This window comes from Burkholderia sp. LK4 (genome assembly GCF_001043615.1).
GTDB classification, from domain to species: domain Bacteria; phylum Pseudomonadota; class Gammaproteobacteria; order Burkholderiales; family Burkholderiaceae; genus Burkholderia; species Burkholderia cepacia.
The window spans coordinates 1-57671 of the sequence record NZ_LDUL01000028.1 but is presented as its reverse complement, the minus strand read 5'-3'; the positions used below and the strand labels follow the sequence as shown (position 1 = coordinate 57671).

The 57671-nt window shown below is 64.6% G+C and carries 49 protein-coding genes and 3 pseudogenes (1 of these 52 running past the window's edge); 29 read left to right on the top strand and 23 right to left on the bottom strand.

Translation table 11 applies throughout. The features are described 5' to 3' along the window. Nucleotides 1-918, bottom strand: partial view of a capsule biosynthesis protein gene (locus VK92_RS14980; RefSeq protein ID WP_048022367.1) — the 5' portion only. Its footprint begins 288 nt before the window's first position; 918 of the gene's 1206 nt are visible here — the first part of the coding sequence; the start codon lies at nucleotides 916-918; its stop codon lies off the left edge, out of view. 529 nt (nucleotides 919-1447) lie between these two features. On the opposite strand from VK92_RS14980, the gene VK92_RS14975 reads away from it, so the two are divergent. After that, the gene (locus tag VK92_RS14975; protein WP_048028602.1) at nucleotides 1448-2974 is read left to right on the top strand and encodes a glycosyltransferase family 4 protein; all 1527 of its coding nucleotides are present in this window, start codon (nucleotides 1448-1450) and stop codon (nucleotides 2972-2974) included. Between the two features lie 57 nt (nucleotides 2975-3031). Here VK92_RS14975 and rfbC read toward each other — a convergent pair whose 3' ends face one another. The 5 genes from rfbC to VK92_RS14950 form a co-directional block, all read right to left on the bottom strand. Further along, nucleotides 3032-3574: a dTDP-4-dehydrorhamnose 3,5-epimerase gene (rfbC, locus tag VK92_RS14970; RefSeq protein ID WP_048022365.1), complete on the bottom strand. Its 543-nt coding sequence runs from the start codon at nucleotides 3572-3574 to the stop codon at nucleotides 3032-3034. Next, nucleotides 3571-4452 carry a glucose-1-phosphate thymidylyltransferase RfbA gene (rfbA, locus tag VK92_RS14965; protein WP_048022363.1) on the bottom strand — a complete coding sequence of 294 codons (882 nt, stop codon included), beginning with the start codon at nucleotides 4450-4452 and terminating at the stop codon, nucleotides 3571-3573. The genes rfbC and rfbA overlap by 4 nt, the downstream gene beginning before the upstream one ends. 18 nt (nucleotides 4453-4470) lie before the next feature. Beyond that, nucleotides 4471-5367, bottom strand: a complete 897-nt coding sequence (rfbD, locus tag VK92_RS14960) for a dTDP-4-dehydrorhamnose reductase (RefSeq protein WP_197092531.1) — start codon at nucleotides 5365-5367, stop codon at nucleotides 4471-4473. Next, nucleotides 5364-6422: a dTDP-glucose 4,6-dehydratase gene (gene rfbB / locus VK92_RS14955; RefSeq protein ID WP_048022361.1), complete on the bottom strand. Its 1059-nt coding sequence runs from the start codon at nucleotides 6420-6422 to the stop codon at nucleotides 5364-5366. The genes rfbD and rfbB overlap by 4 nt, the downstream gene beginning before the upstream one ends. Nucleotides 6423-6641: 219 nt before the next feature. Then, the gene (locus VK92_RS14950) at nucleotides 6642-7811 is read right to left on the bottom strand and encodes a polysaccharide biosynthesis/export family protein (RefSeq protein WP_048022359.1); all 1170 of its coding nucleotides are present in this window, start codon (nucleotides 7809-7811) and stop codon (nucleotides 6642-6644) included. 159 nt (nucleotides 7812-7970) lie between these two features. Here VK92_RS14950 and VK92_RS14945 point away from each other — a divergent pair, with 159 nt between their 5' ends. The 4 genes and pseudogenes from VK92_RS14945 to VK92_RS38955 all read left to right on the top strand — a co-directional run bounded on the left by VK92_RS14945 (nucleotide 7971) and on the right by VK92_RS38955 (nucleotide 14404). Continuing rightward, a complete protein-coding gene (locus VK92_RS14945) occupies nucleotides 7971-9122 on the top strand; it encodes a glycosyltransferase family 4 protein (protein ID WP_048022357.1) in 1152 nt (383 codons plus the stop codon). An 80-nt stretch (nucleotides 9123-9202) separates the two neighbouring features. Then, a complete protein-coding gene (locus VK92_RS40010) occupies nucleotides 9203-11134 on the top strand; it encodes a capsular polysaccharide export protein, LipB/KpsS family (protein ID WP_082160821.1) in 1932 nt (643 codons plus the stop codon). A 161-nt stretch (nucleotides 11135-11295) separates the two neighbouring features. Then, nucleotides 11296-11851, top strand: a pseudogene (locus VK92_RS14935) (mechanosensitive ion channel family protein); the annotation flags it as partial. Between the two features lie 168 nt (nucleotides 11852-12019). Then, nucleotides 12020-14404: a hypothetical protein gene (locus VK92_RS38955; RefSeq protein WP_053077893.1), complete on the top strand. Its 2385-nt coding sequence runs from the start codon at nucleotides 12020-12022 to the stop codon at nucleotides 14402-14404. Between the two features lie 109 nt (nucleotides 14405-14513). On the opposite strand, the gene VK92_RS41760 is transcribed toward VK92_RS38955, so the two are convergent. Continuing rightward, nucleotides 14514-14657 carry a hypothetical protein gene (locus VK92_RS41760; RefSeq protein ID WP_156190765.1) on the bottom strand — a complete coding sequence of 48 codons (144 nt, stop codon included), beginning with the start codon at nucleotides 14655-14657 and terminating at the stop codon, nucleotides 14514-14516. 41 nt (nucleotides 14658-14698) lie between these two features. Here VK92_RS41760 and VK92_RS41755 point away from each other — a divergent pair, with 41 nt between their 5' ends. From VK92_RS41755 to VK92_RS14920, 3 genes are all read left to right on the top strand, one after another. Then, entirely contained in the window at nucleotides 14699-14839 is a 141-nt protein-coding gene (locus tag VK92_RS41755; protein WP_156187220.1) for a hypothetical protein, read from the top strand. A 135-nt stretch (nucleotides 14840-14974) separates the two neighbouring features. Further along, entirely contained in the window at nucleotides 14975-16402 is a 1428-nt protein-coding gene (locus VK92_RS14925) for a mannose-1-phosphate guanylyltransferase/mannose-6-phosphate isomerase (protein WP_048022352.1), read from the top strand. 203 nt (nucleotides 16403-16605) lie between these two features. After that, nucleotides 16606-17418, top strand: coding sequence for a mechanosensitive ion channel family protein (locus VK92_RS14920; RefSeq protein WP_048022350.1), 813 nt, complete (start codon nucleotides 16606-16608; stop codon nucleotides 17416-17418). Nucleotides 17419-17488: 70 nt separating this feature from the next. Here VK92_RS14920 and VK92_RS14915 read toward each other — a convergent pair whose 3' ends face one another. Beyond that, the gene (locus VK92_RS14915) at nucleotides 17489-18172 is read right to left on the bottom strand and encodes a DedA family protein (protein WP_048022349.1); all 684 of its coding nucleotides are present in this window, start codon (nucleotides 18170-18172) and stop codon (nucleotides 17489-17491) included. 183 nt (nucleotides 18173-18355) lie between these two features. Here VK92_RS14915 and mutL point away from each other — a divergent pair, with 183 nt between their 5' ends. Both mutL and miaA read left to right on the top strand, forming a co-directional pair. After that, a complete protein-coding gene (mutL, locus tag VK92_RS14910; protein ID WP_048022348.1) occupies nucleotides 18356-20356 on the top strand; it encodes a DNA mismatch repair endonuclease MutL in 2001 nt (666 codons plus the stop codon). Next, the gene (miaA, locus tag VK92_RS14905; RefSeq protein WP_048022345.1) at nucleotides 20353-21327 is read left to right on the top strand and encodes a tRNA (adenosine(37)-N6)-dimethylallyltransferase MiaA; all 975 of its coding nucleotides are present in this window, start codon (nucleotides 20353-20355) and stop codon (nucleotides 21325-21327) included. Before mutL ends, miaA begins: the two co-directional genes overlap by 4 nt. 3 nt (nucleotides 21328-21330) lie before the next feature. Here the strand turns inward: miaA and tetR are convergent, their stop codons facing one another. After that, nucleotides 21331-21963: a tetracycline resistance transcriptional repressor TetR gene (gene tetR, locus VK92_RS14900; protein ID WP_048022343.1), complete on the bottom strand. Its 633-nt coding sequence runs from the start codon at nucleotides 21961-21963 to the stop codon at nucleotides 21331-21333. 63 nt (nucleotides 21964-22026) lie between these two features. Here tetR and tet point away from each other — a divergent pair, with 63 nt between their 5' ends. Further along, nucleotides 22027-23220 carry a Tet(A)/Tet(B)/Tet(C) family tetracycline efflux MFS transporter gene (gene tet, locus VK92_RS14895; RefSeq protein ID WP_063778375.1) on the top strand — a complete coding sequence of 398 codons (1194 nt, stop codon included), beginning with the start codon at nucleotides 22027-22029 and terminating at the stop codon, nucleotides 23218-23220. A 34-nt stretch (nucleotides 23221-23254) separates the two neighbouring features. On the opposite strand, the gene VK92_RS14890 is transcribed toward tet, so the two are convergent. Both VK92_RS14890 and purM read right to left on the bottom strand, forming a co-directional pair. Continuing rightward, nucleotides 23255-23650: a YybH family protein gene (locus VK92_RS14890; RefSeq protein WP_048022341.1), complete on the bottom strand. Its 396-nt coding sequence runs from the start codon at nucleotides 23648-23650 to the stop codon at nucleotides 23255-23257. Nucleotides 23651-23759: 109 nt separating this feature from the next. Continuing rightward, nucleotides 23760-24815 (bottom strand): phosphoribosylformylglycinamidine cyclo-ligase, encoded by a 1056-nt coding sequence (gene purM, locus VK92_RS14885; RefSeq protein ID WP_006484927.1) that lies wholly within the window; start codon nucleotides 24813-24815, stop codon nucleotides 23760-23762. 250 nt (nucleotides 24816-25065) lie between these two features. Here purM and hda point away from each other — a divergent pair, with 250 nt between their 5' ends. The 8 genes and pseudogenes from hda to VK92_RS14850 all read left to right on the top strand — a co-directional run bounded on the left by hda (nucleotide 25066) and on the right by VK92_RS14850 (nucleotide 31165). Further along, a complete protein-coding gene (gene hda / locus VK92_RS14880) occupies nucleotides 25066-25800 on the top strand; it encodes a DnaA regulatory inactivator Hda (RefSeq protein WP_006484992.1) in 735 nt (244 codons plus the stop codon). 11 nt (nucleotides 25801-25811) lie between these two features. Further along, nucleotides 25812-26489, top strand: a complete 678-nt coding sequence (locus VK92_RS14875) for an HAD family hydrolase (protein ID WP_021162206.1) — start codon at nucleotides 25812-25814, stop codon at nucleotides 26487-26489. A 5-nt stretch (nucleotides 26490-26494) separates the two neighbouring features. Continuing rightward, on the top strand, nucleotides 26495-28030 hold the full coding sequence (gene pcnB, locus VK92_RS14870) for a polynucleotide adenylyltransferase PcnB (protein ID WP_021162207.1): 1536 nt from the start codon (nucleotides 26495-26497) through the stop codon (nucleotides 28028-28030). A gap of 35 nt (nucleotides 28031-28065) precedes the next feature. Then, nucleotides 28066-28608: a 2-amino-4-hydroxy-6-hydroxymethyldihydropteridine diphosphokinase gene (gene folK, locus VK92_RS14865; protein WP_021162208.1), complete on the top strand. Its 543-nt coding sequence runs from the start codon at nucleotides 28066-28068 to the stop codon at nucleotides 28606-28608. After that, nucleotides 28605-29291 (top strand): deoxynucleoside kinase, encoded by a 687-nt coding sequence (locus VK92_RS14860; RefSeq protein WP_042976856.1) that lies wholly within the window; start codon nucleotides 28605-28607, stop codon nucleotides 29289-29291. The genes folK and VK92_RS14860 overlap by 4 nt, the downstream gene beginning before the upstream one ends. 44 nt (nucleotides 29292-29335) lie before the next feature. After that, a complete protein-coding gene (gene panB / locus VK92_RS14855) occupies nucleotides 29336-30151 on the top strand; it encodes a 3-methyl-2-oxobutanoate hydroxymethyltransferase (RefSeq protein ID WP_021162210.1) in 816 nt (271 codons plus the stop codon). 188 nt (nucleotides 30152-30339) lie between these two features. Then, nucleotides 30340-30719: pseudogene (locus VK92_RS43495) on the top strand (BPSL0067 family protein). Next, nucleotides 30716-31165: an STY0301 family protein gene (locus tag VK92_RS14850; RefSeq protein ID WP_048022338.1), complete on the top strand. Its 450-nt coding sequence runs from the start codon at nucleotides 30716-30718 to the stop codon at nucleotides 31163-31165. The pseudogene VK92_RS43495 and the gene VK92_RS14850 overlap by 4 nt, the downstream one beginning before the upstream one ends. A 19-nt stretch (nucleotides 31166-31184) precedes the next feature. On the opposite strand, the gene VK92_RS14845 is transcribed toward VK92_RS14850, so the two are convergent. From VK92_RS14845 to grpE, 5 genes are all read right to left on the bottom strand, one after another. Continuing rightward, the gene (locus tag VK92_RS14845; protein ID WP_048022336.1) at nucleotides 31185-33137 is read right to left on the bottom strand and encodes a chorismate-binding protein; all 1953 of its coding nucleotides are present in this window, start codon (nucleotides 33135-33137) and stop codon (nucleotides 31185-31187) included. Nucleotides 33138-33150: 13 nt separating this feature from the next. After that, nucleotides 33151-34287: a molecular chaperone DnaJ gene (gene dnaJ, locus VK92_RS14840; protein WP_021162212.1), complete on the bottom strand. Its 1137-nt coding sequence runs from the start codon at nucleotides 34285-34287 to the stop codon at nucleotides 33151-33153. Nucleotides 34288-34556: 269 nt separating this feature from the next. Then, nucleotides 34557-36509 (bottom strand): molecular chaperone DnaK, encoded by a 1953-nt coding sequence (gene dnaK / locus VK92_RS14835; protein ID WP_021162213.1) that lies wholly within the window; start codon nucleotides 36507-36509, stop codon nucleotides 34557-34559. 147 nt (nucleotides 36510-36656) lie between these two features. Continuing rightward, on the bottom strand, nucleotides 36657-37067 hold the full coding sequence (locus tag VK92_RS14830) for a thioredoxin family protein (RefSeq protein ID WP_048022333.1): 411 nt from the start codon (nucleotides 37065-37067) through the stop codon (nucleotides 36657-36659). 10 nt (nucleotides 37068-37077) lie between these two features. Next, a complete protein-coding gene (gene grpE, locus VK92_RS14825) occupies nucleotides 37078-37623 on the bottom strand; it encodes a nucleotide exchange factor GrpE (RefSeq protein ID WP_021162215.1) in 546 nt (181 codons plus the stop codon). A gap of 356 nt (nucleotides 37624-37979) precedes the next feature. Between grpE and VK92_RS42465 the strand changes: the two genes are divergently transcribed. After that, nucleotides 37980-38141, top strand: coding sequence for a hypothetical protein (locus VK92_RS42465; RefSeq protein ID WP_006476841.1), 162 nt, complete (start codon nucleotides 37980-37982; stop codon nucleotides 38139-38141). Here the strand turns inward: VK92_RS42465 and VK92_RS14820 are convergent. The 3 genes from VK92_RS14820 to hrcA all read right to left on the bottom strand — a co-directional run bounded on the left by VK92_RS14820 (nucleotide 38113) and on the right by hrcA (nucleotide 40760). Next, on the bottom strand, nucleotides 38113-38520 hold the full coding sequence (locus VK92_RS14820; protein WP_021162216.1) for an RNA-binding S4 domain-containing protein: 408 nt from the start codon (nucleotides 38518-38520) through the stop codon (nucleotides 38113-38115). The genes VK92_RS42465 and VK92_RS14820 overlap by 29 nt on opposite strands. Then, a complete protein-coding gene (gene hemH, locus VK92_RS14815) occupies nucleotides 38517-39590 on the bottom strand; it encodes a ferrochelatase (RefSeq protein ID WP_048022331.1) in 1074 nt (357 codons plus the stop codon). The genes VK92_RS14820 and hemH overlap by 4 nt, the downstream gene beginning before the upstream one ends. A gap of 147 nt (nucleotides 39591-39737) precedes the next feature. After that, nucleotides 39738-40760: a heat-inducible transcriptional repressor HrcA gene (gene hrcA / locus VK92_RS14810; protein ID WP_021162218.1), complete on the bottom strand. Its 1023-nt coding sequence runs from the start codon at nucleotides 40758-40760 to the stop codon at nucleotides 39738-39740. Between the two features lie 131 nt (nucleotides 40761-40891). Between hrcA and VK92_RS14805 the strand changes: the two genes are divergently transcribed. Both VK92_RS14805 and recN read left to right on the top strand, forming a co-directional pair. Then, nucleotides 40892-41794: an NAD kinase gene (locus VK92_RS14805; protein ID WP_027788318.1), complete on the top strand. Its 903-nt coding sequence runs from the start codon at nucleotides 40892-40894 to the stop codon at nucleotides 41792-41794. A 19-nt stretch (nucleotides 41795-41813) separates the two neighbouring features. Further along, entirely contained in the window at nucleotides 41814-43463 is a 1650-nt protein-coding gene (gene recN, locus VK92_RS14800; RefSeq protein WP_048022328.1) for a DNA repair protein RecN, read from the top strand. Nucleotides 43464-43590: 127 nt separating this feature from the next. Here the strand turns inward: recN and glnE are convergent, their stop codons facing one another. Beyond that, a complete protein-coding gene (gene glnE, locus VK92_RS14795) occupies nucleotides 43591-46395 on the bottom strand; it encodes a bifunctional [glutamate--ammonia ligase]-adenylyl-L-tyrosine phosphorylase/[glutamate--ammonia-ligase] adenylyltransferase (RefSeq protein ID WP_048022326.1) in 2805 nt (934 codons plus the stop codon). Between the two features lie 231 nt (nucleotides 46396-46626). Here glnE and VK92_RS14790 point away from each other — a divergent pair, with 231 nt between their 5' ends. The 3 genes from VK92_RS14790 to tldD all read left to right on the top strand — a co-directional run bounded on the left by VK92_RS14790 (nucleotide 46627) and on the right by tldD (nucleotide 53269). Further along, a complete protein-coding gene (locus tag VK92_RS14790; RefSeq protein ID WP_048022324.1) occupies nucleotides 46627-50826 on the top strand; it encodes a YhdP family protein in 4200 nt (1399 codons plus the stop codon). A 63-nt stretch (nucleotides 50827-50889) separates the two neighbouring features. Then, on the top strand, nucleotides 50890-51717 hold the full coding sequence (locus tag VK92_RS14785; RefSeq protein ID WP_048022322.1) for a carbon-nitrogen hydrolase family protein: 828 nt from the start codon (nucleotides 50890-50892) through the stop codon (nucleotides 51715-51717). Between the two features lie 85 nt (nucleotides 51718-51802). Then, nucleotides 51803-53269 carry a metalloprotease TldD gene (gene tldD, locus VK92_RS14780; RefSeq protein WP_021163847.1) on the top strand — a complete coding sequence of 489 codons (1467 nt, stop codon included), beginning with the start codon at nucleotides 51803-51805 and terminating at the stop codon, nucleotides 53267-53269. Between the two features lie 110 nt (nucleotides 53270-53379). On the opposite strand, the gene VK92_RS42460 is transcribed toward tldD, so the two are convergent. Beyond that, nucleotides 53380-53667, bottom strand: coding sequence for a hypothetical protein (locus tag VK92_RS42460; RefSeq protein ID WP_162269110.1), 288 nt, complete (start codon nucleotides 53665-53667; stop codon nucleotides 53380-53382). Between VK92_RS42460 and aroG the strand changes: the two genes are divergently transcribed. From aroG to VK92_RS14765, 3 genes are all read left to right on the top strand, one after another. Further along, nucleotides 53666-54739 (top strand): 3-deoxy-7-phosphoheptulonate synthase AroG, encoded by a 1074-nt coding sequence (aroG, locus tag VK92_RS14775; protein WP_027788323.1) that lies wholly within the window; start codon nucleotides 53666-53668, stop codon nucleotides 54737-54739. The genes VK92_RS42460 and aroG overlap by 2 nt on opposite strands. A gap of 123 nt (nucleotides 54740-54862) precedes the next feature. After that, entirely contained in the window at nucleotides 54863-55132 is a 270-nt protein-coding gene (locus tag VK92_RS14770; RefSeq protein ID WP_048022317.1) for a type II toxin-antitoxin system Phd/YefM family antitoxin, read from the top strand. Next, nucleotides 55129-55518: a type II toxin-antitoxin system VapC family toxin gene (locus VK92_RS14765; RefSeq protein WP_048022315.1), complete on the top strand. Its 390-nt coding sequence runs from the start codon at nucleotides 55129-55131 to the stop codon at nucleotides 55516-55518. Before VK92_RS14770 ends, VK92_RS14765 begins: the two co-directional genes overlap by 4 nt. Before the next feature lie 75 nt (nucleotides 55519-55593). Here VK92_RS14765 and hmpA read toward each other — a convergent pair whose 3' ends face one another. Together hmpA and VK92_RS14755 are read right to left on the bottom strand one after the other, a co-directional pair. Beyond that, a complete protein-coding gene (gene hmpA / locus VK92_RS14760; protein WP_048022313.1) occupies nucleotides 55594-56802 on the bottom strand; it encodes an NO-inducible flavohemoprotein in 1209 nt (402 codons plus the stop codon). A gap of 106 nt (nucleotides 56803-56908) precedes the next feature. Next, nucleotides 56909-57460 carry a cob(I)yrinic acid a,c-diamide adenosyltransferase gene (locus VK92_RS14755; RefSeq protein WP_048022312.1) on the bottom strand — a complete coding sequence of 184 codons (552 nt, stop codon included), beginning with the start codon at nucleotides 57458-57460 and terminating at the stop codon, nucleotides 56909-56911. Nucleotides 57461-57474: 14 nt separating this feature from the next. Between VK92_RS14755 and VK92_RS42910 the strand changes: the two are divergent. Further along, nucleotides 57475-57671, top strand: a pseudogene (locus VK92_RS42910) (2-hydroxy-acid oxidase); the annotation flags it as partial.

Genomic DNA, 57671 nt, shown 5'->3' with positions numbered 1-57671 from the left:
ATGATCGAGCAGGGTCGGCAAATGCCCGGCGTCGATAAAGCGCAGCCGGGGTTCGATATCGAGTTCCCGGGCAAGCGATTGTGCATAGCGGCGATAGTCGATCAGCCCCGTGTCAAGCGGATGATTCTTGATCACCAAGCAGCTCCCAATCGGCGCGTGCGAAGCAAATGACCGCATGACCCGCTCAATCGCGTGTCGAACCCCGTCAAATTCGGAATGTATGACGATCTGCGTATCCGAGTTGAGCTGAAGCGGAAACAGATAGTATGGCAGCCTCGACTCCAGCAACCCCCGGGTCACCTCGTCCGCATGTCGATGTTGCCACCGCGATTTCAACGCACGCGAGGCAAGTCCCGCGTACTCTACGAAGCCATTTTGGGGTCGGTGGCTTCGATAGTGCGGGAAGCGGAACGCATACAGCGCATTCGCGAGGCGATAGCGGATATCGTGAAACGCCCGCTCACGCAAGTTGTAGCCGGTCTCTTGTCCAGGCGCACTGGCAGGGATCTCGGCGCGACGCTCCAGATACCACGCCGGATCACGCGGTAGTAGCGAGCGGCCGTTGACTCCATGCTGTTCGAGCGTGAGCCAATTCGGACGCACGTAGCCCTCTTCGAACACACGCACGCCAACGCCAGCTTGCTTCGCGACAGCATGCACCGGGCGGTGGATGGGCCGACAATCCCCGAACATCAACACATCGGTAAATTCACCACCAGCCAAAACTTCCGAGTACCAGTCCGGCAGCAGCTCCGACGACGACGTAAAATTCCAGGCATCGCCCCCACCACCATACAAGGCATCTCCGCCGCAAAAATTCACTCGGCGGACAGTGTGCCCACGCTCGGTCAAGGCAACCGCAAGGCGCCCGAAAAACGGCGAAGCCGTACCTTGCAAAAGCAAAAAGGAACGTCGCATGCGGTAAAGCAACGGGAAGTAATGTAAGTTGTAAGCAGAACAGCCAGCAGCCTACCGAGGCAGATCCGTAGAATCATGCGGTGGCCGGCAGAAATTTTATGTTCCGTTGGCAAAATAGACCGCGCAAGGCGGTTGCAATATACAACATTGCGGGCCAAACGAATACCACTTGGTCCGAAATTACAACACGAAAACCACCATCAATTAAGGTAGCGCAGTCACAACAACATCACTATAATATTGCGCCCTTGCCGCGCACGGTGCCGTACTGCCTCCCCCTGAAAACTCGAGGCACTTCGCAAGCGTTATTCGCGCCCACACTTTACGAGCGAGGGCGCCCACGAAGTGCAAGCTCGGTGTTCGCCCGAGCCTGGCACATTTAACACATTCCGAGCACACCACCCAGCGATCCCGCCTACAATCTCCCCAACTCAATTTCAAGGTGGGGACAGTTGACCATGCCCCCCCCTCGCACTCCTTAGCACGTACGCGCCTGCCCTGGTCGCGCCAAACGCATCGGCATTTAGAAATGAGTCAAACGAACCCACCCGACACACCGCAACGGCGCGTTTTACTGGAAATGCGCCCAGCCCTCGACGGCTTCGCCGGTATTCCGCAGGAAACCCGACTCCTGTTCCGCAATCTGGCGACCAGCCACTTGATCGAAATCGCAGGCCTGCTTCAGACATCTCTACGATTTCTCAGCCCCGGAACCACCCTCCCCCAAAACGACAATGACGACAGCTCGCATCCGATCAGCGAGCGACTCAATCAATACTCCAGAATAATCGTCAGCCTGGATACGAAGCCGAACAACCAGTTGCTGAATGAAATCGAGCTCTATCTGAAGCGCAGGAAAGTCGCGTACGGACTGATGCTAAAGACTGCGCTGCTTGGTGGGCGCAACAAGATCCCGCTTACACACTTCGATTCCCGTCACTTTGAGGAATACGTGTGGCATGCCCTGTTCAGCAAAACTTTGCCGGCCGAGGATTTTTCACGCGTCACGCTGCGCCCATTCCGGGTCTGCACGATCCCATGGAACATAATGCAGTCAGCTGGATTGTTGTCTCTCAAATGGCGGAAGCGTGCCGTTTATCCGACAATTGACACCGCCGGGCACGACATCTTTATCGCACAGACACCATATCCAGGCAGGGTCGCACCGGGCACGAAGCTAGTGATCAGATACCACGACGCCCTACCGATCTTCATGCCACACGCGTTCGCGAACAAATCGCGACACCAGGCAACACACTTTCGCGCCTTGGCCGACAATGTTGCGCAGGGAGCTTATTTTGCATGCGTGTCGGAGGCTACCCGCCAGGATTTACTAAGTGCATTTCCGGAACTTGAAACGCGCAGCATCACGATCCCCAACATGGTGTCGCACCATTACTTTTCAGAGGACTCGCCAACAAGCCGCGTCGAATCCATAGTCAGAACGAGACGCAACACCAATATTAGCGACATTCCATTCCGACCCCCATCAGGTGTACCGTTTCGCTATCTATTGATGGTATCGACGCTTGAGCCACGGAAGAATCATGCATTGCTGATATCCGCGTTTGCAGCACTACGAGCCTCCGTCGATCCGGAGTTGAAGCTCATAATTGTTGGCAGTGTCGGATGGGATGCAGAGCCAATCATCCGGGATATGCAGCCCTGGATCGAACAGGATGCGATCTACTCACTGGAGAAGGTTCCGGCCGATGAACTAAGGGTACTTTATCGCCATGCGGCTGTAACAGTCTGCCCGAGCGTAGCGGAAGGTTTCGATTTTTCGGGCGTCGAAGCAATGCGCAGCGGCAGCGTCGTTGCAGCATCAGATATAGCGGTACATCGGGAAATTTACTCTGACGGTGCCGAGTACTTCGATGCGCACTGTTCCGCAAGCTTGACTGACAGCCTGAGACAGATACTGACCGCACCCGACGCTGGCTCCAAGCGTCAGCATGCGATCGAACGTGGTGCAGCAGTTTCGAGGCGCTACCTCCCCGACCACATCCTACCCCTATGGGAGGCATTTCTTTCACAGATAAGCCCCGGGAAGTAAGTGCAGCACGAGGAGCAAATTCTCTGCTCCTCGCCAACCACACCAGCCAAATGCGAGTTAGAAATACTCCGCTTCGGCAAATGCAGATGCCGCCGCATCCTTTGCCGACACAATCGCCTCACCATCAACCGGCCACTCAATCGCAATCGTGGGATCGTCCCAACGAATTGCGCGCTCTGCGTCTGGATACCAGTAGTCGGTTGTCTTATACAAAAACTCAGCCGACTCGGACGTTACAACGAAACCATGCGCAAAGCCTTCGGGCACCCAAAGTTGTCGCTTGTTTTCTGCGGACAGCGTAACGCCAACCCACTTGCCGAACGTCGGCGACGAGCGACGAATGTCCACAGCAACGTCGAACACCTCCCCCGCCACGACACGCACCAGTTTGCCTTGAGCATGATGGATCTGATAGTGCAACCCACGCACAACATGCTTCGCTGACTTCGAGTGATTATCCTGAACAAACGCAACAGCCCGACCGATGGCCGCCTCGAAGACCTGCTGATTGAAACTCTCGAAGAAAAAACCACGAGCATCGCCAAACACCTTCGGCTCGAAGAGCTTGACATCGGGGATAGCGGTTTCAATCACATTCATCGCGCAGTTTCCTTCAAGATGTCCTGCAAATACCGACCGTAGCCGTTCTTGCTCAGCGGCTGCGCAAGACGAAGCAATTGTTCACCATCAATGTAGCCAAGTCGGTATGCCACCTCCTCGATACACGCAATCTTCAGACCCTGGCGATGCTCCATAGTGGCGATGAATTGCGATGCACTGAGCATCGATTCGTGTGTCCCGGTGTCGAGCCACGCATAACCCCGCCCCATGGTCTGCACGTCGAGCGTGCCCTCCTTGAGATAAAGCGCATTGAGGTCAGTAATCTCGAGCTCTCCGCGCGGCGACGGCTTGATCGATTTCGCGAAGTCGACGACGTGCTCATCGTAGAAATATAGGCCCGTCACCGCAAAGTGCGATTTTGGCTGATCCGGCTTTTCCTCGATACTGATAGCCTTGCCTGCATCGTCGAACTCCACGACTCCGTAGCGCTCCGGATCCTGCACATGATAGGCAAACACGCTGGCCCCGGACGTCTTGGCGGCGGCCTTTTGCAGCAACAACGCAAAATCGTGACCATAGAAGATATTGTCACCGAGAATCAACGCTGACGGATCTCGGCCGATAAACGACTCGCCAAGCAAGAATGCCTGCGCAAGCCCATCGGGACTCGGCTGCACCTTGTATTCTAGGTTGATGCCCCACTGCGACCCGTCGCCGAGCAACTGCTCAAAGCGAGGCGTATCCTGAGGCGTCGAAATGATCAGAATGTCCCGGATTCCCGCGAGCAGCAAGGTGCTCAGCGGGTAATAGATCATCGGCTTGTCGTAAATCGGCAGGAGTTGCTTACTAACAGCCTGCGTCGCGGGATAAAGCCGGGTGCCGGACCCACCGGCGAGAATAATGCCCTTTCGTTTCATGTTGTCGTTACTCCTGCCTCAGTCGTGCATTTCGGAAAAAACGTGATCGACGCCGTGACGCCAATCCGGCAGATGTAGCCCGAACGCACCGGTCAACTTGCCGCAATCCAGCCGCGAATTGGCCGGACGCTTGGCTGGCAAAGGATATTCGTGCGTCGCGATCGGCTGAATATCTCCAGCCTTCATTTTCAACGCAAGGCCGCTCCGCTCCGCGGAGGCCACCACGTAGCGGGCGTACTCATACCATGTAGTCTCACCTCCGGCGGCCAAATGGTAGGTGCCGTAGGCAAATGCATCGGGTTGGTCACCCTGTCGCGCAAGAAGAAGCGCCGTCACATTGGCGATGAGGGACGCAGAAGTCGGCGCGCCCACCTGATCCGCCACAACTTTGAGCTGCTCACGTTCACGCGCAAGACGCAGGATCGTCTTCAGAAAGTTGGCGCCATGCGCCCCGACGACCCAACTGGTCCGCAGAATCAGATGCCGACTTCCGGAGCGGCGCACCGCCTGCTCCCCTTCCCACTTTGTCAAGCCATAGACGGACTGCGGATCCGTCGGATCCGACTCCCGGTAGGGCGCGGCCCCCGAACCCGAGAATACATAGTCGGTCGAGTAGTGAACCATCGTCGCGCCATTTGCAGCAGCCCACTCCGCCATTACGCCTGGCGCCGTGCTATTGATTGCGCGCACGACATCCGGCTCGCTCTCGGCCTTGTCGACAGCGGTATACGCGGCCGGATTGACGATCACATCGGGCTGCTCCCGCTCCAGCACCGCCAGAATACTGTCAGCCTTACCGAGATCCATGTCCTGCCGCGTCAGCGCGGTAACCACACCCAATGGAGCGAGCGAGCGACGCAATTCGAACCCGACCTGACCATTTGCACCGCTAATCAGAATTCGCCGCATCGTCATGCCCCGTATTGCGCCTCAATCCAGGAGCGATACTGACCACTAGTCACATTCGCCACCCATGCCTGATTTTCAAGATACCACGCGACAGTTTTCCGGATTCCGGTCTCAAATGTTTCAACCGGCTTCCACCCCAGATCGCGCTCGAGCTTGCGCGCGTCGATCGCGTACCGGCGATCGTGACCAGGACGATCCTGAACGAAACTGATTTGCGTCGCATACGATTCGCCATCGGCTCGCGGCTTCAGTTCGTCAAGAATCGAGCAAATTGTACGCACGACGTCGAGATTGGCTTTTTCGTTCCAGCCACCCACATTGTAGGTCTCGCCCAGCACGCCGGACTTCAAAACAGTTCGAATCGCGGAGCAGTGATCTTTCACATAGAGCCAATCGCGAATCTGCCGGCCATCGCCGTAAATCGGCAAAACCTTCCCCGCCAACGCATTGAGAATGACGAGCGGAATGAGCTTTTCCGGGAAATGGTACGGGCCGTAGTTGTTCGAGCAGTTTGTGGTCACTACAGGCAGGCCGTACGTGTGATGCCATGCCCGAACCAAGTGGTCAGAGGCGGCCTTGCTGGCAGAATACGGGCTGTTCGGCTCGTACGGGTTCGTTTCGGCAAATGGCGGATCGCTCTCGCTCAGCGTGCCGAACACCTCGTCGGTCGACACGTGAAGAAACCGAAACGCCTGACGTTCGTCGCCAGACAATTCACTCCAGAAGCCGCGCACCGCTTCAAGCAGGTTGAACGTGCCCACTACATTCGTCTGAATGAACTCCCCGGGCCCCGTGATCGAACGATCCACGTGGGATTCAGCAGCGAAATTCACGACCGCGCGTGGCCGATACCGCTCAAGCAGCGAGCTGACGAGTTCGCGATCACCGATATCACCGCGCACGAAAGTGTGACGGCTGTCGCCATCGAGCGACTTTAGCGTATCAAGGTTTCCAGCATACGTCAGCTTGTCAAGATTGAGGATGTGCTCGTCGCTATTTGCAAGCCAATCCAGTACAAAATTGGCGCCGATAAAGCCGGCCCCACCGGTAACGAGCAACATAAATTCCCCCAGTTATATAATCAAACCGAAAAATCAAAATAATTGACCCGGCGACAAGTTCGCACTTGATTTAAAAAAATATTATATTGAAACGCTTGTCGACTTATAGAATCAGGCCAAGAAATTCCGAAACCACACATCCAGCACAGATCGATCTCGTGCGCACCACCAACCCTCTCAGCATTCGGGCACGCACGTTTCTCTCCCAAACTTCCTGACTTATCGCGTAACTTGGACACCCGTCAGGACTGGATATGCGGCTGAAAATACGAGATTCAGAACCTTCTGAAGCTCAGTGACAGGCGCATTGGACACATACAGCAGGTCCTTGTTGTCCATCATGAAATTACGCGCAATAAAAAACGAATTGGGATCGTGCAGATCGAGTCGGTAAACAACCGGCACTTTCCCGTCAGCAGTCGTGCGCACAGGCTGACTTGGCCAGTTAAGAGCATTCGCGTCTTCCATTCGGAAAACAAAAACTCCCTGCGCGTCAGCACGCGAGTCCTCAAGCCCGCCGGCACGTGCAAGCGCTTGCGCAAGCGAGATACCTTGAGCTTCGAAATTGATTTCCTGATTCTTGCCGGTCGCCCCCAGCGCCAGGAAGCTATACGGCTGGAAAAGCGCGGTGACGACGTCGCCAGCGCGCAGTGGAACATTTTGCCTCGGATCGCGAATGACGGTTTCGAGCGGTAGCGCAACCACCCTGTCGCCGCGGGTCACCTGCAGAGTGATCTTGTCGATTGGCTGGCGCACGCCACCGGCGCTCGCCAGCGCATCCAGAAGCCGCTCACCGCGAGCGGACAACTGCATGCGATTGCTGTTCACTACGTCCCCGACCACAGTCACGTAGGAGGTGGCATTGCGCGAGAGCTTGACCAGAACCTGCGGATCGTGTGCGATATTCTTCAAACGATTCGTAATATCGCTGGCCAATTGTGTCGGCGTCCGAGTGGCCGCCTTGACATTGCCGACAAACGGGACACTGATAAAACCGCTACCATCGATCGTCTGATCAGGCAGCACCGTCACGCGCGCATTGCTGGGCCCGCTGCGGTTATCGCCCTGCGCTGCTCCGAAGAGCATCGCGGGCGGCGCCTCCCAGATCGACACCTCGATCGTATCGCCAACACCCAGTTGCTGCTGGAAGTTCGCTGCCCCCCCAAGCGCCGTCGCAAAATCAGCGCGACCTCGCTCAGCAAAGAGCTTCCGGGCAACGTCGTCGGTTATATCGACAACCTGGATTCCGGTCGCGCTCTGGGTGGCGGAAGAACTTGCTGCACCATTGACCCGCGAAGCACTTGGCCCCGATGTAGGGATGGCGGAGCAACCAGCGAGTATGCCCGTCAGCAGCAAGGGCGTGATGGCACGGCTTAGCAAATACGACATGTAGCGCGGATTTGAAAATAGACTGATGCGAATTGTCGCACAGTGCGAGATATCATAGAATGATTTAGTCATTTATGTTGCTTGAGTCTTCGAAGTTCAGCAACCGAACACCATCCCACGTCGATCGGCGCCTGCGCTGCGCAATACTATTACATCCCTGTGACACAATTTCTTCTGGACGTCACCCGACTTGTCAAACGTTTTCATAAAGGCCTGATTCCCACCGGGGTCGATCGAGTCGGGCTAGCTTACATTGAAAGATATGGCGATCGTGCCCGCGCGATTCTGAGCGAGCAAGGCTTCTGTGCAACGATGTCGGATCGGGATTCTCAACGCATCTTCTCGCTGCTCTTGTCGGCAAAGCAGGACACTGGTTTGTTGCGCAAACTTGTCGCTCAAACCTTGCTTCGATCACTGGCCTCACCTGAATCAGAACGGGCCACACTCCTCCATACCAGTCACAACGGCATGGAGTTTCCACGCTACTATCGGGCGATGCAGAAGCGCAATGTACGCACGGTCTTCATGGTGCACGACCTCATCCCGCTAACTCATGCGGAATACTGTCGACCCGGCGTCGGCGATGTGCATCGCACACGCATCCGGACAGCGCTGCGACATGCGAGCGGCCTAATCGCCAATTCTCAGGGCACGCTCGACGCGCTCGTCGACGAAGCTCAGCTGGCAGGCTTGCCGTTGCCGCCCACCGTCGCAGCACATCTCGCGACAGCGCCTGCGCAGCTAATCACAAGCGCCTCGCCGCTGGGCAAACCATACTTTGTCATGCTCGGCACCATCGAACCCCGAAAGAATCACTGGTTCATGCTGCACGTATGGCGCAGACTAGTCGAACTGCATGGTGATGCCGCGCCGAAACTCGTGGTAGTCGGCCGTCGTGGCTGGGAATGCGAAAACGTTGTCGACATGCTTGAGCGCTGTGCCGAACTGCGAGGCTTTGTCATCGAGGAGCCGGACTGTTCGGACGAGCGCCTGAGCACGCTGTTGCAACATACCCGTGCGCTGCTTTTCCCGTCTTTCGCGGAAGGTTATGGTTTACCCCTCGTCGAAGCGCTCGCGTTGAACGTACCTGTGTTGGCCAGTGACATCGCAATCTTTCATGAGATCGCCGGGGATATCCCGGATTATCTCGATCCGCTGGACGGGCCGGGATGGCAGGCACGGATCATGTCCTACGCAACAAGCGAAAGCCCCGAGCGTTCGGCGCAACTCCTGCGCATTCCCCGCTTTCGTGTTCCGACGTGGAGCGATCATTTTGACCGCGTCGACGCATTTCTCGCCACACTGAACTGAACGATGACCCGCCTAATTTCCGCCGGGATGGACTCGGCGTGCGTGCAACCATTCAATCCCTACGGCGCAACCCGAGTCTCATGCGGCGCTTAGTCAACGGTACCGCGGCGATCTGGCATCGCCACGTAACACGCGCAAGGCAGCACCGCCTCGCCAGTTGGTCAACCGGACGCATTGTTGCTGGCCCAATCGCCTCGCGACCATCCGCCGGATTGCCGCCCCTGTCCTGGCTACCATCGATTGCCGGCAAAAACATCGACCAGTTTGTTGCCTCACTGAACACGAAACTGCAACGCGCAACTCAGGCGGACACATCACCAGCAATCGAGACGCTGATGTCCCGCGTATTGGCGTCGGATGCGCTGCACATGCGTACCAGGATCATCCCCTTGCCGAGCGATCTGGAACGCGATGCAATACACCCAGCCATCCTGCTGATCGACGAACGAACACATTCCGCGGTCGATCCTGACTCACGCCCAACGCAGCGCTTGCGGCAATTCCGCGAGATGGTTTCCCACGCCTGCGATCTGGAACACGACGCATCAATCTGGATATTGCGCAGCAACGACCCAGGAAGCGGCCCCTGGCTGTCGTCACATGTATCATTGCCGGACAACACGCACATTCTCTGCGCAAACACGTCACTACGCGATCTCCTCCGCCACGTCACCCGCATGTATGTCGTCACTGCGTCGGAGGGCATGGGCGCATTGCTCGCGAGCGTACCGCTACATGTGTTCGGTCGCCCGCTTTATGCAGGATGGGGATTGACCAACGACGCGCGGTCACTACCAAACCGCAGTGCACGTCCGACAATCGCGGCGCTGTTCGAATCTCTATTCGTGGAGCACGTGCGATACCTTGACCCGGTAACCTACGACCCCGGAACACTTGAAGCACTGCTCGACTTCGTCGAAGTGCAACACTCGGTCGCACGTAGATTCGCCGGCATCGATCAACTCGCAGGCATCCGTTTTCAATGGTGGAAACGGCCGTTCGCCACCCCTTTTCTAACTGCGGGCGGAGGGCGGATTCGCTGGACGGACGGAACGCATCCCGCGCGACCGGGCGAATTTGTCGCCTTCTGGGGTGCGCGCAAGGCAGACAAACTTTCACGAGCGCCGCACCTCCGGATTGAAGACGGTTTCATCCATTCCGCAGGCTTGGGATCGGATATGTCACCGCCACGCAGCCAGGTCGTTGACCGCCAAGGCATCTATTTCGACGCCAGCGCACCCAGCGACCTGACGGATCTGTTGAACCACGAGACTTTTGACGACACTGAACTGGAGCGAGCCGAAGCACTGCGGCACAAGATCGTCAGCGCGGGTTTGACTAAATACAACCTGGGTCGCCAGGCACCGACATGGCGCGCGCCCGAGGGAAGAACCGTTGTCCTTGTACCGGGGCAAGTCGCTGACGACGCGTCGATCCGCCTCGGCACACGCAGTATCAACAGCCTGGATACGTTGCTGCGATACGTACGCGAGCGTCGACCCAACGCATTCATCGTGTACAAGCCTCATCCCGATGTGCTGTCCGGAAACAGGAACGGCCTAATCAACGCCGCCCAACTAGCAAACATCGTCGACTCCGAGTCGGACATGATTTCGCTGATCGAGGCAGCCGACGAAGTACACACGCTGTCGTCCCTCGCCGGATTCGACGCGTTGCTGCGCGGCAAGAGAGTCTTTACATACGGGTTACCGTTCTATGCCGGCTGGGGTCTAACCGAGGACGACCTCGCGCCGCTGCCTTGGCGCGAGCGGACGTTGTCGCTCGATATGTTAGTGGCGGGTGCGCTGCTGCGCTACCCGCTCTACTGGGACTGGCAGCTCCAACTCTTCACCACCCCCGAAGCCGTGATCAACCAGCTGTCAGATGCCGCTGCACGTCCGCTGAAGACCGTTGCCCGAGATCACTGGCGCCCCTACCTGAAGGCATTCCGCTGGACTCGCAACGCCCTGCGCCACCTTTCCTGGCGCTATCAGCAGAGCTCGGCACGCTAAGATCAGGCACGATCAAGTATACAAACCGGGGCGTCGACCTCTTGCACTGCCGCCAAGCACCAAAACCGTCGTCCGGTTGCCCACCGACACATGTCGCGGTATAAAAATCGCAACGACGCCCCGCCTCGCGCCAGCCTCTCCCAATTCTCCCCCCGGACCGCATGATTGATCTCGCCACGGCCCAGCAATCGCTATGACCTGCGGCCTTGATTTCGGCCTCAACCTCCTGGCCGCGATCATGCGGTGGTTCCTCGGCCGCTGGACGATCCACATCGGTACCCGCCTACTCGGCAAAGTCGACCCGACACTCACCGACTATCTGACCTCCGTCGTCGGCGTGTTGCTGACGATCCTGCTGATCCTCACGATCCTGCAGATCTTCGGCGCGCAGACCACCTCGTTCGCCGCCCTACTCGCCGGCCTCGGCCTCGCGATTGGCACCTCTTGGGGCGGCCTGCTCACGCATTTCGCCGCAGGCTTACTCATGCAAGTGCTGCGGCCGTTCAAGATCAGCGACGTGATCAACGCGGGTGGCGTCACGAGCAAGGTCAACGAACTCGGTCTGTTCGGCACGACGATCACACGCCTGACTACATCATGAAGATCGTCTGCAATAACAAAATCTTCATGGACAACATCGCGAACTACAGCTCAACGTCGCACCGCCGCGTCGACCTGACCGCGAAGATCGCAAACGGTGTCGATGTAGTCGACGCCCCCCCCTGTGCATCGCCTGCAAGCATTGCAGATCAGATGCCATCCTCCCGAGCCAGTAGGCGTGCGTGAATTTTCTGCAAGACGAAACATAAACCCGGCAGGATGACGGGAACTACCAACGGAGTAGAATTAAACAATTGTCGGAATACTTACGGTTGCTTACAGAAATTGAGACACCACCTTCTCATCGCTGGCACAGGCCGTGCCGGAACTAGCTATCTGGTCCAATACCTCACCGCGTGCGGGCTCGAAACTCATCTCACCAGAAATCCCGATAGCTGGATTGATGAGAACGCCAACGCCGGCCTCGAGGATTTTCCGGAAAAAAATGCCGATCTCCCCTACGTCGTCAAGTCGCCATGGCTCTATGAATTTGTCGAAGACCTGTTAGCGCGCGACGACATTCGAGTCGATGCCGTCATCGTCCCCATGCGGGATCTGGTGGAAGCAGCCACGAGTAGAGTAGTAAACGAACTGCGTGCGCGTCTCGGGCGTGAGGACATTCCCGGCGAACTGACGCGCTGGCATACGTGGGGAACCGTACCCGGAGGCACCGTTTATTCGTTGAACCCGATCGACCAGGCACGCCTGCTATCGATGGGATTCCACCAAGTAATCCATGCGTGCGTAAAGAAGCGCGTGCCACTGATCTTTTTGGAGTTTCCACGCTTCATCACCGACGGCGAATATCTCTACGAGCAATTGCGATCGGTCCTTCGCGGAATCGACTCTTCCGCTGCAATGCGCGCACACGCCCAAACCGCCCAGCCCGACAAGGTGAGAATCGGCGGCGAACTCGCGAACTCAGTAAATATATCAAAGGGCGATCTCTTCCCAAATTTCGATGCCCTCGATCGGGTAGCGCTTCATCGAGAGATTACCAATGCACGGCGTGATCGCGATGTCCATCGCACGGAAGCGGAACACTTGAGATCCATTATCGCCGATGCAGAACACAGGCTGGGGGAGCACCTACCTCCGGCTGCGAAGATCCAACTGTTTGTGGACGATGGCCACGGTTTTTCCGAAGAGCACTCGTCAACCCAAACAATTAGGCAGGACAAGCTGTCCGAGAGATACGTCTTTACCCTCGACCGGATCACCGACATCAAAACATTGCGGCTCGATCCGATCGATGATTCTGCGATTCTGATCGTTGAAGATGCCATGCTAATCGGGTCGAATGGTTCGATCAGCCTGATGAACAACCTGACATCAAACTGTTCATTCAGTACCGACGGCATACTTTATTTCGAGAGTAAAGATCCTCAGATTATCTTCGATAACATTCCGGTACAGTTGCCGAACCCAACCATCGTCCGACTTGAATTTCAGATCAACTTCCTCAAGACCGGCGTGGACGCGCAACTTGCCTGCGCGAAGCTTGCGTGGCAACAAAGCGAGACTCGGACGCAGGAGCTGGAAGCAGAGGTAACGCAGTTGCAGGAGTCACTGCACTCGCATATCAGCGCGCGTGAAGAACTGGTCAGGTTGGCACAATCGCTTGAGAACACTCATCAGCAGGCTTTACAGACGATGGAACGGGATATCTCACGGCGCGACACCCAGCACAATGCGGCGATCGAACTACTGAAAGCCCAATTTGAAGCTACTGCACGCAGTTCGGCCGAGCAGCAAGCCAAGTTGACCCAATCGCTCAAGGATGCTCACCAGCAGACTTTGCGGACAATGGAACAGGATCTCGAACGGCGTGACTCCCAGCACAACGTGGCGATCGAACTGCTGAGGGCGCAGTTCGAGTCCGCGGTGCGCAGTTTGGACGAGCAGCAGACCGCGCTTGCACAGGAATACGAAGCGACAAACACTGTCTTGAAAGCATCTCATGCGACCGCACTTGAGCTTCAAGCGGAACAGCAACGTGCCGCTCACGAATCGGCAATAGCCGCGCTTCGTTCCATCCATCAGAATGCCGTTCGAGCAATCGAAGATCGGATTCGCGAGGTTATCGAACAACAGATCGTTGAACTCGACACATTTGGTGACAAGAGTATTGGTTGGCTCGCGAGCGCAGAGTCGCGGCTCACCCAATTTGATCGATATACCGAATCGCAACGACTACTACCTGTCGGTGCTGCAGTAGCCGGTGAACCATACGCACGCCATACTACGTCACCCAATCAGTCCGCCGCGCTCGAATCGTCCGATGCTCCGGAAACGCCTTTGCTCGTCCCCGACAACGAGAATGCTTCTCTCGAGCCGGATGCACTGTCAACGGCTCTCGCCAAACTTGCATCAGAATTTGCCCGATACGAGCCAAGTTCTCACGGTAGTCTATCGAGTCTCGGCAACCGTTACGTCACGGCTCTTGCTTCGCTTAAACACAATCATGAACGCGCCACGGACCAGTTCGCAACTCGAAGCCACCAATTGCTGGATTGCCAACTGAATAATCTCGCACTGATGGAGCGGGAATACGAGAACGAGACAAAAAACCTAGTGGAGAAAATCAAGGTACTTGAATCAACTATCGATGTCGTTAGGAAGTGGAAGGGCTTCCGAATGGTCGCTTGGCTGAACGAGCGAAGCAAGTAAGCCGTGCCCGCGTTGCCGTAAGTACGTCCGGCAACGCGTCGCAAAGCAATCAACAGTGAAGACCTGGCACACCCGCGCTGTGTGCCACGATCGGAAGTGCTCAGCGTTGCTAGCCGGGAGCGGCGATGTCCTTTCCACCAGACAACCGCGTCAGCACGCCGGCAAGATGATCATTAATGCCGACACGACCCAGCAGATTCTGAACGTACTGGCCAAGCCGGCGCGAGAAAAAGTGCGATACGCTGAACTGCATCCCAAAAAGTGGCCACCGATCCAACCGTTAGGATGTTCTTCGTGATGAAGTACGACGGGCAGTTCAAGCACGGAGCAATCAAGACGTATCGGCGTTGTGAAATTGGTTTTGACGCCCTGGCTACCCGTCATTTCAGTGTTCCAGCTGGACTCGCAAATATCCCGCACGATCTTTCACCATGACGCGAAAAAACAGTCAGCTCCTGCCCACGCAGCAACTACGGGTTGGCAAATCGACGCTGCACGCCACCACGCTTTGTTAGAATGAATTCTCCGGCAAGCGAGCCCCCCCAATCGCCCCGACCCAGGCATTCCCCCATGAGTATCCACCCGATCATCCTGTGCGGCGGTAACGGCAGTCGTCTGTGGCCAATGTCCCGCAGCAACTACCCGAAGCAATTTCTGAAGCTGGCGGGCGAACAGACCCTTATCCAGCAAACGGTCCTGCGCGCCAGCAAAATCTCGGGAATCGCCTCTCCGGTCATCGTCGCGAATCACGTGCATCGCTTCATGGTTGCCGAGCAACTGCAGCATACCGGCATCAAGCCACGAGCCATCGTGCTGGAACCGCTCGGCCGCAACACCGCACCGGCAATCGCCGTGGCGGCACAGATCGCATCCCGCGATGATCCGGATGCCTTGCTTCTCGTACTGCCGTCCGACCACGTCGTGCAAAATTTGCCCGCGTTCATCACGGCCGTCGACACCGCAGTCGCCGTCGCGAAGCAGGGACATCTCGTCACATTCGGGATTCCGCCGACCGAGCCCCACACCGGTTATGGGTACATTCGCCGCGGTGAAGCGATCGAGGCCGGCATTGGCGCTCACGCTGTCGATGCATTCGTCGAAAAGCCCAACCGTGAGCGGGCTGCGGAATTCGTCCAGGACGACCGCTACTATTGGAACAGCGGCATGTTTCTGCTAAACGCGGCAGCTTATCTCGACGAAGTCGCACAACATGCACCCGATATCAGTCGACAAGCAACAAAGGCGCTTGAACACGCTCAGCAGGACTACGATTTTCTGCGCCTCGACAACGATGCATTCGCCGCGTGTCCAGACATCTCCATTGATTACGCCGTCATGGAGAAGACCGAGCTTGCAGCCGTGGTCGCGGCACCCCAACTCGGCTGGAGCGATATCGGTTCGTGGAGCGCGCTAGCTGATATCTCTGCGCGCGACGATCACGGCAATATAGCCTCCGGTGACGTCTATACGGACACGGTTGCAAACTCATACATCCGTGCGGAACACCGAATGGTCGCCGCGATCGGGGTTCAAGATGTCGTCATAGTCGAAACCGCAGATGCTGTCCTCGTCGCGCATCGCGACCATGTCCAGGACGTAAAGAAGGTCGTCGAAAAACTCAACGTATCGGGACGACTCGAATCAGTCACGCATCGCCGTGTCCCTCGCCCCTGGGGATCCTACGAAAGCATTGATGCCGGCGACCGCTTCCAGGTCAAGCGGATCATCGTCGCGCCCGGAGCGCAACTAAGCCTGCAGATGCATCACCACCGCGCCGAGCACTGGATCGTCGTGAAGGGTACCGCGCTCGTGACGAACGGGGATGCGGAAATCATTCTTACCGAAAATCAATCGACCTATATTCCCCTTGGAACCCCACATCGACTCAAAAACCCCGGCAGGATCCCGCTTGAACTGATCGAAGTCCAGTCCGGCGCGTACCTCGGCGAGGACGACATCGTCCGCTTCGAAGACACCTACGGCCGCGCCGCGTCGTAATCACAGCAAAATCCGGATCGCGCGCCGCACACGGCCGCGATCCCAATACGCCTCCAAAACGGGCAGCACGCACCCGCGTCCTGCCCGTTTTCCATTACGTCAAGCAGTGTCAGACAGGTTGCCGCCCCTCCCGGCTCGGGTTATAAAAGCGCCACCCACCCGGTGCATGCGCCGCCCTTTCTACCCCTGACTTCGGAGAACGCATGATCGATCTCGCCACCGCCCAGCAATTCCTGATGACCCGCGGCCTCGACTTCGGCCTCAACCTCCTCGCCGCGATCGTCTTGTGGTTCGTCGGCCGCTGGGCGATCCGCATCGGTACCCGCCTGCTCGGCAAGGTCGTGCGCCGCAGCGGCAAGGTCGACCCGACGCTCACCGACTACCTGACCTCCGTCGTCGGCGTGCTGCTGACGATCCTGCTGATCCTCGCGATCCTGCAGATCTTCGGCGTGCAGACCACCTCGTTCGCCGCGCTGCTCGCCGGCCTCGGCCTCGCGATCGGTACCGCCTGGGGCGGCCTGCTCGCGCATTTCGCCGCCGGCGTGTTCATGCAGGTGCTGCGTCCGTTCAAGATCGGCGACGTGATCAACGCGGGCGGCGTCACGGGCACGGTCAAGGAGCTCGGCCTGTTCGGCACGACGATCGTCACGCCGGACAACATCGTGACGATCGTCGGCAACAACAAGATCTTCTCCGACAACATCGCCAACTACAGCGCAACGTCGTATCGTCGCGTCGACCTGACCGCGAAGATCGCGAACGGCGTCGATGCCGTCGACGCGATCAACCGCCTGAAAGCGTCGATCCAGCAGATCCCGAACGTGCTGACCACCCCGGCGCCGGACGTCGGCGTGCTGCAGTTCACGCCGGAAGGCCCGCTGCTCTTCGTGCGCCCGTCCACGCAACCGGAAAACTACTGGCAGGTGTACTGCGACACCAACCGCGTGATCCTCGAGACGTTCCGCGACGCGCAATACCCGACGCCCGAAACACCGCTCTTGCATCGCAGCGCATGACGGCGGCACCGGACGAAAAAATAGCGTGGCACCCGCCACGCTATTTTATCGACTGAAGCAAAGCCCCCGCTCAACGCCCGCCCGTCTTCTGCACATTATCCGACTGCTTCCCGCGCACCAGCTTCCACACCGCGCCGAGCGCGACCGGCACGATCGCCGCACCGATCCCGACCAGCACGATCACGTTCAGGTACTGGCGGATGAACGGGATGTTGCCGAAGAAATACCCGAGCAGCACGAGCAGCAGCACCCACACCAGCGCGCCGATCACGTTGAACAGCTGGAAGCGCGCGACGCTCATCGACGAAGCGCCCGCGACGAACGGCGCGAACGTACGCACGACCGGGATGAAGCGCGCGAGCACGATCGTCTTGCCGCCGTGCTTGTCGTAGAACGAGTGAGTCTTCTGCAGCGCGGCGCGGTCAAGGAAGCGCTCGAGCACCGGGATATGCGTATTGAACACCTTCGGGCCGACCCAGCGGCCGATCAGGTAGTTCACGGTGTTGCCGGCGATCGCCGCGACGAGCAGCAGCACGATCAGCGCGCCGACGTTCATTTCGCCCGTCGCCGCGAACGCACCGCCGATGAACAGCAGCGAGTCGCCAGGCAGGAACGGGAACACGACGAGCCCCGTCTCGCAGAACACGATCAGGAACAGCACGAGATAGACCCACGCGCCGTACTGCCGGATGAAATCGCCGAGGAAGGCGTCGATATGCAGGACAAGGTTGACGAAATGAAGCAGCGTATCCAAATGCGATTCCTCGAAGGCGATAGGGCCGGAACGGCCGAAACAGGCCAGGCTTGGCGGAAGCGCCCGCCGGCCAAGGCGGCGCGCGAAACGGAGCCATGATACCGAAACTACCTTAAGGCTCCGTGAAAAAACGTAACGCTCCGCCGCCCCGGCACGCATCCGCCGCCTCGCTATAATTCGGCCATGTCCGAAATCACCGAAACGGCCGCGGGCGACACGCCCGCCCCTGCTCCGCGCCCGCTGCGCGCGATCCAGCCCCTGCCCGACCAGCTGATCAGCCAGATCGCCGCCGGCGAGGTCGTCGAACGCCCGGCGTCGGTCGTCAAGGAACTGCTCGAGAACGCGATGGATGCCGGCGCCACGACGCTGCGCATCGTGCTGGAAGAAGGCGGCGTCAAGCGCATCTCGATCACCGACGACGGCTGCGGGATTCCGCCCGACGAGCTGGCGCTCGCGCTGATGCGCCATGCGACCAGCAAGATCCGCTCGCTCGAGGAGCTCGAGGCGGTCGCCACGCTGGGTTTCCGCGGCGAAGCGCTCGCGTCGATCGCATCGGTCGCCGAGATGTCGATCACGAGCCGGACGGCCGATGCCGCGCATGCGATGAAGATCGACGCGCAGACGGGCGTGCTGTCGCCCGCCGCCGGTGCGACCGGCACGACGATCGAGGTGCGCGAGCTGTACTTCAACACGCCCGCGCGGCGCAAGTTCCTGAAGAGCGAGCAGACCGAGTTCGGCCACTGCCTGGAAATGATCCGCCGCGCGGCGCTCGCGCGGCCTGACGTCGCGATCTCGGTGCTGCACAACGGCAAGGCCGTCGAGCACTGGAACGCGACCGAGCCCGCGCAGCGCGTCGCGAAGATCCTCGGCGACGGCTTCGCGACCGCGCACCTGCCGCTCGACGAACAGGCCGGCCCGCTCGCCGTCTACGGCTGCGCCGGGCTGCCGACCGCCAGCCGCGGGCGCGCCGACCAGCAGTATTTCTTCGTGAACGGCCGCTTCGTGCGCGACAAGCTGCTGACGCACGCGGTGCGCGCGGCCTACGAGGACGTGCTGCACGGCGACCGCTACCCGTCGTACGTGCTGTTCCTCGACCTGCCGCCCGAAGCCGTCGACGTGAACGTGCATCCGTCGAAGATCGAGGTGCGCTTCCGCGATTCGCGCTCGATCCACCAGTACGTGTTCCATGCGGTCCAGCGCGCGCTCGCGCGCCATGCGGGCGCGTCGCCGGAAACCACGGCGGGCGGCCATGCCGCGCATATCGAACCGGCACCGCGCGGGCCGTCGTCGTTCCTCGACACGCCGCTCGGGCAGAGCCAGGGCCACGCGACCGGCGGCATCGGTGGCACGGGCGGCAGCGGCTTCTCGTCGCCGTCGTCCTCGTCGGCAGGCAACACCTGGATGCGCCAGGCACGGATGACGCAGGGCACGCTGCCCGTCGCGCAGCCGCTCGCGCTCTACGACGCGATGTTCGGCCGCAAGGATAGCGGCGCCGGCACACTGGACGGCACGACCACCATCGCGCGCGATTCGGCCGACACGCCGCTCGCCCCGCTGCCCGGCTTCACCGTATCGCCGATCGCCGCCACCGCGCACGACGAGCAGCCGCTCGGCTTCGCGCTCGGCCAGATCCACGGCATTTACGTGCTCGCGCAAAACGCGCACGGGCTCGTGATCGTCGACATGCATGCGGCACACGAACGGATCCTGTACGAACAGTTCAAGAACGCGCTCGCCGACCGCTCGGTCGCCGTGCAGGCGCTGCTGCTGCCGATCTCGATGACGGCCACGCCGGTCGAAATCGGCACGGTCGAGGAAGAGCGCGACACGCTCGAATCGCTCGGCTTCGACCTGGCGGTGCTGTCACCGACGACGCTTGCGATCCGCGCGGTGCCGGCGCTGCTGAAGGATGCCGACCTGCAGTCGCTCGCGCGCGCGGTGCTCGCCGACCTGCACGCGTTCGGCGGCTCGCGCGTGCTTACCGAGCGCCAGCACGAGCTGCTCGGCACGCTCGCCTGCCACCACGCGGTGCGCGCGAACCGGCGCCTGACGCTCGACGAGATGAACGCGCTGCTGCGGCAGATGGAGGCGACCGAACGCGCTGACCAGTGCAATCATGGCCGGCCGACGTGGTATCAGCTCACGCTGAACGATCTCGACCGCCTGTTCATGCGCGGACAATGAGCGCTTCACCGCAGTCCTCTCCGACGACGATCGCCTGCCTGCTCGGCCCCACCGCATCGGGCAAGACGGCCGCGGCGCTGGCGCTCGCCGCGCGCCGCCCGATCGAGATCGTCAGCGTCGATTCGGCGCTCGTCTACCGCGACATGGATATCGGCACCGCGAAGCCTTCGCGCGAAGAGCGCGCGAGCGTGCCGCACCACCTGATCGACATCATCGATCCGGCCGACGCGTATTCGGCCGCGAGTTTCCGCGCCGACACGCTGCGCCTGATCGGCGAAATCATCGCGCGCGGCCGCACGCCGCTGCTCGCGGGCGGCACGATGCTGTACTACAAGGCACTGACGCAGGGGCTCAACGACCTGCCCGGCGCCGATCCGGACGTGCGTGCGACCCTCGATGCCGAAGCCGCGCGCGATGGCTGGCCCGCCCTGCACGCGCGACTCGCGCAGGTCGATCCCGACACGGCCGCGCGGCTCGCGCCGAACGATTCGCAACGGATCCAGCGGGCGCTCGAAGTGTTCATGCTGAGCGGGCAGCCGATGTCGGTACTGCTCGCCGCCCCGCGACGCAGCGACGACGCGGCCGCCGCTTACCGCTTCGTGCCGGTCGCGCTCGAACCGTCCGATCGCGCGGTACTGCACGCACGGATCGCGCAGCGCTTCGATGCGATGCTCGACGCGGGCTTCATCGACGAAGTCGAGCGGCTGCGCCGTCGCGAGGATCTCCATCCCGACCTGCCGTCGATGCGCTGCGTCGGCTACCGGCAGGCATGGGAATTCCTCGACGGCGACACCGATTACCGGACGATGCGCGACAAGGGCATCTTCGCGACGCGCCAGCTCTGCAAGCGCCAGATCACCTGGCTGCGCGCGATGCCGGAGCGGATCGTCGTCGACTGCATCGCGCCGGACGCCACGGCCCGCGCGCTCGACGCGCTCGAACGCGTGCTCGACGGCGGCACGCCGGCCTGACCGTCAGCCGCGCCCGCGTGCCGCCAGGCGCGCGCGGGCGCCGTCGACGATCAGCGCGACGCCGCGCTCGAACGCTTCGTCGCCGCCGCGCGCACGCAGCGCGGCCCAGCCCTTGGCGAGCAACGGATACTCGGCCGCGTCCGGCAGCGGCGCATCGGCCTCGCCTTCGGGTTCCGCCTGTTCCTCCAGCACCCATCCAACCACGAAGCGGCCCAGCGCATACATCACGTCGACCGCCTCGTCCGGCGCGAAACCCGCTTCGCCGAGCAGCGCGACCTTGCGTTCGATCGAGCTGAAATGCAGCGCCCGCGGCCGCGTACCGGCATGCAGGCGCGCGCCGTCGCGATAGGCCAGCAGCGCGCGTCGAAAACTGCGCGCGTTGTCGAGAAGCCACGCATCCCACGCCTCGCCCGGCCGCGGCAGCGACGCATCGTGCCGCTCGAGCATGATCGCCTCGGCCATCGCGTCGAGCAGTTCGGCCTTGTTCCGGAAATGCCAGTAAAGCGTCGGCGACTGCACGCCGAGCCGCTCGGCGAGCCGCCGCGTCGACAGCCCATCGATGCCGACCTCATCGAGCAGGTCGAGCGCCGCGCGCAGTACCGTGTCGCGCGTCAGCCGCGCTCCCGTGTCCTTCATCTCTATCACCGATAGGGAAAGTTGTGGAATAATCGCCACTCTATCACCGATAGAGTCACCCTCTTGAATCCGTCCCTGATTGCCATTCTGGCCACGGTCCTGCTCGACGCGATCGGCGTCGGGATCGTGATGCCGATCCTCCCCGGGCTCCTGCGCTCGCTCGCCGATGCGGGCAGCACCGACACCCACTACGGGATCCTGCTTGCGCTGTACGCGTTCGCGCAGTTCCTGTGCGCACCGCTGCTCGGCGCGCTGAGCGACCGCTTCGGCCGCCGGCCCGTCCTGCTCGTGTCGCTCGCGGGCGCCGCGCTCGACTACCTGCTGATGGCGCTCGCGCCGACGCTCGCTTGGCTCTACGTCGGGCGGCTGATCGCGGGCATCACCGGCGCGAACGTCGCGGTCGCGACTGCGTACGTCACCGACGTCACGGCCGAACCCGACCGCGCGCGACGCTTCGGCCAGCTCGGCGCGATGATGGGCATCGGCTTCATCGCGGGCCCGTTGATCGGCGGCCTGCTCGGCGCGCTGCATGTGCGCGCGCCGTTCGTCGCGGCCGCGGTGCTCAACGCGCTCAATCTCGTGCTCGTCTGGCGCGCGCTGCCAGAATCGCGGCCGCGTTCGGCCCGCGAAGGCCAAACGGCCGGCGCGCTCAACCCGTTCGCCAGCCTGCGCCGGCTGACCGGCTCACCGGCGCTCGTGCCACTGATCGGCATCTACGTGATCGTGGCGCTGGTGTCGCAGGCGCCCGCCACGCTATGGATCCTGTACGGCCAGGAACATTTCGGGTGGTCGACACCGATCGCGGGGCTGTCGCTGGCGGGCTACGGTGCGTGTCACGCACTCGCGCAGGCTTTCGCGATCGGGCCGCTGATCGCGCGGCTCGGCGAGCGCCGCGCGCTCGCACTGGGTCTGGCGGGCGACGCGCTCGGGCTCGTGGCGATCGCGTTCGCGACCGCCGCGTGGGTGCCGTTCGCGCTGCTGCCGCTGTTCGCGGCGGGCGGCATGACGCTGCCGGCGCTGCAGGCGATGCTCGCGCGGCAGGTCGACGATGCGCGCCAGGGTGAACTGCAAGGCGCGCTCGCGAGCGTGGCGAGCCTGATCGGTGTCGCGGGGCCGCTGGTCGTCACCGCAACCTATGCGGCGACACGCGCGACGTGGCCGGGGCTCGTCTGGGCCGCGGCCGCGCTGCTTTATCTGCTCGTCCCGCCGTTGCTGGCCGGTGCCCGCCCGGCGGGCGCGGCACGGCCGTCCGCGTGAGCGCCGGCCGGCAGCGTCACGCCCGCCGCCGCGCTCAATGCGCGAGCGTCACGAGATTGGCATCGCGGACGAGCTGCCAGTGGCCGTCGGCCTTGCGGAAGATCGTCAGCGTATGGCCCGAACGGCGGATCGTCTCGCCGCCCGGCGGAGTCGCCTCGATCTCGATGAAATTGCGCATGTACGCCCAGTCGCCCAGCACGCGCAGTTCGTCGATCCGGTAACGGCCGTCGATCGTCGGCGCGGGCCCGCCCCCGGCGTTCGCGTCACGCGACGCGGCCGCAAACGCCGCCTTGTCGAACGGCGGCCTGCCGGCCACCATGAAGATCGCGTCGTCGGCGATCAGGTCGAGCACGGTCGCCAGGTCGCCGCGGCGGCTCGATACGAACCAGTTGTCCACGAGCTCACGGATCGCGCGTTCGTCTTCGGTCATCGTCGCTCCTCCTTCATCGGCGCGCGCCCGCACGCCGCGCGGCGCCCGAAAAAAAAGCCGCCCGGATCGACTCCGGGCGGCTTTCCTTGCTGCATCTGCTGGCCGTGCGTCAGACCACGACGGTCTGCGCCTCGCCTTCGCGGGTCGCACGGACGGTGCCGATCTTCCACACCTGTTCGCCGGCGGCGGTCAGGTCGGCGATCGCTGCGTCGGCATCGGCCGCCGAAACGATCACGGCCATGCCGATCCCGCAGTTGAACACGCGGTGCATTTCCGCGTCGGCGACGCCGCCGTGCTCCTGCAGCCACTTGAACAGCGGCGGCAGCGGCCACGCGTTCTGGTCGAGCTCGGCGGTGAGGCCTTCGCGCAGCACGCGCGGAATATTCTCGACGAGGCCACCGCCGGTGATGTGCGCCATGCCCTTCACCGACAGCTTCTGCATCAGCGCGAGCAGCGGCTTCACGTAGATGCGCGTGGGTGCCATCAGCGCATCGGCGAGCGAGCGGCCGTGGAAATCGGCGGACAGGTCGGGGTTCGCGCGCTCGATGATCTTGCGCACGAGCGAGAAGCCGTTCGAGTGGATGCCGCTCGAAGCGAGGCCCAGCACCACGTCGCCCTCGGCGATCGTGCTGCCGTCGATGATCTTGCTCTTCTCGACCGCGCCGACCGCGAAGCCGGCCAGGTCGTATTCGCCATCCGGGTACATGCCCGGCATTTCGGCCGTTTCACCGCCGATCAGCGCGCAGCCGGACAGTTCGCAACCCTGCGCGATGCCCTTGACGACCGTTGCGGCGGTATCGACGTCGAGCTTGCCGCACGCGAAGTAGTCGAGGAAGAACAGCGGCTCGGCGCCCTGCACGAGAATGTCGTTCACGCTCATCGCGACGAGATCCTGGCCGACGGTGTCGTGTTTGTTCAGATGAAATGCCAGCTTGAGCTTGGTGCCCACGCCGTCGGTGCCCGACACGAGCACGGGCTCCTTGTACTTCTTCGGTACTTCGAACAGCGCGCCGAACCCGCCGATGCCGCCGAGCACGCCGTCGCGCAGGGTTTTCTTCGCAAAAGGCTTGATCTTGTCGATGAGCGCGTCGCCCGCGTCGATGTCGACGCCTGCGTCGCGATAGGACAGACCTTGGGCGTCGGGAGCGGATTTCGGAGGATTCATGGGGGAATGCGAGAAGGTCGGTAAAATGCGATTTTACCCGAAGCCGGCCCGTTGGCCGGAATTCCCAGCACCGAATCGTCAGGGATTGCATCTTGGTCAACACGTCCCCGTTTTCATCGCCGAGCGAACCGCGCCGAAACCGGCGTGGCGCCGTGCGTGCGGGCGCGCGTGAAGCCCGCGAAGACGCAGTTCCCGGCGCGTGCCCGGCGTACGGCACGCGTATTTTCAACCGACCCGCATTGTGACTGTTGTGTCCCGTCAACTGACGCTCGATCTCGGCACGCCGCCGCCCGCCACGTTCGACAACTTCATCATGAACGAGGAGAACGACGAGCTCATCTCGCGCCTGCAGAAGCTCGACCTCGCGCTCGCGGCGGGCCCCGTGCCGGATCGGTCGTTCTATATCTGGGGCGAGCCCGGATGCGGCCGCACCCATCTGCTGCAGGCGCTCGTGAGCGACGCCTCGTACGGCTATGCGCGTTATCTCACACCGCAAAGCCCGCTCGGCGCGTTCACGTTCGACCCGCGCATCGGCATCTACGCGATCGACGACTGCGACCGGATGAGCGACACGCAGCAGGTCGCGCTGTTCAACCTGTTCAACGAAGTGCGCGCGCACCCGTCGAGCGCGTTCGTCGCGGCGGGCCCCGCGGCGCCGCTCGCGCTCGACGTGCGCGAGGATCTCCGCACGCGCCTCGGCTGGGGGCTCGTGTTCCACCTGTCGCCGCCGTCCGATGCCGGCAAGATCGCCGTGCTCAAGCTCGCGGCGAAGGAGCGCGGGATCGCGCTCACCGACGACATCGCCGCGTACCTGCTGACCCATTTCCGCCGCGACATGCCGAGCCTGATGGCGCTGCTCGACGCGCTCGACCGCTTCTCGCTCGAGCAGAAACGCGCCGTCACGCTGCCGTTGCTGCGCCGCATGCTGGCGCGTCCCGGCGACGACATCACCCCACCGGGCACGGGCCCGAACCGCTTCGAGTAAAATGCGCTTCCATGACTAATCTGGCACTCTTTGACCTCGATCACACGCTGATCCCGACCGATAGCGACCACGAATGGGGTCGCTTCATGGTGAAGCTCGGCATCGTCGACGCGGAAAGCTTCTCGCGTCAGAACGACCAGTTCTTCGCCGACTACAAGGCCGGCAAGCTCGACATCCACGCGTACCTCACGGCGATGCTCACGCCGCTCGCGAAGTATTCGCGTGCGCAGCTCGCGCAATGGCACGAGCAGTACATGCACGAGGTGATCCGGCCCGCAATGACGCCCGCCGCGCTCGAACTCGTGCGCAAGCATCTCGATGCGGGCGACCTGTGCTGCGTCGTGACGGCGACCAACGAATTCATCACGCGCCCGATCGCCACCGCGTTCGGCGTCGACACGCTGATCGCCTGCGAGGTCGAGACGACCGACGGGCATCCCGACTCGCCGTACACGGGCCGGCCGACCGGCACGCCGAGCTATCGCGAAGGCAAGATCGTGCGGACCGAAGCGTGGCTCGCGTCGCTCGGCAAGCAATGGAGCGACTTCACGCACACCTACTTCTACAGCGACTCGCACAACGACATCCCGTTGCTCGAGAAAGTCACCGACCCGATCGCGACCAACCCTGACGACACGCTGCGCGCGCATGCAAGCAACCGCGGCTGGCGCATCCTCGATCTCTTCTGAACGTCGTGATCAAAAAATTCATTCGCAAACTGCTCGGCCAGGACGAAACCGAGCAAACCTCTCCCGCAGCGGCCCCGGCCGACGAAGCGGCCCCTGCTACCCCGCGTGCCCCGAAAGGCGCCCGCGGCGGCACGAAAAAGCCGCGCAGCAACCATGAGCCGACCGTCGTGCCGGCCAGCGTGCACGGCATCAACCCGGCACTGATCTCGAAGAATGCCGTGCGCGTGACCGACACGCTGCAGCAGGCGGGCTTCCGCGCCTTCATCGTCGGCGGTGCGGTACGCGACCTGCTGCTCGGCATCGCGCCGAAGGACTTCGACGTCGCGACCGATGCAACGCCCACCGAGGTGCAGCGCCTGTTCCGCCGCGCGCGCCTGATCGGCCGCCGCTTCCAGATCGTCCACGTGCAGTTCGGCCAGGAGCTGATCGAGGTGTCGACGTTCCGCGCGCTGGTCGATGCGCCGCCCGAGGCGGCCGCTGCCGAGCCGCCGAGGCGCCTGAAGCGTGACGAACTCGATCGCCGCACCCATGCGGTCGACGCGAGCGGCCGCGTGCTGCGCGACAACGTGTGGGGCGAGCAGCACGAAGATGCCGCACGCCGCGACTTCACGATCAACGCGATGTACTACGACCCGTCGACGCAGACGGTGCTCGACTACCACGACGGGATGGCCGACGTGCGCGCCCGCCTGTTGCGGATGATCGGCGATCCGGCCACGCGCTTCCGCGAGGATCCGGTGCGGATGCTGCGCGTCGTGCGCTTCGCGGCGAAGCTCGGCTTCGAGATCGAGCCGCACACGCGCGAGCCGATCAACGCGCTCGCCGACCTGATCAACAACGTGCCGGCCGCGCGCCTGTTCGACGAAATGCTGAAGCTGCTGCTGTCGGGCCACGCGCTCGCGTGCCTGCAGCGGCTGCGCAAGGAAGGCCTGCACCACGGGCTGCTGCCGCTGCTCGACGTCGTGCTCGAACAGCCGCAGGGCGAGAAGTTCATCACGCTCGCGCTGAACAACACCGATGCACGCGTGCGCGCCGGCAAGCCGGTTTCCCCGGGCTTCCTGTTTGCGACGCTGCTGTGGCACGACATGCGCCAGCGCTTCGAGCAATACACGGCCGAAGGCGAAATCCCGGTGCCGGCGCTCCATCGCGCGATGGACGACGTGCTCGACATGCAGACCGAGAAACTCGCGATCCACAAGCGCTACTCGGCCGACATGCGCGAGATCTGGGGCCTGCAGCTGCGCCTCGAGAAACGCTCGGGCCGCAGCGCGATGAGGCTGCTGGAACACCAAAGGTTTAGAGCGGGGTATGATTTCCTCCTGTTACGCTGCGAATCCGGCGAGCTCGATGCGGAAGTCGGACAGTGGTGGACGGATTTCATCGAAGGCGACGCGGCCGCTCGCGAGGCATTGCTCACGCAGGGCGGCTCGAAGGAAAAATCGCCCCGCAAGCGGCGCCGCCGCGGCGGTGCGCGAAACCGCAAGCCGGGTGAAGGTGCCGCCGAGCAGGCACCGGACACCTCGGGCGGTTCCGACGACTGACGCGCGCGACGGCGAACGACGTAGGAAGTGATGCCATGACGGTTGCATATATCGGACTGGGGGCGAATCTCGGCGATGCGCGCCAGACCCTGAAGGACGCGGTGGTGTGCCTCGCGCAGCAGCGCACCATCTCGATCCTCGGCAAATCGAGCCTGTATCGCACGGCGCCCTTCGAAGCGGGCGGCGACGACTACTACAACTGCGTCGTCAAGCTCGACACGACGCTGTCGGCGCGCGAGCTGCTCGCGCTCTGCCAGAAGATCGAACATCACTTCGGCCGCGAGCGCCCGTATCGCAACGCGCCGCGCACGCTCGACCTCGACATCCTGCTGTTCGGCGCCGACTCGATCGACGAACCCGATCTGATCGTCCCGCACCCGCGCCTCACCGATCGCGCGTTCGCGCTCGTGCCGCTCGTGGAGATCGAGCCCGCACTCGACATTCCCGCGCGCGGCCGTGCCGAAACCTTCCTCGCCGCCGTCGCGGATCAGCGTGTCGAGAAGGTGCAGACCTGCCAGTGCCTGATGCAGAAGGCACTCGCCGCCAGCGAAGACGCCGACAAGAACCGCTGCCGATGACCCCGACACCCCTCACCGTCACTGCGCCCGACCTGCGCGCCCCGCACCGCTATCTCGTGATCGAAGGCCCGATCGGCGTCGGCAAGACGACGCTCGCGCGCCTGCTCGCCGAACGCTGGTCGATGCAGACGCTGCTCGAGCGCCCGCAGGACAACCCGTTCCTCGAACGCTTCTATCGCGATACCGCGCGCTACGCGCTGCCCGTGCAGCTGTCGTTCGCGCTGCAGCGTGCGCAGCAGGCACGCGAGCTGGTCGGTGCGCTCGAAACGGGCCGCCCGGTCATCGCCGATTTCATGCCGCAGAAAAACGACATCTTCGCGCGGCTGAACCTGCCGGAAGACGAGTGGCAGCTCTACCGTTCGGTTGCGACGCACGTCGACGTGCCGCAGGCGCCGTCGCCCGACCTCGTCGTCTACCTGCAGGCGAGCCCCGAAGTGCTGTTCTCGCGCATCCAGAAGCGCGGGCTGCCGATGGAGCTGCAGATCAGCGACGCGTACCTGCGCTCGCTCGTCGACGCGTACAACGAATTCTTCTACCACTACGACCGCACGCCGGTGCTGACGGTCGCCGCGGAACACCTGAACCCGCAGGATTCCCCCGAAGATCTCGCCCTGCTGGTCGAGCGCATCGAGACGATGCGCGGCCGCAAGGAATTCTTCGTCAAGGGCGAAACGACGCGCTGACGCGTCCTCGCCTGTCGTTCCTTACCATCCGAACCGGATTTCCCATGACCTATCTCCAGGAATCGAGCCGGCCTGCCGTCACGGTGCCCAAGCTGCAGGCAATGCGCGCCGCCGGCGAGAAGATCGCGATGCTCACCTGCTACGACGCGAGCTTTGCCGCCCTGCTCGACCGTTCGGGCGTCGACGTGCTGCTGATCGGCGATTCGCTCGGCAACGTGCTGCAGGGCCACACGACCACGCTGCCCGTGTCGCTCGACGACATCGCGTATCACACCGCCTGTGTCGCCCGCGCGCAGCCGCGCGCACTGGTCGTCGCCGATCTGCCGTTCGGCACGTACGGCACGCCGGCCGAGGCGTTCGCGAGTGCCGTCAAGCTGATGCGTGCCGGTGCGCAGATGGTCAAGCTCGAGGGCGGCGAATGGCTCGCCGAGACGATCCGCTTCCTCGTCGAGCGCGCGGTGCCCGTATGCGCGCACGTGGGCCTCACGCCGCAATCCGTGCACGCGTTCGGCGGCTTCAAGGTGCAAGGCAAGACCGAAGCCGGTGCTGCCCAGTTGCTGCGCGACGCGCGCGCGATCGAGGATGCGGGCGCACAGCTCGTCGTGCTCGAAGCCGTGCCGACGCTCGTCGCCTCCGAAGTCACGCACATGCTCAAGGTTCCGACGATCGGCATCGGCGCGGGCGTCGACTGCTCGGGCCAGGTGCTCGTGCTGCACGACATGCTCGGCGTGTTCCCCGGCAAGCGGCCGCGCTTCGTGAAGGATTTCATGCAGGGCCAGCCGAACATCCAGGCGGCCGTCGAAGCGTATGTGCACGCGGTGAAGGATGGTTCGTTCCCTGGGGCGGAACATTCGTTCTGATCGGGAGGGCAGCGCCGCGGGCGCGCTGTCGGCGATCGCCGACGCACACTCGCTGACGTGGCCGGCAATGCGGTACGCCGTTTCTCATACTGCATTGTCGGACAACGTGTACTTTCTAACTCGTCCTATTTCCGCTCTTCTTCGTCGCTGCGACCATCAAGCCTTCGTCAATCGAAGGCGTGTGAAAGATGGCTCATGTGTATGAAAAGGCAGCTGACCTCGTCGGGCAAAAGCTGGCAGGCGACGGAGAATGCGTCGCACTGGTCAAAATTTATACGTCCGTCGGCCCCACCGCCATCTGGCGACCGGAAAGGAAGGCCGCGGGCGACCGGAGTATCCGCGTCGGGACCGTCATTGCAACTTTCGAGAACGATCGCTACCCAAGCCGATCGCATGGCAATCATGCTGCGTCTATCTGAGCCAGGATGTACGCGGTATCTACGTCGTTGAACAATGGCGCTCACTCAAGGCAATTCAGAGACGATGCATTCCGTTCAAAGGCAAGGACAAAAATGGCCGTTACATCGATCCGAGCAATAACGCCGATGCATTTTCGGTCGTGAAATGACGATGCGCATCCGCCAAGCACCGTATCGGTTGCTCGCCATCGCCATGCTCGCATACGGTCCGCTCATCACGTTACCTGCGTCCGCTGCGACAACAGATTGCCCCGCACGCGTCGCCGTTACTCAGCAGCTCGACGGTCAACCGCCCGACGGCTGGAAAAACTTCGACACGCAAAGCACCTATCCGCTTGCCAGCGTCACCTTCTGGTCGGGGCCACCGGACCGGATGACATCGTTGCTGCCGAACCGCTCGCGCTCCGAGTCCCAGAGCGACATTTATGTCTGGTCGCTCGCCGAAAACCGTGAAGACTACTGGGTTTCATGTGACTACGGCAATACGAGCGTCGTGATCGCACGGCCGCTCGGCAAACAGGCACAGACTTGCGTCGCGCGTTACAGGCACGGGCACGCCATCGTGCAAAGCTGGCAATGTACGCCGCGGAAATAATCCGCGTTCAAGTCGGTGTTCAGCCGTGAATCAGCCGCGCCACCATCGGCCCCCGCAACGCGTTGCAGATCATCAACTCATCCGCGTTCAGCACATCGTCGAGCGTCAGCGCACGCTCTTTTGCGCCTAGTGCCGGATCGTCGAGCAGTACACCACGCATCACGCCCGGCAGCACGCCGGACGCCAGCGGCGGCGTTACCCACTGGCCGTCAAGCTTCACGAACACATTCGAGCGCCCGCCTTCCGTCACCTCGCCGCGTTCGTTGACGAACAGCATGTCGAAACCGCCCAGCGCCTCGGCTGCCTGCCACGCGCGATCATATTCGGCGCGGCGCGTCGTCTTATGCAGCAGCAGCGCATCGCTCGCGCGGGTCGGCGCGAAACCGTGCGCAGACGCAAGCATCACGCCGACCGGCCCCGCCGGCAGCGGCTTGAGCGGCGCCGCGATGATCTCGATGGCGCCATCCTTCGCGAGCGAAAGCTTCATCCGGTAGGCGTCGTCGCCGTCGAGCGCTGCGCAGTGCGTATCGATCGCGCCGCGCAACGCCTCGGCGTCGAAGCGGAAGCCGAACGCATCCGCGCTACGCTGCAGCCGTGCGAGATGACGATCGAGGTGCCGAATGCCGTCCGCACGCGTGGCAGCGGTCGTTTCGAACAGCTGGAAGCCGGGATCGGCATCCGTCAGGAATCGTGCTTTCAATTCGCACTCCGCATATTCGTCGGCCGCGACACTGTCGAGCACGATGCCCGCGCCGACCCCCATCGTGCCACGGCGCCGGCCGGCGATTGGCGTCGCCGGACTGCGTGCTTCGGCACCGGTCGCACCTTCGCGGTCAGCGCCTTCGCCCGGCGTACCTTCACCGGTAGCATCGAGAGTCAGCGTCCGGATCGCGACCGACAGGCAAAAATCGCCACAACCGGCCGGGCGCTCACCCGGCACGTCGGAATCGGCACCTTGCTTCGCGGCGTCGAGCCAGCCGATCGCGCCCGTATAGAGGCCGCGCGGTGTCGACTCGATCGCATCGATCAACTGCATCGTCTTGTACTTCGGCGCGCCCGTGATCGATCCGCACGGAAACAACGCACGCAGCATCTGCGCGAACGTCGTCCCTTCGCGCCAGCCGGCCTCGACCGTCGACGTCATCTGCCACACCGACGCATACGGCTCGACGGAGAACAGCGCCGGCACGCGAACCGTCCCGGTGCGTGCGATCCGCGATATGTCGTTGCGCAGCAGGTCGACGATCATCACGTTTTCCGCGCGGTTCTTCGGATCGTTCGCGAGGAACGCGGCTGCCGCCGCATCGTCGCGAGGGTCGGCCGAACGCGGCGCGGTGCCCTTCATCGGCCGCGCGCGCAGCACGTCGCCATGCTTCTCGACGAACAGCTCGGGCGAACACGACACGACCCACGCACCGTCGGGCAACGCGACCAGCGCGCCGTAGCGCACCGGCTGGCGCGCACGCAGCCGCCGGTACAGCGCGAGCGGCGTGCCGAACACGTCGAAGTTCAGCCGGTACGTGTAGTTGACCTGATACGAATCGCCCGCGCGCAGTGCGTCGTGCACCGCGGCGATCGCCGCATCGAACGCATCGCGCGACACGCTCTTCGCGACGTGCGCGACACCCGCGATCGACGGCGCGTCGCTGCCGCCGTCCTGCTGCGCGAGCCACGCGTCGACTTCGTCGCGCGACAGGCGTTCGCAGCGCGCATACAGCAAAAAGCGCAGCGGGGCATGGCCCGGCTGCGCCCGTTGCAGGTTGCGTCCGAATTCGTAATCGCCGACGACGACCGCATGCAGCCCGTCGCGCAGGTCCTGCGCCACCGCCGCATCGACTGCGTCGAGCCGCGCCGGATCCGTGCATACGCGTTCGCGCACGAATCCCGAATACAAACGACTCGACCGCGCGGACGCGGTCGAGTCGCAATCGTCCAAGAGCGCGAACGACGCGCTCTCGTTGCCTTCAGTCATGCTGTTACTCGAGTTACTCGAAGAAGCTCTTCACACGGTCGAACCAGCTCTTGCTCTGCGGGCTGTGACGCGCGCCGCCCTCGGCCAGCGACTTCTCGAACTGCTTGAGCAGGTCGCGCTGGTTGTCGGTCAGCTTCACGGGCGTCTCGACCTGCACGTGCACGTACAGATCGCCCGCGATGCTCGAACGCAGCCCCTTGATGCCCTTGCCGCGCAGCCGGAACGTCTTGCCCGACTGCGTGCCTTCCGGCACCGGGAACGATGCACGGCCGGCCAGCGTCGGCACCTCGATCTCGCCGCCGAGCGCGGCGGTCGTGAACGGGATCGGCATCTGGCAGTGGAGATCGTCGCCGTCGCGCTCGAACACCGAGTGCGGCTTGATGTGGATCTCGACGTACAGGTCGCCCGGCGGCCCGCCGTTGATGCCCGGCTCGCCGTTGCCGGCCGAGCGGATGCGCATCCCGTCGTCGATCCCCGCCGGGATCTTCACTTCGAGCGTCTTGGTTTCCTTCACCTTGCCCGACCCGTGGCAATGCACGCACGGCTCGGGGATGTAGGTGCCCGTGCCGTGGCACTTCGGGCAGGTCTGCTGGATGCTGAAGAAGCCCTGCGACATGCGCACCGTGCCCTGGCCATGACAGGTCGGGCAGGTTTCCGGCTTCGTGCCGGGCTTCGCACCCGACCCGTGGCAGACCTCGCACGACACCCAGCTCGGCACGCGGATCTGCGTGTCGTAGCCGTGTGCGGCCTGCTCGAGCGTGATTTCCATGCTGTAGCGCAGGTCGGCACCGCGATACACCTGCGGGCCGCCACGGCCGCCGCGCGCGGCGCCGCCCGCGGCCTGGCCGAAGATGTCGCCGAAGATGTCGCCGAACGCATCCGCGAAGCCGCCGAAACCCTGTGCGCCCGCACCGCCCATGTTCGGATCGACGCCCGCATGGCCGTACTGGTCGTACGCGGCCCGCTTCTGGCTGTCCGAGAGCATTTCGTAGGCTTCCTTCACCTCCTTGAAATGCTCTTCCGCATCCTTGTTGTCCGGATTGCGGTCAGGGTGATACTTCATCGCAAGCTTGCGATATGCCTTCTTGATTTCGTCGTCGCTCGCATTCTTCGCGACGCCCAGAACCTCGTAGTAATCCCGTTTCGCCATATCGATTCACTGTGCCGCCACGCATCGCGCACGCGGCGGCTCCTTTCGCCCGCAGTAAAGTCTCTCGACTCGTCTGGCGCTGCGCCCGTCCGCGGACGGCTCGTGCAGCACCCGCCAAAAAACAAATGTGCCCGGAGGGCCGCAAAGCCCGCCAGGCGTGGAGTCGATCCGGCCATCCGGAAGGAAAGACAGACCGCTTGTCAGCCAGCCCGTCAGCCACGCCGCGCGCGCGTGTTGCGCGCGCGGCGTGCGGCACCGGGCAACCCGGCTTAGTCCTTCTTCACTTCCTTGAACTCGGCGTCGACGACATCGTCGGCAGCCTGTTGCGCGCCGCCCGCGTGGGCCGCACCTTCCGCTGCACCCGCTGCGCCGGCCGCACCCGCTTGCTGGGCCTGCATGTCGGCGTACATCTTTTCGCCGAGCTTCTGCGAAACCTTGCCGAGTTCCTCGACCTTCGCGTCGATCGCAGCCTTGTCGGCCGACGTGTCCTTCAGCACTTCCTCGAGCGACTTCAACGACGCTTCGATCGCTTCCTTCTCGCCCGCGTCCAGCTTGTCGCCGTACTCGGTCAGCGCCTTCTTCGTGCTGTGGACCAGCGCGTCGCCCTGGTTGCGCGAATCGGCCAGCTCGCGCAGCTTGTGATCTTCCGCTGCGTTCGCTTCCGCGTCCTTGATCATCTGGTCGATTTCAGCCTCGGACAGACCCGAGTTCGCCTTGATCGTGATCTTGTTTTCCTTGCCGGTCGCCTTGTCCTTCGCGCCGACGTGCAGGATGCCGTTCGCGTCGATGTCGAAGGTCACTTCGATCTGCGGCACGCCACGCGGTGCGGGCGGGATGCCTTCGAGGTTGAACTCGCCGAGCAGCTTGTTGCCTGCTGCCATTTCGCGTTCGCCCTGGAACACCTTGATCGTCACGGCGCCCTGGTTGTCGTCCGCCGTCGAATACACTTGCGCGTGCTTCGTCGGGATCGTCGTGTTCTTGCTGATCATCTTCGTCATCACGCCGCCGAGCGTCTCGATACCGAGCGACAGCGGGGTCACGTCGAGCAGCAGCACGTCCTTGCGGTCGCCCGACAGGACCTGGCCCTGGATCGCCGCGCCAACCGCGACGGCTTCGTCCGGGTTCACGTCACGGCGCGGATCCTTGCCGAAGAATTCCTTCACCTTCTCCATGACCTTCGGCATGCGCGTCTGGCCGCCGACCAGGATCACGTCGTCGATGTCCGACACCTTGACGCCTGCGTCCTTGATCGCGATGCGGCACGGTTCGATCGTGCGCTCGACGAGGTCTTCCACCAGCGCTTCCAGCTTCGCGCGGGTGATCTTCAGGTTCAAGTGCTTCGGACCCGACGCGTCCGCCGTGATGTACGGCAGGTTGATTTCGGTCTGCTGGCTCGACGACAGCTCGATCTTCGCCTTTTCAGCGGCTTCCTTCAGGCGCTGCAGCGCGAGCACGTCCTTCGACAGGTCGACGCCCTGCTCCTTCTTGAACTCGCCGATGATGTAATCGATGATGCGCTGGTCGAAGTCTTCGCCGCCGAGGAACGTGTCGCCGTTGGTCGACAGCACTTCGAACTGCATTTCGCCGTCGACGTCCGCGATCTCGATGATCGACACGTCGAACGTACCGCCGCCGAGGTCATACACGGCGATCTTGCGGTCGCCCTTCTCGGCCTTGTCGAGGCCGAACGCGAGCGCGGCTGCGGTCGGCTCGTTGATGATCCGCTTGACTTCGAGGCCCGCGATGCGGCCGGCATCCTTGGTTGCCTGGCGCTGGCTGTCGTTGAAGTACGCCGGCACCGTGATCACGGCTTCCGTGACCGGCTCGCCGAGGTAGTCTTCGGCCGTCTTCTTCATCTTGCGCAGCACTTCCGCCGAAACCTGCGGCGGCGCGAGCTTTTCGCCGTGCGCTTCGACCCATGCATCGCCATTGTCGGCCTTGATGATGCTGTAAGGCATCAGGCCGATGTCCTTCTGGACTTCCTTCTCTTCGAAGCGGCGGCCGATCAGGCGCTTCACTGCGAACAGCGTGTTCTTCGGGTTGGTCACCGATTGACGCTTGGCCGGCGCGCCGACGAGCACTTCGTTGTCGTCCATGTAGGCGATGATCGACGGCGTGGTGCGCGTGCCTTCCGAGTTCTCGATGACCTTGACCTGGTTGCCTTCCATGATGGCGACGCACGAGTTCGTGGTGCCGAGGTCAATACCGATGATCTTTCCCATTTTTCCTAATCTCCAGAAATGCTTGTTTGCTGCGCAAAACCCCGCGTTTTGGGGCGGTTTCGCGCGCCAGAATTCAACTCTGTTCCCGAAATGCGTCCGGCCGGTCCGTTTTCAAGACCCGCCGAGCGATGCGGATATTAAATTTTTTCAATCGCCGCCGGCTAGGGGATCGCTACCCGCCGCCGCGATTTTCGCGCGTGCCGCCGACACGGCCGCCTCGAACTGCGCGAGGCCATGCCAGCCTGTGGCGCGGCCGAGCCTCTTGCCGCGGTGGAAGAAGAACCATGTCGGCACACCGTGCAGCCCGAAGCGGCGCCCCAGCTGGTGGTGTTCGTACACGCTGCAATGGAACCACTTCAAGCCCAGCGCGCGGATGGCGTCGGGCTGGGCGAGCATCGCCTTTTTCGCGATCTCGCAGTTGAAGCAGTCGACGCCCCAGAAGAACACCACCGCAAGCGCGTCCCCCGCGCCGTCGATCGCCGCGTCGAACGTACCGGCGTCCAGCGCCTGCATGTCGAACGCGTCAAATGCGGCCGGATCGACGCCGGCGGGCACCATCGCGACGCCCTTACTTCGGCTGCGCGACGGTGACGAGCGCCGGACGCAGCACGCGGTCGGCGATCGTGTAGCCCTTCTGCAGCACCGTGACGACGGTGTTCGGCTCCTGCTCGGCCGGCACCATCGAAATTGCCTGGTGCTGGTGCGGATCGAACTTCTCGCCGACCGGGTTGATCGCGACGACGCGGCCCTTCTCGAGTGCGCTCGTCAGCTGGCGCAGCGTCAGCTCGACGCCTTCGCGCACCTTCGCGATATCGCCGGACGTATCGTTGACGGCCGCTTCCAGGCTGTCCAGCACGGGCAGCAGGTGCTCCGCAAAGCTCTCGATCGCGAACTTGTGCGCCTTCGAGACGTCGTCCTGCGCGCGGCGGCGGACGTTCTCGGTCTCGGCCTTCGCCCGCAGGTAGCTCTCCTGCAGCTCGGCGACCTTGGCTTGAGCCTCCGCGAGCGCCGCGTCGGCTGCTTCGGCGGCGGGAGCAGCGCCTTGCGCCGCCTGCTTCTCGCTGCCGGTATCTTCGGCCGATTGGGTAGACGGGTTCTCTTGCGTGTTTTCCATGTCGCTGAAAGTCGATTAGAGGTTGAAGCCAAATCGGCAACCGCCGGACCGAATACCCGGCGGCACCGCACATTGCTGGTGCAAATAAGGGTGAAAACTGCGATTTCAAGAGGGTTATCCGCCGGCATTCTCCAATGCCGCGAAACAACCGCGCGTCGCACCGGTGCATCGCCCGCATAGTCCGCCACGGCAGGCGAAACGGGCTGTAACAACGCTTACCTGGCAAGTACTAGCTTGGCACAGTCCCGCTGCACTACACTCCACTCAAGCGTCGGAAAAGCGTGTTTACCCTTAGCTGACCGACGCCTTACAACCACCCCCTGGCGCCGTTTTCACCCCTTCTCGAGGGGAGTACCGTGAAACTGACCTTTGCGATATCGGTGGTCGCGCTGGTACTCATTGCCGGCACCACCACCATCTGCCTGTCGGGAGCCGTGACCGACCGCACGACCGAATACGGGAGCGCGCGGGCGACGTTCGACCAGATGTTCAGCTCCCACCAGAAAATCTGTCGATGATGCGCCGGTCGCGCTTCGTCGGCCGGCCGTGCAATTCGGCCGCCGGCTCGCGATACGTGCGACGCCGCTCCAGTTCGGCGAGCCGCGCGGCCCGCCCCGCTTCCGTTTCCTCGTAAAGCGTCTGCGCGACGCTCGCCGGCCCGCGCACGTCGCACACGCCGAGGACGGCAATGTGCCAGACGATGCCGTCGATCGCAATTTCGACCTCGTCGCCCACGCGCACTTCCTTCGCCGGCTTGACTGCAGCCCCGCCGATCTTCACGTGCCCCTTGTCGACCGCATCGGTCGCAAGCGAGCGCGTCTTGAAGAACCGGGCCGCCCACAGCCATTTGTCGATGCGCAGCTTCGCGCCCGGTTCGGTCGAAATCTTGTAGTTCATCGCACCTCACCCGCCGTTTCGGGCTGCGCGGCCTTGACCGGCCAGCCCTGCAGATTCTCGGCGACGATCTCGCCGAGCGCGCCGATCCACGCGGGCGCGCCGTTCAGGCACGGAATCCGGTGGAACGCCTTGCCGCCGCCGGCGAGGAACTCGTCGCGCACTTCCATGCCGATCTCCTCGATCGTCTCCAGGCAATCGGCCGTGAAACCGGGACAGAACACGTCGGCCCGCTGTACGCCGGCCTCGCCGAACTCGCGCAACGTCGGCGCGGTATAAGGCTGCAGCCATTCGGCCTTGCCGAAACGCGACTGGAACGTGACGCGGCACTCGGTCGTCGACAGCCCGAGCGCGGCCATCAGCAGCGCGCCCGTCTGCTGGCACTGGTCGTGATAGGGATCGCCGAGGTCGAGCGTGCGCTTCGGCACGCCGTGAAAGCTCAGCACGAGCTTGTCGCCGGCCGCGAAATCCGGCCGGCCGTGCTGCGCCCAATACTGGCGCACCTGCTCGGCCAGCGCGTGGATGTAGGCCGGATGGTCGGCGTAGTGCCGTATCGTGCGCACCTCCGGCTGGTTGCGCATGCGCGAGAGCGCGTCGAATGCGGCGTCGAATGCGGTGGCCGTGGTCGACGCCGAGTATTGCGGATACATCGGCATCAGCAGCACGCGCTCGACGCCGGCGCGCTTGAACTGCGCGAGCGCGTGCGAGATGTTCGGACTGCCGTAGCGCATCGCGTAGTCGACCTGCACTTGATAACCGTTCGACGCGAGCAGGTGCCGCACGCCGTCGGTCTGGCGCACGGTATGCACGCGCAGCGGCGAGCCCTCGGGCATCCAGACGGCCGCGTATTTCTTCGCGGACGCGCGGCCGCGCAGCGGCAGGATCAGCGTGCGCAGCAGCACCTGCCAGACGGCCTGCGGAATCTCGACGACTCGCGGATCCGACAGGAATTCGGTCAGATAGCGCCGCACGGCACGCGGCGTGGGCGCATCGGGCGTGCCGAGATTGATCAGCAGCACACCGATGCGATGGGCGGCCGCGATACTCGAAGGCGGCTCAAGATCGAAACGCATGGGCAAGAACGTGCTCGGGGCACGGGACCGGACGGCTCTCAATTATAGCGGGCCGCCTCGCGCCGGTCGGCTGGCCGTTCGGCCGACTGTCGGCGCACGCGGCGCCGCGGCACGATGACGGGGCGGGATCGGGCTGGCGCTCGCAGGCTACTGCTGGCTCAGCGTGAGCGACAGCAGCCGCGCGGTGATGTCGACGATCGGGATCACGCGGTTGTACGCCATGCGGGTCGGGCCGATCACGCCGAGCGTGCCGACGATCTGCCCGTTCACCTCGTAAGGGGCGGTAACGACGCTCATTTCCTCGATCGGCACGAGTGTCGATTCGCCACCGATGAAGATCTGCACGCCCTGGGCGTGGCTCGACACGTCGAGCAGTTGCAGGAGGCCCGTCTTTTGGTCGAATACGTCGAACAGCTTGCGCAGCCGGGCCATGTCGGACGACAGATCCGCCACCTCGAGCAGGTTGCGCTCGCCGGAAATCAGCACGGTGTCCTCGGTGTCGGGCACCTCGGTGCTGGCCGTCACGGCCGCATGCATCAGCGTGGTCATGTCGCCGCGCAACTGGTCGATCTCGTCGCGCAGGCGACGGCGCACCTCGTCGAACGACAGCCCGGCGAAATGCGCGTTGATGTAGTTGGACGCCTCGGTCAGTTGCGACGGCGAGTAGTCGCGCGGCGTCGCGAGCATCCGGTTCTGCACGTCGCCCTCGGGCGTCACGATGATCAGCAGGATGCGCTTGTCCGACAGGCGCATGAACTCGATCTGCTTGAACACGTGGCTGCGGCGCGGCGTCAGCACGACGCCCGCGAACTGCGACAGGTTCGACAGCACGCTCGCGGCGGCCGCCACGACGCGCTGCTGCGGCTCGCCGGCCTGCAGCGTGTTCTGCACCTGCCGCGCGACGGCCTCGGCGTCGATCGGCACCTCGACCGTCAGCATCGTGTCGACGAACAGCCGGTAGCCGCGCGGCGTCGGCACGCGGCCGGCCGACGTGTGCGGGCTCGACACGAGGCCGAGCTCCTCCAGGTCGGACATCACGTTGCGGATCGTCGCCGGGCTCAGCTCGAGCCCGGAGTAACGGGACAACGTGCGCGATCCGACTGGCTGACCGTCGGCGATATACCGTTCGATCAGGGTTTTCAGGAGGGTTCGTGCGCGAGGATCTAGCATGGTGGAAAATTTTAGCGCAACCGCGCGACCGCGGCGAGTGGCGTCGGCCGCCGATGCGCGGGCCGACCCGATCCGGCCCCGTCAGCGCACAGCCGGTTCTTTTCGTCAACGAGCTATGGTGTAATGCCGGCATGAAAACCGGTAATCAGTTCAACACTGTCGCGCTCGTCGGCCGGAGCAACACGCCGAACATCGCCGAGCCGCTCGCCACGCTGGCCGCCTGCATCGCCAAGCGGGGCTTCGAGGTCGTCTTCGAAGCCGAGACCGCGCGCGAGATCGGCATCACCGGCTACCCGGCGCTGACCCCGGCCGAAATCGGGGCGCGCGCCGACGTGGCGGTCGTACTGGGCGGCGACGGGACGATGCTCGGCATCGGCCGTCAGCTCGCGCCGTACAAGACACCGCTGATCGGGATCAACCACGGGCGGCTCGGCTTCATCACCGATATCGCGGCGGCCGACATGCAGGCCCTCGTCCCGGTGATCCTGTCGGGCAAGTTCGAGCGCGAGGAGCGCTCGCTGCTCGAGGCCCGGATCATGCGCGACGGCGAACCGATCTACCACGCGCTCGCGTTCAACGACGTCGTCGTGAACCGCAGCGGCTTCTCCGGGATGGTCGAGCTGCGCGCGTCGGTCGACGGCCGGTACATGTACAACCAGCGTTCGGACGGCCTGATCGTCGCCACGCCGACCGGCTCGACCGCTTACGCGCTGTCGTCGGCCGGCCCGATCCTCCACCCGCAGCTGCAGGGCATCGTGCTCGTGCCGATCGCGCCGCACGCGCTGTCGAACCGGCCGATCGTACTGCCCGACGATTCGAAAATCGCGATCCAGATCGTCGGCGGGCGCGACGTCAACGTGAACTTCGACATGCAGTCGTTCACGTCGCTCGAACTGAACGACACGATCGAGGTGCGCCGCTCGAAGCACACGGTGCCGTTCCTGCACCCGATCGGCTACAGCTACTACGCGACGCTGCGCAAGAAGCTGCACTGGAACGAACACGCCTCGAACGAAGACGACAAGGCGTCCTGACGCCGCTCCGCCCGACACCATGCTCCGCCACCTCTCGATCCGCGACTTCGTCATCGTCGCCGCGCTCGATCTCGAATTCGACAGCGGCTTTTCCGTCTTTTCCGGTGAAACCGGCGCCGGGAAATCGATCCTGATCGACGCCCTCGCCCTCGCGCTCGGCGAACGCGCCGACGCGAGCGTCGTACGAACCGGCTGCGGCCGCGCCGACATCACCGCCGAATTCACGCCGCACGACCGCGTCGCGCGCTGGCTCGACGAACACGCGTTCGACACCGAGGACACGGTGATGCTGCGCCGCGTGATCGATGCGAACGGACGGTCGCGCGCGTTCATCAACGGCACCAGCGCGACGCTCGCGCAGCTGCGTGAACTCGGCGAAATGCTCGTCGACATCCACGGCCAGCATGCGCACCAGCTGCTGATGCGGCCCGACGCGCAGCGCGAGCTGTTCGACACGCACGCGGGGCTCGTCGCCGATGCGGCGAACGTCGCGCGCGCGTGGCGCGTGTGGCGCGACGCGACGCAGGCGATCGAGGCCGCGAAGGCGCACGAACGGGAGCTGCAGCTCGAACGCGAAAAGCTCGCGTGGCAGCTCGCCGAGCTCGACAAGCTCGCGCCGCAGCCCGGTGAATGGGACGAGGTCAGCAACGAGCACAAGCGCCTGTCGCATTCGGCGAACCTGATCGACGGCGTGCGCGGCGCACTCAACGCGTTGTCCGAGGCCGACGACGCGATGCTCGCGCAGCTCGGCGCGATCGTGTCGAAGCTGCGCAGCCTGGCCGACTACGACACCGCGCTCGGCGACGCGCTCGCGTCGCTCGAACCGGCCGAGATCCAGCTGCAGGAAGCCGTCTACTCGCTGTCGCACTATGCGCAGCGCGTCGATCTCGATCCCGAGCGGCTCGCGAAGGTCGAAACGCGCCTCGATGCGCTGCATTCGACCGCCCGCAAGTTCCGGTTGCCGCCCGACACGCTGCACGAAGAACACGCGGCGCGCCGCGCGCAGCTCGCCGCGCTCGACGCGGCAGCCGATCTCGGTGCGCTCGAGGCGACGCAGGCCAAGGCGCGGGAGGCCTATCTCGCCGATGCCAGGCATCTGTCGAAGGCGCGCGCGCAGGCCGCCAAGGCGCTCGGCACGGCCGTCACGGCCGGCATGCAGGAACTGTCGATGGCGGGCGGAAGCTTCGAAGTCGCGCTCGTCCCGCTCGCCGACGGCGGCCCGCACGGGCTCGAGCAGGTCGAATTCCGGGTCGCCGGCCACCCCGGCGTGCCGCTGCGGCCGCTCGCGAAGGTCGCGTCGGGCGGCGAGCTCGCGCGGATCAGCCTCGCGCTCGCAGTGATCGCAAGCGCGGCGAGCCCGACGCCGACGCTGATCTTCGACGAAGTCGATACGGGGATCGGCGGCGGCGTCGCCGAAGTGGTCGGCCGCCTGCTGCACCAGCTCGGGCGCGATCGCCAGGTGCTGTGCGTGACGCACCTGCCGCAGGTCGCCGCGCGCGGCGATCACCACTTCCAGGTCGCGAAGGGCGCCGACGAGCGCGGCGGCACGGTGTCGACGGTCGTCGCGCTCGACCGCGCCAACCGGATCGAGGAAGTCGCGCGGATGCTCGGCGGGCTCGAGATCACGGCCACGACGCGCAAGCACGCGAAGGAAATGCTGGCGGCCTGACGCGGGTACTGAGCCGCCCGAATGCAAAAAGACCGGCGCATGCGCCGGTCTTTTTTGCCGCACGGCCGCTCGCCCGACCGCGCCCGCCCTGCTCCGCGAATTCGAACGCCCGACTCAAACGCCCGACTCAAACGCCCGTTTCAGCCGTCCCGAACACGCGCGCCCACAGCGCCGTCACGGCTGCCCGCTCATCGGCCACCACGGCCGGATCGACCCGCGCCTTCTCCATCCCGTCGAGCCGCAGCTTGTGCTGCAGCTTCCGGTACTTCCGGTAGGCCGCGCCGACGCGCTCGGCCTCGTCCTCGCCCATCAGCCCGAAGCGCGCGACCTCGCGCAGCAGCGCGATGTTGCCCGTGTTGCGGATCAGCTCGGCGTCGCTCGACGCGTGCAGCAGCACCCAGTACTGGACGATGAATTCGATGTCGACCATCCCGCCGCGATCGTGCTTCAGGTCGAACAGCTCGGTCTGGTTCGGATGGCCGGCAAACACCTTGCCGCGCATGTCGACGATCTCCTTCGCGAGCACGCCGCCGTCGCGCGGCGTCGTCAGCACCTGCTGGCGGATCGCCTCGAAGTCCGCGCCGATCTGCGCGTCGCCCGCGCTGTAGCGGGCACGCGTCAGCGCCTGGTGCTCCCACACCCACGCGGTGTTCGCGGCATCGCCCTCGCGCAGCTGGTAGCGGCGGAACGCATCGAGATCGGTGACGAGCAGCCCGGCCTCGCCGTTCGGCCGCAGCCGCAGGTCGATGTCGAACAGCGCGCCGGCCCCGGTCGCCGTGGTGAGCCACGTGATGAGCCGCCGCGTGAAGGTCGTGTAGACGTCCGCCGAGCGCTCGTCCGCGTCGTCGTACAGGAAGATCAGGTCGAGATCGGATGCGTAGCCGAGCTCCTTGCCGCCCAGCTTGCCGTACGCGATCACCGCGAACTTCGGCACGTCGCGATGGCGCTTCGCGAGCTGGGACCAGACGACTTCGATCGTCACGTCGAGCACCGCGTCGGCCAGCTCGGACAGCCGGTCGCTCACGTGCTCGACCGACAGCTGCCCGGCCAGGTCGATCAGCAGGATCCGGAACACCTCCGCGTGCTGCGCGTGCCGCAGCAGGTCCATCTGCTGCTCGGGGCCGTCGGCCGCCGCGAGACGCGCGCGCAGCGCGTCCTTGAACGCAGGCCAGTCGAACGGGCTCGCGATCGCCTCGTCGTCGAGCAGTTCGTCGAGCAGTTGCGGGTGGCGGATCAGGTATCCGCCGCCCCAGCGCGTCGCGCCGAGCACCGACAGCACGCGGTCGAGCGCGGCCGGATACTCGGTCAGCAGCGCGAGATAGACGCCGCGCCGGCTGACCGTCTCGAGCAGGTCGAACAGGCGCACGATCGTGTCGTCGCGGCGTGCGGCGTCGATCGTCGGCGCGGCGTCGAGCGCCCGCTGCGCGACGCGGTCGAAGCGCTGCCGGCTCTTTTCCGGCAGGCCCGCATAGCGCGTCGATTGCCAGATCGCACGCAGCCGCGCGAGCACGGCGGCCGGATCGGCGAAACCGAGGCCGTCGAGGCGCGCGACCAGCGCATCGTCCTCGCCGTCGTCGCCCAGCGCGCCGCTCCAGATCCATGCGGCGGCCGTGTCGTCACCCGCCGCGCAAGGGCCGCCGCCCTTCACCTTGTCCGCGAAGAGCTGGTCGAACTGCGCCTCGACGAAGTTCCGGTGCTCATCCAGCACCGTCATCAGCGCCGCATAGTCGGCAAAGCCGAGCGACGCGGCCAGCGCCGCGCGTTCATCCGGCTCGACCGGCATCGCGTGCGTCTGCGCGTCGTTGCGGTACTGCAGCCGGTGCTCGAGCGTGCGCAGGAAGTTGTAAGCATCGGCGAGGCGCGCGCGCACGTCCTCGCCGATCAGCCCGCGCGCCTGCGCATGGCGCAGCACCGCGAGCGTCGGCCGCACGCGGAATTCCGCATCCTGGCCGCCCCGGATCAGCTGGAATACCTGCGCGCTGAACTCGATCTCGCGGATCCCGCCGCGCCCGAGCTTGATGTCGTCGGACTTGTCGGGCCGCATCGACGCACGGCGCGCGGCTTCCTGCCGGATCTGCTGGTGCAGCGAGCGGATCGCGCCGATCACGCCGAAATCGAGATAGCGGCGATACACGAACGGCTTGACGATCGACTCGAGCTGCGACTCCAGCCGTCGCGCCGCGTCGCTGTCGCCTTCCGACACGAGCCGCCCCTTGATCCATGCATAGCGCTCCCACTCGCGCCCCTGCACGTAGAAATATTCCTCGAGCATGCCGAGGCTGCAGACGAGCGGCCCCGAATCGCCGTTCGGACGCAGCCGCATGTCGACGCGAAACACATAGCCGTCGGCCGTGACCTCGGACAGCACGCCGATCAGGCGCCGGCCGAGCCGCGTGAAGTATTCCTGCGTGGACAGCGGCGAACGCGCGCCGCCGGTCGTCTCGCCGTCGTCCTCGTAGACGAAGATCAGGTCGATGTCCGACGACACGTTCAGCTCGCGGCCGCCGAGCTTGCCCATCCCGACCACGCCGAGCACGACGCGCTGGCCGTCGGCGCCGCGCGGCTCGCCGTACAGCGCCTCGAGTTCAACCGACAGCAGCGCGAGCGAGCGCTGCACGGCCACTTCGGCGAGATCGGTCATCGCGCCCGTGACCTCGGCGACGTCCGCCAGCCCGCGCAGGTCGCGTTCCGCGACCGCGCCGAACGCCTCGGCACGCAACTGCCGCAGCGCGCGCTTCAGTTGCTCCTCGGTCGGCGCGGCCGTGCCGGCCGGCGTCGCCAGCAGCTCGGTGAGGCGCGCGTCGAGCTGCGCGCGGCCGAGCGGCGCGGCGGCCCACGCGGCGACCTGTTCGGCCAGCGCGGGCCGCGCGGCAGCCGCGCGAGCAAGGTATCGGGAATAGGACGTGCTGATCAGGGCGGAAGCGTCGGTCATCGAGAAGCGGGCCTGGCGGAAAGGCCGGCCGGCAGCGGGCCGGCGCGTGCGCGCCCCGCTACCGGCCGGCCCCATGGATTCGGCGCGGCATCGCGGGGCGCGTGTGCGCCCGCCGCGAAACCGCGCGCCGGAAAGCCCGTGCCGCGCTGCCGCAACGGCCGCCGGCACGAACCCGTGTGATACATTTCAACGTCAGTCTGCAAAACTACCATATCGCCGCCCGTCCGCCGCATGTCCGACCGTCAGGAATCCGCCGTAGCTGCGCCCGAAGCGGGACCTCCGAAGCACGATCATCCGGTCCTGCGCCGCGTGTTCCGGGTGACGCTGGCAGTCGGGCTCGGCACCTACTTCGTCGCGTCCGGCGCGTTCCTCGGGCTGCGCTACGTACTGCTGCCCCGCATCGACGAATTCCGCCCGCGCATCGAGCGCGCGGTGTCCGACAAGCTCCACGCGCAGCTTTCGATCGGCAAGCTTTCCCCGAACTGGTCCGGCATGCAGCCGGGCGTCGAACTCACGAACCTGACGATCCGCGGCCACGACGGCAAGGTCGCGCTGGCGGTGCCGCATGCAACGGCCGCGCTGTCGTGGATGTCGCTGCTGCGGCTGTCGCCCGCGCTGTCGAGCCTGATCGTCGACCAGCCCGACCTCGTCGTCGCACGGGCGGCCGACGGCTCGCTGAGCGTCGCGGGCGTCGGCGTGGCAACCACCCACGGCGGCAACGACACGTTCGGCACGTGGCTGCTGAAGCAGGAAGCGATCGTGTTGCGCGGCGGCACGCTGCGCTGGCGCGACGCGCAGCACGACGCGCCGGAGCTCGTGCTGTCGGGCATCCGGCTCGCGGTGCTCAACGACGGCCGCGTGCACAAGGCCGCGCTGCAGGCGCCCGCGAACGGCACGCTGCTGCTCGGCCCGCTCGATTTCCGCGCACGCTTCAGGCACAAGCCGCTCGCCCCGGTCGGCAAGCCGTCGAACTGGTCGGGCGACGCGTACCTGTCGACGGGCCCGGTCGACCTGCAGACGCTCGGGCGTTACCTCGACATGCCGCTCACGATCCACGCGGGCCGGATCGACAACGCGATCTGGGCCACCTTCAGCGACGGCCACCTGCATTCGGCGGGCGGCGACCTGCAGGGCGCGGACGTCGCGCTGCGCGTGCGCCCGACGCAGCCGCGGCTCGACGTGCCGACGGTCGGCTTCGGCTGGGACATGCAGCTCGATGCCGGCCACGACTACACGCTGCACCTGACGCGCTTCAACGCGGAACTCGGCCAGCCGCCGCTGCCGGACGGCACGCCGCTCGCCCGCTCGCTCGCGCTGTCGACGCTGACGGCCCGCTACCGTGTGCCGACCGCCAGCCAGGGGCAGCTGTTGAGCGTCGTCGGCGACCGCGTCGATCTCGGCATTCTCAGCGAGTTCATTCGCGGGCTGCCGCTGCCGGCGCGCCTGCGCAACGAGCTGATCAAGATCGACCCGCGCGGGATGGTGTCGAACTATCACATCGAGGTCGAACGCGCGAAGCCTGCGCGGGCCGACCTCGCCGACGAGGAGCGGCGCATGGGCGCCGCGCCGATCGTCCGCTATCGTTTCCTCGGCGATCTGCAAGGCATCAGCTTCGCCGCGCAGGAGCCGCCGCCCGGGCTGTCGCCGCGTGGCCACCCGCGGGCCGGCTGGCCGGGCGTCGAGAACCTCTGGGGCCGCGTCGATGCGAACGAAACGGGCGGCAGCGCGCATTTCGATACGGTCAACGCGGCGGTCACGGTACCCGGCGAATTCGACGAGCCGCGCCTGACGTTCGACCGGTTGCGCGGCAACGCAAAGTGGGCGATCACGCCCGCGGCCGGCGAAAAGCATGCGCGCGTCGAAGTGACCCTGCCCGACCTGCTCGTCTCGAACCCCGATGCCGAAATCGCGGTGTCCGGCTCGTACACGAACCCCGGCCACGGCCGCGGCTCGCTCGACCTGCGTGCCGATTTCGCGCGTGCGTCGGTGGCGCGCATTCCGCGCTACCTGCCGACCGGGATGTCCGAACACCTGCGCGACTATCTCGGCCACGCGCTGCAGGCCGGCCAGGTGACCAAGGGTGCGTCGATCGTCGCCCGCGGCCCGCTCGAGAAATTCCCGTTCGAACACGAGCCGGACGCCGGCGTGTTCCACATCGTCGCGCCGTTCACCGGCGGCCGCTTCGAACCGACGCCGTACCCGCCGCGCAAGCTCGCGAACGGCACGCCGAGCGTCTGGCCGGCGCTCGACGGGATCGACGGCGTGTTCGAGCTCGCGCAGAACAAGCTGCGCTTCGACATCGATCGTGCGCACTACAAGCGCGTCGCGCTGACGAAGGTCGCGGGCCGCATCGACGATCTCGGCAACCCGAGCCACTCGCCGCTCATCATCGACGGTCATGCGCAGGGCCCGCTCGCCGACCTGATCGACTACGCGGACAACAGCTCGCTCGGCACGATGAGCGGGCATATCGGCCAGCGGATCGATGCGCAGGGGCCCGCGTCGCTCGCGCTCAAGATCACGATTCCGCAGCACGTCCCGCATCCGCACACGCACGTCGAAGGCGCGCTCGCATTCGGCGGCAACACACTGACGACCAGCGGCGTGCCGCCGCTGTCCGCGCTGCGCGGCAGTGTCCGGTTCACCGAGGCCGGCGCATCGCTGCACGACCTGTCGGGGCGCTTCCTCGGCGGGCCGGTGCGCGCGAGCGGCAACTTCCAGTCGCACGGCCCGTATACGGTGGACGTCGACGGCCGGCTCGCGCTCGACGCCGCGCGCGGCCTGAACCTGCACGGCCCGGCAGCCGCGCTGCTCGAGCACGTGGTCGGCGACGCGCCGTACAAGGTCGCCGTGCGCGGCGCGCCGGGCCGCCTGCCCGACATCAGCGCGCATTCCGACCTGACCGGCGTGGCACTGAATTTCCCCGCGCCGTTCGCAAAACCGGCCGGCACGCCGATGCCGTTCAGCTTCACGCTGCAGCCGGCGCCGCAGGCGGACGGCAAGCGCCTCGAGCACGCCGACCTGACGCTCGGCCCCGTGTCCGCAACCTACCTGCTCGACGCGACGCGCGGCCAGCCGCTGCGCGCGGTGCGCGGCGCGATGGGCATCCACCGGATGCCCGACATGCCGCAGGACGGCGTGAGCGCGGCCGTCGACGTCAACGAACTGGACGCCGATGCGTGGCTCGCGCTGGCCCATACGCTGAAGCCCGACACGCCGCGCACGCAGGAGCCGCAAGCCGCGCCGCGCGTCGATTTCGCGAGCTTCGCACCGAAGCGTTTCGCGCTCCATTTCGGCACGCTGAAGCTGCTCAAGCGCAACTGGGAAAACGTGATCGTCGGCGCGTCGCACGTCGACGAGCTCTGGCAGGCGAACATCGCGTCGAACCAGGTGTCGGGCTACCTGTCATGGGCGCCGGGCGGCGGCCACAACGGCGCGGGCGTGCTGAATGCGCGGCTCGCGAAGCTCGTGGTGCCCGACAGCGCGCAGCACGATCTCGTCGGCCGCGCGATGAACCTGCCGACGCCGACCGACCGCCCGATGCCGTCGATCGACCTGATCGTCGACCAGGTCGTCGCGCGCAACCACGACATCGGCCGTCTCGTCGTCAACGCGCGCAACATCGACGAAGCCGGCACGCCGGTCTGGCAGCTCGACAAGCTGGAGCTGTCGAACCCGGCCGCGAAGCTGACGGCGACCGGCAACTGGCGCACCTCGCGCCGCGCACTTGCCCGCGGTGCCGATGAAAACGATGCACCGCGCCGCACCGTGTTCGACTTCAAGCTCGACATCGACAACGCGGGCGCGCTGCTCGACCGCGTCGGCCTGCCGCGCACGCTCGCGAACGGTCACGGCACGGTCACCGGCAAGGTCGGCTGGCGCGGCGGCCCGACCGCGGTCGACTTGCCGTCGCTCGGCGGCCAGATCGCGCTCGACCTCGAACACGGCCAGATCCTGAAGGTCGATCCGGGCGCGGCGAAGCTCCTCGGCGTGCTGAGCCTGCAGAGCCTCGCGCGTTTCCTGACGCTGAATTTTCGCGACGTGATCGGCAAGGGGCTGCCGTTCGACAAGATCACGGGCACCGGCCGGATCTCGAACGGGATCGCCCGCACCGACGACTTCTCGATGATGACCGGGCCCGCGAACGTCACCGTGCGTGGCGCGGTGGATCTCGGCACCGAGACGCAGGACCTGCACGCGCACGTCGCGCCGAAAATCAGCGCGGGCGCGGCCGCGATCGGGGCGGCCATCATCAACCCGCTGCTCGGCGTCGGCGTGCTGGCCGCGAACTACGCGCTGTCGGAGACGCTGTCGCGCGCGTTCGCGCTCGACTACACGATCACCGGCTCGTGGGCGCACCCGCACATCGAGCGGGTGCGGGGCGATCAGGGTAAGATGAATCACGGTCCGGCCGATGCGGCGAGCCATTGAGCCGCGCGTCGGGCCGCGTATGGTGCCGGGCCGCACCCCATTTATGACGCAACCGATCCAGCGATGACCGACCACACCCGTTCCGCCACGCCCTTCCAGGTCGCCGCGCTGCAGATGGTGAGCACGCCGGACGTCGCGCGCAATCTCGCCGAGGCGCGCCGCCTGATCGCAGAAGCCGCCGGCGAAGGCGCGCAGCTCGTGCTGCTGCCCGAGTACTTCTGCTTCATGGGTCACCGCGACACCGACAAGCTCGCGCTCGCCGAACCTTACCGGGACGGCCCGATCCAGCATTTCCTCGCGGACGCCGCGCGTCGCCACGGCATCTGGGTGATCGGCGGCACGCTGCCGCTGAAGGCCCCGGAGCCCGATCGCGTGCTCAACACGACGCTCGTGTTCGATCCATCCGGCAACGAAGCCGCGCGCTACGACAAGATCCACCTGTTCAACTTCGAGAAAGGCGACGAGTCGTTCGACGAGGCGCGCACGATCCGCGCGGGCGATACGGTCGTCACGTTCGACGCGCCGTTCGGGCGGGTCGGCCTGTCCGTCTGTTACGATCTCCGCTTTCCGGAGCTGTATCGCAGGATGGGCGACTGCGCGCTGATCGTCGTACCGTCGGCATTTACGTATACGACCGGCCGCGCGCACTGGGAAACGCTGCTGCGCGCGCGGGCCGTCGAAAACCAGTGCTACGTGCTCGCGGCCGCGCAGGGCGGCAAGCACGAGAACGGCCGGCGCACCTGGGGCCACAGCATGCTGATCGACCCGTGGGGCGAAATCGTCGCGGTTCGCGACGTGGGCGCAAGCGTCGTGCTCGGCGCGCTCGATCCGCAGCGCATCGCCGACGTGCGCCAGAGCCTGCCCGCGTGGCGGCACCGCGTGCTGACCTGAATCGGCCGCACCGCTTGAAACACCGCGCGGCCAACCCATCTGCCCAGAAGCACCCGACAACTTTTTGAGAAACCCCGATATCCGCATGAACATCATCGAACCCGGCATCCGCAACCTCGCGCTGGCGAAGGACATCCTGCTCACGCCGTACGGCCTCGACGAAAGCCTGCTCACGCGCACGATCGCCGACATCTTCACGCATCGCGTCGACTATGCGGACCTGTACTTCCAGGCGACCCGCAGCGAAGCGTGGAGCCTCGAGGAAGGCATCGTCAAATCGGGCAGCTTCAGCATCGACCAGGGCGTCGGCGTGCGCGCGGTCGCCGGCGACCGCACCGCGTTCGCGTACTCGGACGACCTGTCCCCGGAAGCGATCGCGCAGGCGGCCGCGGCCACCAAGGCGATCGCGGCGGCCGGCGGCGGCCGCCAGAAGATCAAGGCGGCCACGTCGCTGAAGGGCATCTCGGGCCGCGACCTGTACCTGCCGTCCGATCCGCTCGCGTCGCTCGACGCGACGGCCAAGGTCAAGCTGCTCGAGCGCATCGAGCAGATGGCGCGCGGCCGCGACCCGCGCGTCACGCAGGTGATGGCCGGCCTCGCCGGCGAATACGACGTCGTGCTGGTCGCGCGCAGCGACGGCGCGCTCGCGGCCGACATCCGCCCGCTCGTGCGCGTGTCGGTCACGGTGATCGCCGAGCAGAACGGCCGCCGCGAGATCGGCTCCGGCGGCGGCGGCGGCCGCTTCGACTACGGCTACTTCACCGACGAAGTCCTGTCCCGCTACGTCGACGACGCCGTGCATGCGGCGCTCGTGAACCTCGACGCACGCCCCGCGCCGGCCGGCGCGATGACGGTCGTGCTCGGGCCGGGCTGGCCGGGCGTGCTGCTGCACGAAGCGATCGGCCACGGCCTCGAGGGCGATTTCAACCGCAAGGGTTCGTCCGCATTCGCCGGCCGGATCGGCGAGCAGGTCGCCGCGAAGGGCGTGACGGTGGTCGACGACGGCACGCTGCCGAACCGCCGCGGCTCGCTGAACATCGACGACGAAGGCAACCCGACGCAGTGCACGACGCTGATCGAGGACGGCATCCTGAAGGGCTACATCCAGGACACGCTGAACGCGCGCCTGATGAAGATGCCGGTCACGGGCAACGCGCGGCGCGAATCGTACGCGGCGCTGCCGATGCCGCGCATGACCAACACGTACATGCTGAACGGCGACAAGGATCCGCAGGAAATCATCGCGTCGGTGAAGAACGGCCTGTACGCGGTGAACTTCGGCGGCGGCCAGGTCGACATCACGAACGGCAAGTTCGTGTTCTCGGCGTCCGAGGCATACATGATCGAGAACGGCAAGATCACCTACCCGGTGAAGGGCGCGACGCTGATCGGCAGCGGCCCCGAATCGCTGAAGTACGTGAGCATGATCGGCAACGACATGTCGCTCGACACGGGTGTCGGCGTGTGCGGCAAGGAAGGCCAGAGCGTGCCGGTCGGCGTCGGCCAGCCGACCCTGCGGATCGACAAGATGACGGTCGGCGGTACGGCATAACCGCATCATGGCGCAGACATTCCGCGCATTTTGAAGAAAACGCGCGGAATGTCCGCATTTTCGACGCTCCCCGGTTGCCAGCCGCCCGGCGACGGGGTATAAATTCCGAATCAACTTTTTTGACGAACCGAATCTCCGTCATGTCCGCCAAGTTTTACTTTTACTTTTTTTGGCATCTCAGACCGCTGGCGGATCGAGAGGGTTGATGGCGCGTAAAGCGCAACCGAAATTCCCGAAAAAACCGCCGGCGAACCCGGCGGTTTTTTTTCGCCCTTCGCTTCCCGGTCGCCGCCGCAGCGGTTCCGCGGCCCCGACCGAAACCACTGAATCGCTTGAATTGATGAATCTGCCGCACGCCCACTGATCGAACGGCGCCCGGAACCAAGGAGAAACAGCATGCCCCCGCACAACACCGACGACGTCCGCATTCGCGAGCTCAAGGAACTGACGCCGCCCGCCCACCTGATCCGCGAATTCGCGTGCTCCGAAGCCGCGTCCGAGCTGATCTACAACTCGCGCCAGTCGATGCACCGCATCCTGCACGGGATGGACGACCGGCTGATCGTGGTGATCGGGCCGTGCTCGATCCATGACACGAAGGCGGCGATCGAGTACGCGGGGCGGCTCGTGAAGGAGCGCGAGCGCTTCAAGGGCGAGCTGGAAATCGTGATGCGCGTGTACTTCGAAAAGCCGCGCACGACGGTCGGCTGGAAGGGGCTCATCAACGATCCGCACCTCGACAACAGCTTCAAGATCAACGAAGGGCTGCGCACCGCGCGCGAGCTGCTGCTCCAGATCAACGAGATGGGCCTGCCGGCCGCGACCGAATACCTCGACATGATCAGCCCGCAGTACATCGCCGACCTGATCTCGTGGGGCGCGATCGGCGCGCGCACGACCGAATCGCAAGTGCACCGCGAGCTCGCGTCGGGGCTGTCGTGCCCGGTCGGCTTCAAGAACGGCACCGACGGCAACGTGAAGATCGCGGTCGACGCGATCAAGGCCGCATCGCAGCCGCACCATTTCCTGTCGGTGACGAAGGGCGGCCATTCGGCGATCGTGTCGACGGCCGGCAACGAGGATTGCCACGTTATCCTGCGCGGCGGCAAGACGCCGAACTACGACGCGGAAAGCGTGAACGCCGCGTGCGCGGACATCGGCAAGGCCGGCCTCGCCGCACGCCTGATGATCGACGCGAGCCACGCGAACAGCTCGAAGAAGCACGAGAACCAGATCCCCGTCTGTGCCGACATCGGCCGCCAGATCGCGGCCGGTGACGCCCGCATCGTCGGCGTGATGATCGAGTCGCATCTCGTCGAGGGGCGCCAGGACCTGAAGGAAGGCTGCGAACTGACCTACGGCCAGAGCATCACCGACGCGTGCATCGCATGGGACGACAGCGTGAAGGTGCTCGAAGGCCTCGCGGAATCGGTGAAGGCACGCCGCGTCACGCGCGGCAGCGGGAACTGACGGACGCAAACCGGCCGGTCGCATGGCACCGCCCCGTGGCGGGTTGGCCATGCGGTTAGCTGGCGGTCGGCGCGTCGCCCTGCTAGACTAGCTAACGTTATCTAGCTAACCAAGGGGGCGCCCATGCCGACCGTCAACATGCACGATGCCAAGTCGCGGCTCTCAAGCCTCGTCGAAGCGCTTGAATTGGGGCGCGAATCGGAAGTCGTCATCGCCCGCAACGGTCATCCGGTCGCCCGGATTGTTCCTTATGCCGCACCGAAGCGGATCGGCGCAGCCCGTCAGTTGCTTGCCGGGTTGAACATCCCGACAACCGTCGAGGCATTCAATGCCGGCGATGAATCGATCGCCGCCGACTTCGATGCCAGCTCGGAACAGCGACTCGCCCCGTGAAGCTGCTGCTCGACACGCACATCGCGCTATGGGCAGCCGAAGGCGCACCTCAACTTTCCGCGACTGCGGCCGCGTTGATCGAACATCCCGAAAACACGCTGTACGTCAGCGCCGCGTCCATCTGGGAGATTGCGATCAAATACCGCAAAGGCAATCTGCCGGTCCATCCGCGCGATGCACGTTCGGCATTCCGACTCGCAGGTTTTGCGGAGTTGCCAATCAGCAGCGATCACGTCGAAGGCGTCGCCGCACTGCCGGATTTTCCGGATCACGCCGATCCGTTCGACCGCGTGATGATCGCTCAGGCACTCCATGAAGGCATGCCGCTCATCAGCGCCGATGCCAAAATATGGCGCTATCACGCGACGCTGATGCTGCGAGCATGACGCTCATCCCGCTGCAAAATCAAAGCCCGGCCCGCACCGGGCTTTTTCATGCACCGCAGGTCTTGCGCGCAAGCATCACTCGAGCGCGCCCGAACCGAAGATCTCGGTATTGATGCGTTCCGGCGCGACGCCGAGCGCGACCAGCGCATCGCGTTGTGCCTTCATGAACGCGATCGGGCCGCAGACGTAGTAGTCGGCGTCCGGCACCAGCGCGTAGTGCCGCACGCGCTCCGGCGTGAGGCGCCCTTCCAGGTCGTGGTCGACGCCGACGCGATCGTTCGGGCCGACCAGCTCGTACAGCACCGTGCGTTTGACGTTCGCATGCTCGCGCACCGTGTCGTTCAGCCAGTCGCGGAACGCGTGCACCGCGCCCGAGCGGCATGCATGGACGAACCGCACGTCACGCTTGCTGCCTTCGTCGACCAGCGTCGACGCCATCGACACCATCGGCGTCAGGCCGACGCCGCCGGAAATCAGCACCACCGGCGTCTCGACGCCACGCTTCAGCGAGAATTCGCCCATCGGCGCAGTGGCCTCGACAATCGCGCCCTCTTCCACGCCGTCGTGCATAAGCGTCGACACCTTGCCGGCCGGAATGACTTCCGGCTTGCCGGCTTCGCGCTTCACCGATATGCGCAGCCACTTGCCGTGCGGCGCGTCGGACAGGCTGTACTGGCGCGGCTGGTCGACGCCGAGATCGCCGACGAAACGCTTCACCGTGATGTACTGGCCGGGCTCGAACGTCGGCGCCGCGCCGCCGTCGGCGGGCGTCAGGTAGAACGACGTGATCTCGTCGCTTTCGCGCACCTTGCGCTCGACCTTGAACGGCCGGAACCCGCTCCAGGCGGCACCCGCGTACAGGTCGGCCTCGGCGCCGATCAGGATCTGCGCGAGCTGGCCGTAAGCTACGCGCCACGCCTCGAGCGTATCGGCATCGACCGCGTCGCCCAGCACCTCGACGATCGATGCGAGCAGGTTCTCGCCGACGATCGGGTAATGCTCGGGGCGGATGTTCAGGCTCGCGTGCTTGTGCGCGATGTGCGACACCGCCCCGCCCAGCGCACCGAGATTGTCGATGTTCGCCGCATACGCGTAGACGGCCTTTGCGAGCGTTTCCGGCTGGCTGCCCGTCGTCTGGTGCGTCTGGTTGAACAGGTTCTTCAGTTCCGGATGGCGCGCGAACATGCGCTGGTAGAAGTGCTTCGTGATCGTCGCGCCGTGCACGGCGAGGACAGGGGCAGTGGCCTTCACACGAGCCATCTGGTCAGCGGTGATGTGGGTCATGTTCGTTCTCCGTTAAACATGCACACACAATACCTTTTTAAGAATTCGATGCCCCTCGGGCAAATTGTCGCAGTGCGCCAAGGGTAAGGGGGCGAATCGTCAGCGGTCAGCGGACACGGCCGCGTTCCCACAGCACGTCCGATCCGCCGTCGGTACGGTTCAGCACGCGCGCCAGCACGAACAGCAGGTCCGACAGCCGGTTCACGTAGCGCCGCGGCGCATCATTGAGCGTTTCGGTACGCCCGAGCGCGACGATCGAACGCTCCGCGCGACGGCATACGGTTCGGCACACGTGCGCGAGCGACGCCGCGCGCGAGCCGGCCGGCAGGATGAATTCCTTCAGCGGCGGCAGCGTCGCGTTGTAGTCGGCGAGCCAGCGATCGAGCCGCGCGAGATGCGTGTCGTCGAGCACCGTATGGCCGGGAATGCACAATTCGCCGCCGAGATCGAACAGGTCATGCTGGATCGTCACGAGCGCCGTGCGGATATCGTCCGGCAGCGTTTCGGCGAGCAGCACGCCGAGGTTCGAGTTCAGCTCGTCGACGTCGCCGATCGCGGCGATCCGCGTATCGTCCTTGCCGATACGCCGGCCGTCGCCGAGGCCGGTGGTGCCGTCGTCGCCGGTACGCGTGGCGATCTTGCTCAAGCGGTTGCCCATGCGGATGTCCTCTCGTGCGCGGCCGCGATGCGGCCCGGTTGCGTTCGAACGCGATTATCGCAGCCCGCGACGGCAGGCGCAGCAGGCGTTACAGCGTAGAATGGGCCGAAACCCAGCAGCACGGGAGCCGGAGCGGCGCCAACGCGCTCATCCGGATCGACAAGGAGACGTTCGTGAATCACCCTGCCCCGCCGGCCGCCACGCGCCGCCC

Bases quoted from the DNA above. Each gene is read 5' to 3' on its own strand.
- VK92_RS14975 (WP_048028602.1), top strand. From the start codon at position 1,448: ATGAGTCAAACGAACCCACCCGACACACCGCAACGGCGCGTTTTACTG.
- rfbC (WP_048022365.1), bottom strand. From the start codon at position 3,574: ATGAATGTGATTGAAACCGCTATCCCCGATGTCAAGCTCTTCGAGCCG.
- rfbA (WP_048022363.1), bottom strand. From the start codon at position 4,452: ATGAAACGAAAGGGCATTATTCTCGCCGGTGGGTCCGGCACCCGGCTT.
- rfbD (WP_197092531.1), bottom strand. From the start codon at position 5,367: ATGACGATGCGGCGAATTCTGATTAGCGGTGCAAATGGTCAGGTCGGG.
- rfbB (WP_048022361.1), bottom strand. From the start codon at position 6,422: ATGTTGCTCGTTACCGGTGGGGCCGGCTTTATCGGCGCCAATTTTGTA.
- VK92_RS14950 (WP_048022359.1), bottom strand. From the start codon at position 7,811: ATGTCGTATTTGCTAAGCCGTGCCATCACGCCCTTGCTGCTGACGGGC.
- VK92_RS40010 (WP_082160821.1), top strand. From the start codon at position 9,203: ATGCGGCGCTTAGTCAACGGTACCGCGGCGATCTGGCATCGCCACGTA.
- VK92_RS41760 (WP_156190765.1), bottom strand. From the start codon at position 14,657: ATGCAGTTCAGCGTATCGCACTTTTTCTCGCGCCGGCTTGGCCAGTAC.
- VK92_RS14925 (WP_048022352.1), top strand. From the start codon at position 14,975: ATGAGTATCCACCCGATCATCCTGTGCGGCGGTAACGGCAGTCGTCTG.
- VK92_RS14920 (WP_048022350.1), top strand. From the start codon at position 16,606: ATGATCGATCTCGCCACCGCCCAGCAATTCCTGATGACCCGCGGCCTC.
- mutL (WP_048022348.1), top strand. From the start codon at position 18,356: ATGTCCGAAATCACCGAAACGGCCGCGGGCGACACGCCCGCCCCTGCT.
- miaA (WP_048022345.1), top strand. From the start codon at position 20,353: ATGAGCGCTTCACCGCAGTCCTCTCCGACGACGATCGCCTGCCTGCTC.
- tetR (WP_048022343.1), bottom strand. From the start codon at position 21,963: ATGAAGGACACGGGAGCGCGGCTGACGCGCGACACGGTACTGCGCGCG.
- VK92_RS14890 (WP_048022341.1), bottom strand. From the start codon at position 23,650: ATGACCGAAGACGAACGCGCGATCCGTGAGCTCGTGGACAACTGGTTC.
- purM (WP_006484927.1), bottom strand. From the start codon at position 24,815: ATGAATCCTCCGAAATCCGCTCCCGACGCCCAAGGTCTGTCCTATCGC.
- VK92_RS14875 (WP_021162206.1), top strand. From the start codon at position 25,812: ATGACTAATCTGGCACTCTTTGACCTCGATCACACGCTGATCCCGACC.
- folK (WP_021162208.1), top strand. From the start codon at position 28,066: ATGACGGTTGCATATATCGGACTGGGGGCGAATCTCGGCGATGCGCGC.
- VK92_RS14860 (WP_042976856.1), top strand. From the start codon at position 28,605: ATGACCCCGACACCCCTCACCGTCACTGCGCCCGACCTGCGCGCCCCG.
- panB (WP_021162210.1), top strand. From the start codon at position 29,336: ATGACCTATCTCCAGGAATCGAGCCGGCCTGCCGTCACGGTGCCCAAG.
- VK92_RS14850 (WP_048022338.1), top strand. From the start codon at position 30,716: ATGACGATGCGCATCCGCCAAGCACCGTATCGGTTGCTCGCCATCGCC.
- VK92_RS14845 (WP_048022336.1), bottom strand. From the start codon at position 33,137: ATGACTGAAGGCAACGAGAGCGCGTCGTTCGCGCTCTTGGACGATTGC.
- dnaJ (WP_021162212.1), bottom strand. From the start codon at position 34,287: ATGGCGAAACGGGATTACTACGAGGTTCTGGGCGTCGCGAAGAATGCG.
- dnaK (WP_021162213.1), bottom strand. From the start codon at position 36,509: ATGGGAAAGATCATCGGTATTGACCTCGGCACCACGAACTCGTGCGTC.
- VK92_RS14830 (WP_048022333.1), bottom strand. From the start codon at position 37,067: ATGGTGCCCGCCGGCGTCGATCCGGCCGCATTTGACGCGTTCGACATG.
- grpE (WP_021162215.1), bottom strand. From the start codon at position 37,623: ATGGAAAACACGCAAGAGAACCCGTCTACCCAATCGGCCGAAGATACC.
- VK92_RS14820 (WP_021162216.1), bottom strand. From the start codon at position 38,520: ATGAACTACAAGATTTCGACCGAACCGGGCGCGAAGCTGCGCATCGAC.
- hemH (WP_048022331.1), bottom strand. From the start codon at position 39,590: ATGCGTTTCGATCTTGAGCCGCCTTCGAGTATCGCGGCCGCCCATCGC.
- hrcA (WP_021162218.1), bottom strand. From the start codon at position 40,760: ATGCTAGATCCTCGCGCACGAACCCTCCTGAAAACCCTGATCGAACGG.
- VK92_RS14805 (WP_027788318.1), top strand. From the start codon at position 40,892: ATGAAAACCGGTAATCAGTTCAACACTGTCGCGCTCGTCGGCCGGAGC.
- recN (WP_048022328.1), top strand. From the start codon at position 41,814: ATGCTCCGCCACCTCTCGATCCGCGACTTCGTCATCGTCGCCGCGCTC.
- glnE (WP_048022326.1), bottom strand. From the start codon at position 46,395: ATGACCGACGCTTCCGCCCTGATCAGCACGTCCTATTCCCGATACCTT.
- VK92_RS14790 (WP_048022324.1), top strand. From the start codon at position 46,627: ATGTCCGACCGTCAGGAATCCGCCGTAGCTGCGCCCGAAGCGGGACCT.
- VK92_RS14785 (WP_048022322.1), top strand. From the start codon at position 50,890: ATGACCGACCACACCCGTTCCGCCACGCCCTTCCAGGTCGCCGCGCTG.
- tldD (WP_021163847.1), top strand. From the start codon at position 51,803: ATGAACATCATCGAACCCGGCATCCGCAACCTCGCGCTGGCGAAGGAC.
- aroG (WP_027788323.1), top strand. From the start codon at position 53,666: ATGCCCCCGCACAACACCGACGACGTCCGCATTCGCGAGCTCAAGGAA.
- VK92_RS42460 (WP_162269110.1), bottom strand. From the start codon at position 53,667: ATGCTGTTTCTCCTTGGTTCCGGGCGCCGTTCGATCAGTGGGCGTGCG.
- VK92_RS14770 (WP_048022317.1), top strand. From the start codon at position 54,863: ATGCCGACCGTCAACATGCACGATGCCAAGTCGCGGCTCTCAAGCCTC.
- hmpA (WP_048022313.1), bottom strand. From the start codon at position 56,802: ATGACCCACATCACCGCTGACCAGATGGCTCGTGTGAAGGCCACTGCC.
- VK92_RS14755 (WP_048022312.1), bottom strand. From the start codon at position 57,460: ATGGGCAACCGCTTGAGCAAGATCGCCACGCGTACCGGCGACGACGGC.